General features: G+C 69.5%; 43 protein-coding genes and 3 pseudogenes (1 of these 46 running past the window's edge). 38 read left to right on the top strand and 8 right to left on the bottom strand.

Annotation, left to right across the window (positions count from 1 at the left end; translation table 11 throughout):
* Both ACFYXH_RS36590 and ACFYXH_RS36595 read right to left on the bottom strand, forming a co-directional pair.
* Window positions 1–3,765 (bottom strand): beta-ketoacyl synthase N-terminal-like domain-containing protein (locus ACFYXH_RS36590; protein WP_389572541.1); only part of this gene is annotated, 3,765 nt, incomplete at its 3' end.
* A 281-nt stretch (window positions 3,766–4,046) separates the two neighbouring features.
* The gene (locus ACFYXH_RS36595) at window positions 4,047–4,913 is read right to left on the bottom strand and encodes an ACP S-malonyltransferase (protein WP_327326576.1); all 867 of its coding nucleotides are present in this window, start codon (window positions 4,911–4,913) and stop codon (window positions 4,047–4,049) included.
* A gap of 506 nt (window positions 4,914–5,419) precedes the next feature.
* Here ACFYXH_RS36595 and ACFYXH_RS36600 point away from each other — a divergent pair.
* The 5 genes from ACFYXH_RS36600 to ACFYXH_RS36620 all read left to right on the top strand — a co-directional run bounded on the left by ACFYXH_RS36600 (window position 5,420) and on the right by ACFYXH_RS36620 (window position 12,533).
* On the top strand, window positions 5,420–7,054 hold the full coding sequence (locus ACFYXH_RS36600; protein WP_389572544.1) for a flavin monoamine oxidase family protein: 1,635 nt from the start codon (window positions 5,420–5,422) through the stop codon (window positions 7,052–7,054).
* Between the two features lie 57 nt (window positions 7,055–7,111).
* A complete protein-coding gene (locus tag ACFYXH_RS36605; protein WP_389572547.1) occupies window positions 7,112–8,872 on the top strand; it encodes a fatty acyl-AMP ligase in 1,761 nt (586 codons plus the stop codon).
* Window positions 8,872–10,464, top strand: a complete 1,593-nt coding sequence (locus tag ACFYXH_RS36610; RefSeq protein ID WP_389572549.1) for an acyl-CoA carboxylase subunit beta — start codon at window positions 8,872–8,874, stop codon at window positions 10,462–10,464. The genes ACFYXH_RS36605 and ACFYXH_RS36610 overlap by 1 nt, the downstream gene beginning before the upstream one ends.
* A complete protein-coding gene (locus ACFYXH_RS36615; protein ID WP_389572552.1) occupies window positions 10,461–10,691 on the top strand; it encodes an acyl-CoA carboxylase epsilon subunit in 231 nt (76 codons plus the stop codon). The genes ACFYXH_RS36610 and ACFYXH_RS36615 overlap by 4 nt, the downstream gene beginning before the upstream one ends.
* A gap of 81 nt (window positions 10,692–10,772) precedes the next feature.
* On the top strand, window positions 10,773–12,533 hold the full coding sequence (locus tag ACFYXH_RS36620) for an acetyl/propionyl/methylcrotonyl-CoA carboxylase subunit alpha (protein ID WP_389572556.1): 1,761 nt from the start codon (window positions 10,773–10,775) through the stop codon (window positions 12,531–12,533).
* Window positions 12,534–12,643: 110 nt separating this feature from the next.
* Here the strand turns inward: ACFYXH_RS36620 and ACFYXH_RS36625 are convergent, their stop codons facing one another.
* Both ACFYXH_RS36625 and ACFYXH_RS36630 read right to left on the bottom strand, forming a co-directional pair.
* The gene (locus ACFYXH_RS36625) at window positions 12,644–13,393 is read right to left on the bottom strand and encodes an ABC transporter permease (RefSeq protein WP_389572559.1); all 750 of its coding nucleotides are present in this window, start codon (window positions 13,391–13,393) and stop codon (window positions 12,644–12,646) included.
* 2 nt (window positions 13,394–13,395) lie between these two features.
* On the bottom strand, window positions 13,396–14,298 hold the full coding sequence (locus ACFYXH_RS36630) for an ATP-binding cassette domain-containing protein (RefSeq protein WP_389572562.1): 903 nt from the start codon (window positions 14,296–14,298) through the stop codon (window positions 13,396–13,398).
* Between the two features lie 460 nt (window positions 14,299–14,758).
* On the opposite strand from ACFYXH_RS36630, the gene ACFYXH_RS36635 reads away from it, so the two are divergent.
* The 3 genes from ACFYXH_RS36635 to ACFYXH_RS36645 all read left to right on the top strand — a co-directional run bounded on the left by ACFYXH_RS36635 (window position 14,759) and on the right by ACFYXH_RS36645 (window position 17,795).
* Window positions 14,759–15,376, top strand: a complete 618-nt coding sequence (locus ACFYXH_RS36635) for a thioesterase II family protein (protein ID WP_389572565.1) — start codon at window positions 14,759–14,761, stop codon at window positions 15,374–15,376.
* Between the two features lie 191 nt (window positions 15,377–15,567).
* On the top strand, window positions 15,568–17,016 hold the full coding sequence (locus ACFYXH_RS36640; protein WP_389572567.1) for a class I adenylate-forming enzyme family protein: 1,449 nt from the start codon (window positions 15,568–15,570) through the stop codon (window positions 17,014–17,016).
* On the top strand, window positions 17,013–17,795 hold the full coding sequence (locus tag ACFYXH_RS36645) for a carbon-nitrogen hydrolase family protein (protein WP_389572570.1): 783 nt from the start codon (window positions 17,013–17,015) through the stop codon (window positions 17,793–17,795). The genes ACFYXH_RS36640 and ACFYXH_RS36645 overlap by 4 nt, the downstream gene beginning before the upstream one ends.
* 98 nt (window positions 17,796–17,893) lie before the next feature.
* Here ACFYXH_RS36645 and ACFYXH_RS36650 read toward each other — a convergent pair whose 3' ends face one another.
* Window positions 17,894–18,388, bottom strand: a complete 495-nt coding sequence (locus tag ACFYXH_RS36650) for a DUF1453 domain-containing protein (protein ID WP_389572572.1) — start codon at window positions 18,386–18,388, stop codon at window positions 17,894–17,896.
* Window positions 18,389–18,470: 82 nt separating this feature from the next.
* Here ACFYXH_RS36650 and ACFYXH_RS36655 point away from each other — a divergent pair, with 82 nt between their 5' ends.
* From ACFYXH_RS36655 to mmuM, 14 genes and pseudogenes are all read left to right on the top strand, one after another.
* Window positions 18,471–19,112, top strand: coding sequence for a TetR/AcrR family transcriptional regulator (locus tag ACFYXH_RS36655; RefSeq protein WP_385301256.1), 642 nt, complete (start codon window positions 18,471–18,473; stop codon window positions 19,110–19,112).
* A gap of 250 nt (window positions 19,113–19,362) precedes the next feature.
* The gene (locus tag ACFYXH_RS36660; RefSeq protein ID WP_389572575.1) at window positions 19,363–20,220 is read left to right on the top strand and encodes an SDR family NAD(P)-dependent oxidoreductase; all 858 of its coding nucleotides are present in this window, start codon (window positions 19,363–19,365) and stop codon (window positions 20,218–20,220) included.
* Between the two features lie 195 nt (window positions 20,221–20,415).
* Window positions 20,416–21,012 (top strand): helix-turn-helix domain-containing protein, encoded by a 597-nt coding sequence (locus tag ACFYXH_RS36665; protein ID WP_389572579.1) that lies wholly within the window; start codon window positions 20,416–20,418, stop codon window positions 21,010–21,012.
* A gap of 283 nt (window positions 21,013–21,295) precedes the next feature.
* Window positions 21,296–21,502: pseudogene (locus ACFYXH_RS36670) on the top strand (MFS transporter); the annotation flags it as partial.
* 110 nt (window positions 21,503–21,612) lie between these two features.
* On the top strand, window positions 21,613–22,143 hold the full coding sequence (locus ACFYXH_RS36675) for a RimK family alpha-L-glutamate ligase (RefSeq protein WP_389572854.1): 531 nt from the start codon (window positions 21,613–21,615) through the stop codon (window positions 22,141–22,143).
* Between the two features lie 99 nt (window positions 22,144–22,242).
* Window positions 22,243–22,443, top strand: a complete 201-nt coding sequence (locus ACFYXH_RS36680; protein ID WP_327326590.1) for a DUF6381 family protein — start codon at window positions 22,243–22,245, stop codon at window positions 22,441–22,443.
* Between the two features lie 90 nt (window positions 22,444–22,533).
* Entirely contained in the window at window positions 22,534–22,908 is a 375-nt protein-coding gene (locus ACFYXH_RS36685) for a hypothetical protein (protein WP_389572582.1), read from the top strand.
* A 199-nt stretch (window positions 22,909–23,107) separates the two neighbouring features.
* Window positions 23,108–24,517: an NADP-dependent succinic semialdehyde dehydrogenase gene (locus ACFYXH_RS36690; protein WP_389572584.1), complete on the top strand. Its 1,410-nt coding sequence runs from the start codon at window positions 23,108–23,110 to the stop codon at window positions 24,515–24,517.
* A 158-nt stretch (window positions 24,518–24,675) separates the two neighbouring features.
* Window positions 24,676–25,080 (top strand): cell division protein SepF, encoded by a 405-nt coding sequence (locus ACFYXH_RS36695; protein WP_327326594.1) that lies wholly within the window; start codon window positions 24,676–24,678, stop codon window positions 25,078–25,080.
* 56 nt (window positions 25,081–25,136) lie between these two features.
* Complete coding sequence (locus ACFYXH_RS36700) at window positions 25,137–26,285, top strand: AAA family ATPase (RefSeq protein ID WP_389572589.1); 1,149 nt, start codon at window positions 25,137–25,139, stop codon at window positions 26,283–26,285.
* Window positions 26,282–26,614 carry a nucleotide pyrophosphohydrolase gene (locus tag ACFYXH_RS36705; RefSeq protein WP_389572593.1) on the top strand — a complete coding sequence of 111 codons (333 nt, stop codon included), beginning with the start codon at window positions 26,282–26,284 and terminating at the stop codon, window positions 26,612–26,614. The genes ACFYXH_RS36700 and ACFYXH_RS36705 overlap by 4 nt, the downstream gene beginning before the upstream one ends.
* 182 nt (window positions 26,615–26,796) lie before the next feature.
* Window positions 26,797–27,285: pseudogene (locus tag ACFYXH_RS36710) on the top strand (DUF6099 family protein); the annotation flags it as partial.
* Between the two features lie 276 nt (window positions 27,286–27,561).
* Window positions 27,562–28,485, top strand: coding sequence for an LLM class F420-dependent oxidoreductase (locus ACFYXH_RS36715; RefSeq protein ID WP_389572596.1), 924 nt, complete (start codon window positions 27,562–27,564; stop codon window positions 28,483–28,485).
* 34 nt (window positions 28,486–28,519) lie between these two features.
* Window positions 28,520–29,443: a homocysteine S-methyltransferase gene (mmuM, locus tag ACFYXH_RS36720; protein ID WP_389572599.1), complete on the top strand. Its 924-nt coding sequence runs from the start codon at window positions 28,520–28,522 to the stop codon at window positions 29,441–29,443.
* A 77-nt stretch (window positions 29,444–29,520) separates the two neighbouring features.
* Here the strand turns inward: mmuM and ACFYXH_RS36725 are convergent, their stop codons facing one another.
* A complete protein-coding gene (locus ACFYXH_RS36725; protein WP_389572602.1) occupies window positions 29,521–29,718 on the bottom strand; it encodes a hypothetical protein in 198 nt (65 codons plus the stop codon).
* Complete coding sequence (locus tag ACFYXH_RS36730; RefSeq protein ID WP_389572605.1) at window positions 29,718–29,924, bottom strand: hypothetical protein; 207 nt, start codon at window positions 29,922–29,924, stop codon at window positions 29,718–29,720. Before ACFYXH_RS36730 ends, ACFYXH_RS36725 begins: the two co-directional genes overlap by 1 nt.
* A 450-nt stretch (window positions 29,925–30,374) precedes the next feature.
* On the opposite strand from ACFYXH_RS36730, the gene kdpF reads away from it, so the two are divergent.
* The 5 genes and pseudogenes from kdpF to ACFYXH_RS36755 form a co-directional block, all read left to right on the top strand.
* On the top strand, window positions 30,375–30,464 hold the full coding sequence (kdpF, locus tag ACFYXH_RS36735) for a K(+)-transporting ATPase subunit F (protein ID WP_175264873.1): 90 nt from the start codon (window positions 30,375–30,377) through the stop codon (window positions 30,462–30,464).
* An 8-nt stretch (window positions 30,465–30,472) separates the two neighbouring features.
* Window positions 30,473–32,152, top strand: a complete 1,680-nt coding sequence (kdpA, locus tag ACFYXH_RS36740) for a potassium-transporting ATPase subunit KdpA (RefSeq protein ID WP_389572608.1) — start codon at window positions 30,473–30,475, stop codon at window positions 32,150–32,152.
* Window positions 32,149–34,299 carry a potassium-transporting ATPase subunit KdpB gene (gene kdpB / locus ACFYXH_RS36745; RefSeq protein WP_389572611.1) on the top strand — a complete coding sequence of 717 codons (2,151 nt, stop codon included), beginning with the start codon at window positions 32,149–32,151 and terminating at the stop codon, window positions 34,297–34,299. Before kdpA ends, kdpB begins: the two co-directional genes overlap by 4 nt.
* Window positions 34,300–34,304: 5 nt before the next feature.
* Window positions 34,305–34,979, top strand: a complete 675-nt coding sequence (locus ACFYXH_RS36750) for a potassium-transporting ATPase subunit C (protein WP_389572614.1) — start codon at window positions 34,305–34,307, stop codon at window positions 34,977–34,979.
* A 114-nt stretch (window positions 34,980–35,093) separates the two neighbouring features.
* Window positions 35,094–35,635 (top strand): annotated as a pseudogene (locus ACFYXH_RS36755) (response regulator); the annotation flags it as partial.
* Between the two features lie 33 nt (window positions 35,636–35,668).
* Here ACFYXH_RS36755 and ACFYXH_RS36760 read toward each other — a convergent pair.
* Window positions 35,669–37,732, bottom strand: coding sequence for a SpoIIE family protein phosphatase (locus ACFYXH_RS36760; RefSeq protein WP_389572856.1), 2,064 nt, complete (start codon window positions 37,730–37,732; stop codon window positions 35,669–35,671).
* 878 nt (window positions 37,733–38,610) lie between these two features.
* On the opposite strand from ACFYXH_RS36760, the gene ACFYXH_RS36765 reads away from it, so the two are divergent.
* The 11 genes from ACFYXH_RS36765 to ACFYXH_RS36815 form a co-directional block, all read left to right on the top strand.
* The gene (locus ACFYXH_RS36765; protein WP_389572617.1) at window positions 38,611–40,170 is read left to right on the top strand and encodes a 3' terminal RNA ribose 2'-O-methyltransferase Hen1; all 1,560 of its coding nucleotides are present in this window, start codon (window positions 38,611–38,613) and stop codon (window positions 40,168–40,170) included.
* Window positions 40,167–42,722 (top strand): polynucleotide kinase-phosphatase, encoded by a 2,556-nt coding sequence (locus ACFYXH_RS36770; protein WP_389572620.1) that lies wholly within the window; start codon window positions 40,167–40,169, stop codon window positions 42,720–42,722. The genes ACFYXH_RS36765 and ACFYXH_RS36770 overlap by 4 nt, the downstream gene beginning before the upstream one ends.
* 210 nt (window positions 42,723–42,932) lie before the next feature.
* Entirely contained in the window at window positions 42,933–43,661 is a 729-nt protein-coding gene (locus ACFYXH_RS36775; RefSeq protein ID WP_389572624.1) for a Crp/Fnr family transcriptional regulator, read from the top strand.
* 75 nt (window positions 43,662–43,736) lie between these two features.
* Window positions 43,737–44,603: a hypothetical protein gene (locus tag ACFYXH_RS36780; RefSeq protein ID WP_389572627.1), complete on the top strand. Its 867-nt coding sequence runs from the start codon at window positions 43,737–43,739 to the stop codon at window positions 44,601–44,603.
* A complete protein-coding gene (locus tag ACFYXH_RS36785) occupies window positions 44,600–46,897 on the top strand; it encodes a hypothetical protein (RefSeq protein WP_389572630.1) in 2,298 nt (765 codons plus the stop codon). Before ACFYXH_RS36780 ends, ACFYXH_RS36785 begins: the two co-directional genes overlap by 4 nt.
* On the top strand, window positions 46,894–48,225 hold the full coding sequence (locus ACFYXH_RS36790) for a hypothetical protein (RefSeq protein WP_389572633.1): 1,332 nt from the start codon (window positions 46,894–46,896) through the stop codon (window positions 48,223–48,225). The genes ACFYXH_RS36785 and ACFYXH_RS36790 overlap by 4 nt, the downstream gene beginning before the upstream one ends.
* Before the next feature lie 56 nt (window positions 48,226–48,281).
* Entirely contained in the window at window positions 48,282–48,728 is a 447-nt protein-coding gene (locus tag ACFYXH_RS36795) for a Pycsar system effector family protein (RefSeq protein ID WP_385301281.1), read from the top strand.
* A 6-nt stretch (window positions 48,729–48,734) separates the two neighbouring features.
* Complete coding sequence (locus ACFYXH_RS36800; RefSeq protein WP_389572637.1) at window positions 48,735–51,134, top strand: VWA domain-containing protein; 2,400 nt, start codon at window positions 48,735–48,737, stop codon at window positions 51,132–51,134.
* A 40-nt stretch (window positions 51,135–51,174) separates the two neighbouring features.
* On the top strand, window positions 51,175–54,597 hold the full coding sequence (locus ACFYXH_RS36805; RefSeq protein ID WP_389572640.1) for a tubulin-like doman-containing protein: 3,423 nt from the start codon (window positions 51,175–51,177) through the stop codon (window positions 54,595–54,597).
* Window positions 54,598–54,605: 8 nt separating this feature from the next.
* Complete coding sequence (locus tag ACFYXH_RS36810) at window positions 54,606–57,206, top strand: hypothetical protein (protein WP_389572643.1); 2,601 nt, start codon at window positions 54,606–54,608, stop codon at window positions 57,204–57,206.
* Window positions 57,203–57,671, top strand: partial view of a hypothetical protein gene (locus ACFYXH_RS36815; protein WP_389572646.1) — the start only. The gene runs 1,658 nt beyond the window's last position; only the first 469 of its 2,127 coding nucleotides appear in the window; the start codon lies at window positions 57,203–57,205; its stop codon lies off the right edge, out of view. Before ACFYXH_RS36810 ends, ACFYXH_RS36815 begins: the two co-directional genes overlap by 4 nt.

A 57,671-nucleotide genomic window follows, 5' to 3' on the forward strand; every position in this document is an offset into this window, starting at 1 on the left:
GGGGGACAGCTTCACGCGCAGAGCTGAGGCGCCCGACGCGTACAGCGACACACCGTTCCACGAGGAGGCGATACGTGCCCGCTCGTGCGAACCCAAAGGCAGTGCGTGCAGGGCGGCGTCCAGGAGCGCGGGGTGCAGTCCCAAGCCGTCGGTCGCAGTTCCCTCGGGAAGTGCGACCTCGGCGAACACGTCCCCGCCGAGGCGCCAAGCCGCACGCAGGCCCTGGAAGACCGGTCCGTAGGAGAGACCAGTGCTCTCCAGGCTGTCGTAGATGCCGTCGGCCTCGACCGACGCAGCACCCTGCGGCGGCCATGCGGACAGGTCGAACGCCGCGGACTCGGCCGCCGCGGACAGTGTGCCGGTCGCATGCAGTGTCCACTGGCTGCCGGGGGCCGCCTCGTCGGCGCGGGAGAAGAACCGCACCGGGCGGCGGCCCGCCTCATCAGCGGCGTCCACGGCCAGTCGCAGTACCACTGCGCCCAGCTCGGGCAGGACCAGCGGGGCCTGGAGCGTCAGTTCCTCGACCCCGCCGCAACCGACCTGGTCGCCGGCGTGGATCGCAAGCTCGATCAGCGCCGAGCCCGGCACGACGGCCGAGTCCAGCACCACGTGATCCGCAAGCCATGCGTGCGACTGGAGAGACAGGCGGCCCGTCAGCAGCATCCCGTCCGACTCCGGCAGCGCGACCGCCGCGCTCAGCAGCGGGTGTCCCGTGGCCGACTGGCCGAAGCCCGTGGCGTCACCGGAGAGCGTGGGCGTGTCCAGCCAGTAGTGCTGGTGCTGGAAGGCGTACGTCGGCAGGTCCACGCGCTGCCCGCCGCGGCCTGCGAAGACGCCGTCCCAGTCCAACTCCGCGCCGTTTACGTGCATACGGGCGATGGCGGAGGTGAAGACCTCGGCTTCGGGGCGGCCCTTGCGCAGGACCGGGGTGAAGACCACGTCTTCGGCGTCGGGCAGGGACTCCTGGCCCATCGCCGAGAGGATGCCGTCGGGGCCGAGCTCCACGAAGGACGTGACGCCCTGCTCGGCGAGATAGGTGATGCCGTCCCGGAAACGCACAGCCTGACGCACATGCCGTATCCAGTACTCCGGTGAGCACAGTTCCTCCGCGGTGGCCGGCTCGCCGGTCACGTTGGAGACAACCGGGATCCGCGGCGCGGAGTAGGTCATCACGCGGGCGTGCCAGCGGAACTCGTCCAGCATGGGTTCCATGCGGGGGGAGTGGAAGGCGTGGCTGACGCGGAGCTGGCGGACCTTGCGGCCCTGGCCGCGCCAGTGCTCCAGCACCTCCACGACAGCGGCTTCGTCACCGGAAATGACCACCGACGACGGGCCGTTGATCGCGGCGATGGCGATCTCCGTCTCACGGCCCTCAATCGTCGCCAGGATTTCGGCCTCGGTGGCCTGGATCGCGGCCATCGCGCCTCCGGCCGGGAGGGCCTGCATAAGGCGGCCCCGTGCAGCCACCAGAACAGCCGCATCTTCGAGGCTGAAGACGCCTGCCACGTGTGCGGCAGCCAGCTCACCGACCGAATGGCCGACGAGGAAGTCGGGTGTCAGACCCCAGGACTCGACGAGCCGGAACAGTGCGACCTCGATCGCGAACAGCGCGGCCTGCGTGAACGCTGTCCGATCCAGCAGACCGGAGCTGTCGTCGTCCGTGCCGAAGACGAGGTCCTTGAGCGGGCGCTCAAGATGCAGGTCGAGGTAGGAGCAGACTTCGTCGAAGGCCGCCGCGAAGACGGGGTACGTCTCGTAGAGCTCCCGGCCCATGCCGACCCGCTGGCTGCCCTGCCCGGTGAACAGGAACGCGACCCGCCCACGGTTCACGCTCCCCGCGGTGACCGCGCTCCCCGATATCTCACCGCCGGCGACAGCCTCCAGTCCGGCCAGCAACTCCTCACGGCTCGCGCCTGAAATCACGGCCCGGTGCTCGAACCGCGCCCGTGACACCGCCAGCGAGTAACCCACATCGGCCAGACCCAGCTCGGACTTCTCCTCCACGAAGGAGTACAGCCGCTCGGCCTGCGCCCGCAGCGCGTCCTCAGTCTTGCCCGAGAGCACCCACGGAACGACCCCACCGACAACAGGAGCCTCGGAAACAGCCTCGGCTTCCGCAGCCGGCGCCTGCTCCAGAACCACATGCGCGTTCGTGCCGCTCATGCCGAACGACGAGACACCGGCCCGGCGCGGGCGCCCGGTCTCCGGCCATTCGCGCGCCTCCGTCAGCAGCGACACCGTCCCCGCCGACCAGTCCACGTGCGGGGACGGCTCGTCCGCGTGCAGCGTCTGCGGCAGCACACCCTCCCGCATAGCCAGAACCATCTTGATGACACCGGCGACGCCGGCCGCAGCCTGCGTATGCCCGACGTTCGACTTCAGCGAGCCGAGCCAGAGCGGCTCCCCGCCCTCGCGCCCCTGCCCGTACGTGGCCAGCAGCGCCTGAGCTTCGATCGGGTCACCCAGCCGCGTACCCGTGCCATGGCCCTCGACGGCGTCGATGTCCGTCGTGGCGAGGCCGGTGCCCGCGAGGGCGCGGCGGATGACGCGCTGCTGGGCAAGACCGCTGGGAGCGGTCAGGCCGTTGGACGCGCCGTCGGAGTTGATGGCGGTTCCGCGCACCACCGCGAGCACCTGATGGCCGTTGCGCCGGGCCTCCGAGAGTCGTTCGAGGACGACGATGCCGACGCCCTCACCCCATCCGGTGCCGTCGGCGTCCGCGGAGTACGCCTTGCAGCGCCCGTCCTCGGAGAGGCCGCGCTGCCGGCTGAAGGCGAGGAATCCGCCAGGACTCGACATGACGGCCGCACCGCCGGCCACGGCGAGTGGGCAGTCGCCACGGCGCAGCGCCTGTACGGCGAGGTGGAGTGCGACGAGCGAGCCGGAGCAGGCGGTGTCGACGGTGATGGTGGGACCTTCGAAGGCGAAGGTGTAGGCGAGACGGCCCGAGGCGACGCTGGCGGCGTTGCCGGTCAGCAGGTAGCCCTCGAAGCCCTCGGCGGCATCCTGCAGGCGCGGGCCGTACTCCTGGTTCTCGACGCCGACGTACACACCGGTCTGACTGCCGCGGGCGGCCCTGGGGTCGATGCCCGCGCGTTCGAGGGCCTCCCAGGTGCTCTCCAGCAGGAGCCGCTGCTGCGGGTCCATGCCGAGCGCCTCGCGCGGGCTGATGCCGAAGAAGTCGGCGTCGAACTCGCCAGCGTCGTGCAGGAATCCGCCCTGGCGGGTGTAGCTCTTGCCCGCGTCGTCGGGGTCCGGAGAGTACAGATTGTCGAGGTCCCAGCCGCGGCGGGTGGGGAAGTCGGAGATCGCGTCGCCGCCCTCGGCGAGGAGCTTCCACAGCTCCTCCGGGGTGGTGACGCCACCGGGGAGGCGCACGGCCATGCCGACGATGGCGATCGGCTCGTCGTCGGCGGCGGTGGTCCCGAGCGGCTCACCCTGGTCGCCCGGGTCGGCGGCGGAGCCGTACAGGAGGCGCTGAAGTTCGCGCGCGAGCGCCCGCGGGGTGGGATGGTCGAAGGGCAGGGTGACGGGCACGCGGAGCCCGGTCGCCGCGACAAGCCGGCTGTGGAAGTCGACGGCGGCGAGCGAGTGGAAGCCGAGCTCGAGGAAGGAACTCTCGGGGTCGATCCCGTTCGGTACCTCTCGGTCCGCGCTCTTGAGCACGTCCCTGGTCAGACCGGTGACGAAGGCGAGCAGGTGGCGTTCCTGCTCCGGCCCGGTCAGTTCAGCCTGCGAACGGAATTCTCCGGACTGGCCTACCATCGCTCGCTCCACAACTCTGCCGACATGGCTGTTCAAAGAAACCGGACTTCACGCGAGAGTATGTGGACACCAAGTGGCGGTCACACCCCTACGCACCCCTTGGGGGCATTGCCGATATGGGGGTTGGTGTTGTGGCGGCTTTCGGCGCCGCCGTGACGACGGCCAATGAATGCCGACGCATCAACCGTTCACGCATGCCGACGCATCAACCGTTCACGATTGTTGAGGCAACAGCGGCTGACGAATACCGCCACGACAGCTGTATTCGTCACCACCGGGCATCAGCTTTTCGTCGGCCGCAGAGTGGACCGGAGAACGCTTTTCGGGTCGACGGCCACGACATCGAAGTTCCGGGTGGTGCATTTCACTCGACGGAACAGATTGTCGGGGCCGGTGATGTAGAGCTTCCGTACACCCAGGTTGAGCAGCGAGTCGACGACATCGGGCCAGTTGATGGCCTTGTCGAAGGTGTCGAGCATCATTGTCCGCATGGCATCCGCGGTTCGCACGACGCTGCCGTCCTGGTCGGCGACGACAGTGAGTTTCGGGTCGCGGATCTCGTACCGGGACAAGACCTCCTCCTCGGCCTTGCGGCGGAGACCGCCGAACGCCTCGGCGTGCACGGGCGGGCGCATCGTGTACATGGAGTAGCCGCCCATGGCGCTGATGGCCTTCTTGAGGCCGTCCAGGAGGTGTTCGCGAATGGACACCATGCAGAAGCCCTCGTCGAGGCGGCCCGAGATGTCGTACCAGTCGCCGTTCGCGGCGAGCCCGTCCAGATACTCCTGGAAGGCCTCGTCCGGGACGCGCACACAGGAGTGGGTGACCACATCCTGGTGTTCGACGGCGAAGAACTCCTGCTCGCAGCGGGCGAGTTCGGCCGTCATACGGACGGTGTCCGCGAAGTCGACGGCCCCGGTCCAGGCGGCCGCGGCCTTCTGGCCGAAGCTCGGCCCGACGCAGTAGTCGGGGCGCATCCCGAGGAGGTCCTCGGCGCGGTCGGCCAGAGCAAGGGAGTTGACCAGGAAGGCCACCTGCGTGTACTCCGAGTAGTCGTCCTCGGCTTCGTAGAACCGGTCGAGGAGCGAGTACCCGAGCGCCTTGTCTGCAGCCGATACGCGGCGCCTTGCGTACCTGTCGAGAACCATGAATTTGCCGACCGCGGAAAAGCTTGACGGTCCCATTCCTGGAAATACGACAGCTGTCTTCTCTTCCATCAGATTTCACCCACAGTCAGCCAGCGGACAGCATGGCCGACGCTATGGGGGCGGGCGGGCCCCGGGCCACCCCATAGGCCCCCTAATCCCACCCCGTAGGCACCCCTTGACCTTCACGGGTGCCGCACATGCGGTCACCCGGCCCGCCTCGTGTGCGGACGCCTTGCCGGGCCGCCCGGTTCCCGTATCCCGCATGCCACATAGGCAGGGGGGATAGGGGTTGCCAGTGCCTCCCGGCGAAAAATAGCGTGTGCCTGCCGGCGCAGGCAGTCCTCGGCCGACAGTTCACCATTCGGCCGGGCCACACCGACGGCATCGACAAGCGGCTCGCGCGGCGTGAGCGGGCGGAGCCCTCCCGGAATTTCATTGATTCCCCGACCAGCATCGCCGAAACGGCCCGAAGGGTTTTCCTGATGACGTCACCCAGCCCGGCTTCAATGAGCATGCTTGTTCCGGACTTCCCCTTCTCCTACGACGACTGGCTACGCCATCCCGCCGGTCTCGGCGAGCTGCCACCCGAACGAGCCGGTACGCCGGTGGCCGTTGTCGGTGGTGGCATTTCCGGGCTGACGGCCGCGTACGAACTGATGCGGCTCGGTCTGCGGCCCGTTGTGTACGAGGCCGGCGATCTGGGCGGCCGTATGCGAGCCGTTCCCTTCGCGACCCGCCCCGAGTACGTCGCCGAGCTCGGGGCGATGCGCTTCCCGAAGTCGGCGCGGGCTCTGTTCCACTACATCGACCTGCTCGGCCTGGGCACCCGCCCGTTCCCCAACCCGCTCGCGCCGGACACCCCGGGCACGCTCATCGACGTCAACGGACGCCAGCACTGGGCCCGTTCGCAGGACGACCTCCCGATGCTCTATCAGGAGGTCGCGGACGCCTGGGAGAAGACGCTCCAGGAGCTGGCCGAGCTGTCGACGGTGCGCGGCGCGATTCAGCAGCGCGACATCGTGACCCTCAAGGCCGTGTGGAACCGTCTGGTACGCGATCTCGACGACCAGTCCTTCTACGGCTTCCTGGCATCCTCGTCCTCGTTCCACTCCTTCCAGCACCGCGAGGTCTTCGGCCAGGTCGGCTTCGGTACGGGCGGATGGGACACCGATTTCCCCAATTCGGTTCTGGAGATCCTGAGGGTGGTCTTCACCGAGGCCGATGACGATCAGCTCTCCATCGTCGGCGGTGTGCAGCAGCTGCCGCAGGGGCTGTGGGAGCAGCGGCCCGAGTCCCCGGCCCACTGGCCCGAAGGCACTTCACTCTCCTCGCTGCACGGCGGGGGTCCGCGGCCGGCCGTCGTGGGGCTGCGGCGCAAGGGATCCGACTTCGTCGTCGAGGACGCGTCCGGAGACGTCAGCGTCTACCCGGCCGTGGTGTTCACACCGCATCTGTGGACGTTGCTGAACCGGATCGACTGCGAGCCGGGGCTGCTGCCGACCGAGCACTGGACGGCGGTGGAGCGCACGCACTACATGGGCTCCTCCAAGGTCTTCGTCCTCACCGACCGTCCGTTCTGGCGCGACATCGACCCGCGCACCGGCCGGGAGACGATGGGAATGACCCTCACCGACCGGATCGCGCGCGGCGTGTACCTCTTCGACAACGGTGTCGACCGGCCCGGCGTGATGTGCCTGTCGTACACATGGAACGACGACTCGCTGAAGTTCGCGACCCTGTCGGCGCAGCAGCGCCTCGAAGTGCTGCTGGACCGGCTCGGCGAGATCTATCCGGGTGTGGACATCCGGTCGCACATCATCGACGAGCCGATCACCGTCACCTGGGAGACAGAGCCCCATTTCATGGGTGCCTTCAAGGCGAACCTGCCGGGCCAGTACCGGTATCAGCGGCGGTTGTTCACCCACTTCATGCAGGACGGGATGGACGCCTCGCACCGCGGATTCTTCCTCAGCGGCGACGACGTCTCCTGGACCGCAGGCTTCGCCGAAGGCGCGGTGACCACCGCCCTGAACGCGGTGTGGGGCGTGGTCAACCATCTGGGCGGCCGTACCCCGTCGGCCAACCCCGGACCCGGCGATCTCTTCGATCAGCTCGCTCCGGTGGAGCTGCCCTACGCCTGAGCCGGCCGTGTTTGTCCATCAATCCCCATGCTCCTCGCGGAACGAGGTATCACGATCATGACCAGGACCGGACCGGATGTGCGGGCGGGCAATGTCTCGACTCTGCCGGAGGCGCTTCGCCTGCGCTGCGAGAAGCAGCCCGACGAAGTCGCCTACGTATTCCTGCGCGACGGTGAAGAGCCCGACGGGTCGCTCACCTACCGGCAGTTGGAGATCGACGCGGGCTCCCGCGCTGCCGCCCTGGAGCGGGCCGGGCTGAGCGGCGGTAATGCCGTACTGCTCTACCCCTCAGGTCTGGAGTTCGTACGGGCGCTGCTCGGCTGCATGTACGCGCGAGTGGCCGGCGCCCCGGTTCAGGTACCCACCCGGCAGCGTGGGGTGGAGCGGCTGCGCCGGATCGCGGACGACGCGGGTACCAGCACTGTGCTGACCACGGGAGCCGTCAAGCGAGACCTGGAGGAACGGTTCGGCGATCTGCCTGAGCTGGCCGGACTCACGCTCATCGACACCGAGGCGCTGCCGGAGGCGCCGTGGACGGGCGACGGTCCGGGCCCCGACGACATCGCCCTGCTCCAGTACACGTCGGGCTCCACCGGCGATCCGAAGGGCGTGATGGTCACCCACGCCAACTTCCTGAGCAATGTCGCCGAGACCGACGAGCTGTGGCCGGCCGGACCCGATGGTGTGGTCGTTTCCTGGCTGCCTCTCTTCCACGACATGGGAATGCTCTTCGGCGTGCTGATGCCGCTGTGCTCAGGTGTCCCCGCCTATCTGATGGCCCCGGAGGCCTTCATCCGCCGGCCCGGCCGCTGGCTCGAGGCGATAGCGCGGTTCCGCGGCACGCATGCCGCCGCGCCGAGCTTCGCGTACGAGCTCTGTGTACGGGCCCAGCAGGACGGCAAGGTCGCCACGGACATCGACCTGTCGACCTGGCGGGTGGCGGCCAACGGCGCCGAGCCCGTGCGCTGGCGCGCTGTGCGCTCCTTCGCCGAGGCATTCGCCCCGGTCGGCTTCCGCCCCGGCGCCATGTCCCCGGGTTACGGCCTCGCCGAGAACACCCTCAAGGCCACCGGCAGCCGCCTCGGCCAGGAGCCGACCGTGCTGTGGGTGGCCGCAGAAGCACTGCTGGCCGGCCGGGCCGAACTGCTCGCCCCGGAAGCCGACGGAGCGCAGCCCCTGGTGGGATCGGGCTTCGCGGTCTCCGGCACCCGGGTGCGGATCGTCGACCCCGTGGCGCTGACCGAGTGCTCCGAAGGCTGGGTCGGTGAGATCTGGGTGGACGGGCCGTGTGTCGCCGCCGGCTATCTCGGGCGGGAACGGGAGAGCGAGGAGACCTTCCGGGCGGTCATCGCCGGACAGGAGGACGGCCCCGGCGGGAGCACATATCTGCGCACCGGCGACCTGGGCTTCCTGCTCGACGGCGAGCTGTATGTGACCGGTCGGTTCAAGGACGTCATCATCCGCAACGGCCGCAACTTCTACCCGCAGGACATCGAGCTCTCGGCCGAGAACGCGGCACCGGGCCTGCACCCGAACGCGGCCGCGGCGTTCTCTGTGGACGACGGCGAGACGGAGCGACTGATCGTCGTCGTCGAAGCCGACGGCAGGGCACTGCGCGGCACCGGCCCGGACGAGTTGAAGGAACTGGTCCGCAAGGCCGTCTACGAACGGCAGCGACTCGAGACGGACGAGGTCGTGATCGTGCGGCGCGGCCTCCTGCCCCGTACCACCAGCGGCAAGGTGCAGCGTCGCGCCTGCCGCAAGCGATACCTGAACAACGAGCTGAAGCCTGCCGCGGCAGCGGAGCGGAGTGCCTGATGGCATCGGAAGAAACCCCCAACAGCCCTTCCCGTAACGGCACCGCCTCGCGCCTCACCGAGCTGCAGCGACGTCGCGACGAACTTGCCGCGCACGCCGGATCCGACGCGGTCAAGCGCCAGCACGAGAAGGGCAAGATGACGGCGCGGGAGCGCATCGACGCCTTTCTCGACCCCGGGTCGTTTGTCGAGCTGGACGCCTTCGCCCGCCACCGCAGCCACGACTTCGGCATGGAGCGCAACCGTCCGCTGGGGGACGGCGTGGTCACCGGTTACGGCAAGGTGGACGGCCGCAAGGTATGCGTGTTCGCACAGGACTTCACGGTCTTCGGCGGCAGTCTCGGTGAGAAGTACGGCGAGAAGATCGTCAAGGTGATGGATCTGGCCCTCAGTACGGGCTGCCCCATCATCGGCATCAACGACTCCGGCGGCGCCCGCATCCAGGAGGGTGTGGTCTCGCTCGCCTTCTACGCCGAGCTGGTCAAGCGCCATGTCGAGGGCTCGGGCGTCATTCCGCAGATCTCGCTGATGATGGGCCCCTGCGCGGGCGGTGCGGTGTACGCGCCGGCGATCACCGACTTCGTGGTGATGGTGGAGGAGACCTCCCACATGTTCGTCACCGGACCCGAGGTGCTGCGCACCGTCATGGGCCAGACGGTGGACCGCGAGGAGCTGGGCGGGGCGCTCAGCCACAACACCGTGTCCGGCAACGCCCACTACCTGGCGCAGGACGAGAAGGACGCGTTCGAATACGTCCGGCTGCTGCTCAGTCATCTGCCCTCCAACAACATGGAGGACCCGCCGGCCTACGACGTCACCGAGCCCGACAGCCTCACCGAGGCGGACCGGGCCCTGGACACTCTGATCCCCGACAGCCCCAACCAGCCGTACGACATGCGCAGGGTCGTCCGTACCGTCCTCGACTCCGGTGAACTGCTCGAGGTGCAGCCGCTGTTCGCGCAGAACATCGTCTGCGGCCTGGGGCGTGTCAACGGCCAGAGCGTGGGCATCGTCGCCAACCAGCCGATTGTCCAGGCGGGCGCTCTGGACATCGACGCCAGCGAGAAGGCGGCGCGCTTCATCCGCATGTGCGACTCCTTCCACGTGCCGGTGCTCAGCTTTGTCGACGTGCCGGGCTTCCTGCCGGGTCTGGAGCAGGAGCAGGGCGGCATCATCCGCAGGGGCGCCAAGCTCATCTACGCCTATGCCGAGGCCACAGTGCCGATGGTCACCGTGGTGACCCGCAAGGCGTACGGCGGCGGGTACGGAGTCATGGGCTCCAAGCACCTGGGCATCGACGTCAACCTGGCCTGGCCGACGGCCGAGATCGCGGTCATGGGAGGCGAGAGCGCGGTGAGCGTGCTGCACCGCCGCGCGGTGGCGGAGGCCGACGACCCGGCCGCGGAGCGGACACGGCTGCGCGAGGAGTACGAGCAGACGCTCTGCAACCCGTACGCGGCCGCCGAACGCGGCTATGTGGACGCGGTGATCATGCCGCACGAGACCCGGGCGAGCATTGCCGGCGCGCTGGAGACACTGCGCGGCAAGCGCGCCCACCGGCTGCCGCGCAAGCACGGCAACATCCCCCTGTGAGCGGACCGGAAGAGGGGGCCGCCACCCCCCACGAGGCAGACGGCCTGCGCGTGGTGCGCGGCCGTCCGACGGAAGAGGAACTCGCCGCGGCGGTGGTCGCGGTGACGGCGCTGCTGATGGAGCGGGCCGCCGGCCGGGGAACCGCACCGCCGCGCGCGGGCCGCCGCTGGGGCGCGCCCGCGCAGCGTATGACGCACTGGCCCGCGCGAGGCGGGTTCAGTGGCTGACCAGGACTCGGCCGGGCAGGCCGTCCGCAGCCGCGGTGCGTTCTCCGACATCAACGACCACATGGGACGAGGGAGTTCATTGTGCGCAAGATCCTGATCGCCAATCGTGGCGAAATCGCTGTCCGCGTTGCCCGCGCCTGCCGGGACGCCGGGATCGCGAGCGTAGCCGTCTACGCCGATCCGGACCGGGACGCTCTGCATGTCCGCGCGGCCGACGAAGCATTCGCCCTGGGCGGTGACACCCCGGCCGCCAGTTATCTGGACATGGCCAAGGTGCTGCAGGCCGCGAAGGATGCGGAGGCGGACGCCATCCACCCCGGGTACGGCTTCCTCTCGGAGAATGCCGAGTTCGCCCAGGCCGTGCTGGATGCGGGTCTGACCTGGATCGGGCCGCCGCCGCAGGCGATCCGTGATCTGGGTGACAAGGTCGCTGCCCGGCACATTGCCCAGCGTGCCGGTGCGCCGCTGGTCGCCGGTACGCCCGACCCGGTGAGCGGTGCCGACGAGGTCGTCGCGTTCGCCGAGGAGCATGGGCTGCCGATCGCGATCAAGGCCGCGTTCGGCGGTGGCGGCCGTGGTCTGAAGGTTGCCCGCACTCTGGAAGAGGTTCCGGAGCTGTACGACTCGGCGGTGCGTGAGGCTGTTGCCGCGTTCGGCCGCGGCGAGTGCTTCGTCGAGCGGTACCTGGACAAGCCGCGGCATGTGGAGACCCAGTGCCTGGCCGACAGCCACGGCAATGTCGTCGTCGTCTCCACGCGTGACTGCTCGCTGCAGCGCCGCCACCAGAAGCTGGTGGAGGAGGCCCCGGCGCCGTTCCTGACCAAGGAGCAGAACGCGGAGCTGTACGCCGCGTCCAAGGCCATCCTCAAGGAGGCCGGTTACGTCGGCGCCGGTACCGTCGAGTTCCTCGTCGGCACCGACGGCACCATCTCCTTCCTCGAGGTCAACACGCGTCTGCAGGTGGAACACCCGGTCACCGAAGAGGTCACCGGTATCGACCTGGTCCGCGAGATGTTCCGCATCGCCGACGGCGAGGAGCTCGGCTACGGCGACCCGGCCGTACGCGGCCACTCCTTCGAGTTCCGCATCAACGGCGAGGACCCGGGCCGCGGCTTCCTCCCCGCCCCGGGTACGGTCACGACGTTCGCGCCGCCGACCGGCCCCGGTGTCCGTCTGGACGCGGGTGTCGAGTCCGGCAGCGTCATCGGCCCGGCCTGGGACTCCCTGCTGGCCAAGCTCATCATCACCGGCGCCACCCGCCAACAGGCACTGCAGCGCGCCGCGCGTGCCCTGGAGGAGTTCACCGTCGAGGGCATGGCCACCGCCATCCCGTTCCACCGCGCGGTCGTCACCGACCCGGCCTTCACCGCCGACCCGTTCACGGTCCACACCCGCTGGATCGAGACCGAATTCGCGAATGACATCAAGCCCTTCGCCGTCCCCACCGATGCCGGTGCGGAGACCGAGAACGCGGCCCGCCGGACCGTGGTCGTCGAGGTCGGCGGCAAGCGCCTCGAGGTCTCGCTCCCCGAGTCGCTGGGGGCAGCAGTCGCCGGCGGTGCGCCCGGTGGTGGCAGAAAGGCTCCGCGGCGGCAGGGCGGTCCCAAGGCGTCGGCGGCCGCCTCCGGCGAGTCGTTGACCTCTCCGATGCAGGGAACCATCGTGAAGCTTGCCGTCGCGGACGGCAGCCATGTCGAGGAGGGCGATCTGATTGTGGTCCTGGAGGCCATGAAGATGGAGCAGCCGCTCACCGCCCACCGTTCCGGGATCGTCAAGGACCTGTCGGCGGAGGTCGGCGCGACGGTCTCGGCGGGAGCGGTCATCTGCGAGATCAAGGACTGACCGCCTGTCGGAGGACGCATACGACGGAGCCGGCCTCCACACCCGATCGGGGTGTGGAGGCCGGCTCATGTCTCTGTTGCGTCTGCCTGGTCCGGCTGTCGCGCGGGCGGTCAGCCCTGTTCGCGGTTCATGGTCCGCATGCCCCAGGCGCCGAAGATGACCACCAGGGAGAGGGCGGCCAGGGCGCCGGTCAGCGTGGTGCGGGAGGCGTACTCCCCGGCGGTGATCGCGCGCAGCGCATCGACCACGTGGGACAGCGGATTGACCCGGGACAGGTTGTACAGCCAGTCCGGCGCCGCACTCATCGGAAGCAGCACGCCCGAGAGCAGCATGAGCGGCACCAGCACCATGCTGAGCAGCGGAGCGAACCGGTTCTCCTGTTTGAGGATGAGCGCCAGCGCGTACGAGGCCGAGCTGATCCCGGCGGCGAGTACGGAGGCCAGCGCCAGCAGCAGCAGGACGGCCGGAATGGGGGCGCGGAATCCGAAGGCCGTGGCCGCGGCGAGCAGCATGACGCCCTGGATGCCCAGTTGGGCCAGATCGCTGAGGACCCGGCCGGAGAGCAGCGCTGCGCGGCTGACGGGTGCGACGCGCAGCCGCTCCATGACCCCGGAGCGCAGCTCAGGGGTGAGCGAGAACCCTGCGTAGGCGGCACCGAACAGGGTGAGCTGCATCAGCATGCCGGGCACGAACCACTGCCAGGCGTCCACGTTGCCGGGCAGCGTGTTCTTCAGCAGTGGGCCGAAGAGCACGAGATAGACCAGCGGGCCGGAGATCCCGACGATGAGTTGGAGCGGGCTGCGAGCCCATGGGCGGGTGGAGCGAATGAAGATGAGTCGCGTCTGCTTCAGGTAATGCACCGTCACTCTCCCTGATCGTTGGTGGAGTCGGCGTCCGTGTCCCGCAGACTGCGGCCCGTGAGGGTGAGGAACACGTCGTCCAGGGTCGGGCGGTGAGTCTGTACGGACATGACAGAGATCCCGCACCGGTCAAGTTCCCGTAGGAGAACGGGTAGGACGGAACCGCCCAGCGGCACCCGGAACCGTACGGTCCAGCCGTCGACGGCGATCTCGCGAGCGCCCGGGAAGCGTGCCGCGGTCGCGGCCGTGCCCGCCGGGTCCGAAGTTTCCAGGACGAGCAGATCGCCGGAGATCTCGCTCTTGAGTCCGTCGGGGGTGCCCTCTGTGATGATCTGCCCGTCGTCGATCACCAGGATGCGCTCACAGAGGGCGTCCACCTCGTCGAGGTAGTGCGTGGTGAGGAAGACCGTGGTGGAGTGCAGGTCGCGCAACGACCTGATGTGCTCCCACAGATTGCTGCGGCTCTGCGGATCCAGCGCGGTGGACGGCTCGTCCAGGAAGACCAGTTGGGGCCGGTGCAGTACGCCCATCACGATGTCGAGACGCCGCCGCTGACCACCGGAGAGGGTGGATACGGTCCGGGTCTCCATACCCGCGAGGTCGTACTGGCCGAGGAGTTCTTCGACCCGATGGCGGGCCCGGCCACGGGACATGCCGTACAGCTGGGCCTGCGTCAGCAACTCCTCCCCGACGCGCTGGTCGCCTCCGGCGCCGTTGCCCTGCCCCACATAGCCGATGCGGCGGCGTACTCCGGCGGGATCGGAGAGCAGATCGCAGCCGGCAACCATCGCCACGCCCGACGTGGGGCGCAGCAGCGTGGAGAGCATCCGCAGGGTGGTGGACTTTCCCGCGCCATTGGGGCCGAGGAATCCGACCAGTTCGCCCTCTGCGACGTCGATGTCCACGCCCCGGACGGCTTCTACGGTGTTTTTTCGGCTGCGGAACGTTTTGGCAAGGTCTCGTACCTTGATCATCGGCGGTGCCTCATCCGGTCTCGCATGATTGCGCTGAGCGCATGGAAAAACGCGCCGTCTCCATCGGAAGGGAATATCCTGATCGGCGCGATGTGGCAGATGCAGTGACACGCAGACTCGCGTACGTGTAGGGGAAAATATATTGCGCGTTCAATTCGGCGGACAACCCCTAGTCTCCCCTGCGGACCGACGTTGTGGGCTAGGGGCGAGGTGGTGCAGACCAGGTCGGAGCTTTGGTCCGCCAACAGTGGCCGAAATGAGCCCTAGGATGCCAGTATCTCCACCCGGACCTCAACCACAGGGTCGAGGTTGCCGGTTTCGTCGCACCGTAATGTCGCACCACTCCATGCGTGCGATATGCACTTATCGATTCGAAAGGGGAAGGTCATTGGTGTCAAATGAGTGTGCCGATCTCGATTTGATATGCATCCGGCACGCCTCGATCTCCAGCAAATTCAGGCTGGCCGGCTTTCCGCACAATGTCGAATCGACATCCTCGTTCCTCTGTCTGGCGGAACTCCTGCTGCCCACGGTCGAGATGCTGATGTTCCAGCATTCCTACGCCTACGACAGCAGCGCGCCACCACGGATCGGAGACCTCTCGGACCTGGCCGGCGACGCCTTTGAGACCCTCGCGGAGTGGACGGACCGGCCGCTGGCGCTCTTCGGGCACGGGAGGGGCGCCCAGCTGGCGTACCGGGTGGCCCGTCGGCTGGAGCGGGAGACAGGGACCATCCCGGCGACGCTGTTCGTCTCGGGAGCCGCCGGAGCCGAACGGTCCGAAATCTCCGACAGCGGACCCGAGTTGCGCTGCCCGATCGTCGCACTCGCCGGCGAGACGGACCGCAGGACTCCGGTGTCGTCGGTACGGAACTGGCGGCACCGCACCAGCGGAACCTTCGACCTCGAGGTGTTCCCGGGAGCGCGGGGTTATCTCGACATCAGCCGCCGACAGGTCGCCAACCTCGTCCACGACCAGCTCCTCGTTTCCGAGAACAAGGGAGCCTAGGGGGAGGTTAAGGGTTCCCGGGTCGGGGCATACTGCCTAACTTCCTTGGTGGGAACCGTGTTACGCATCAGTAGCAGCGCGGCTCCCTCAGCCGTCCCGGACGACGGCCCGTCCTCTCAGATGGTCGCCTTCCCGGATCGCGACCTCTGTGCGCCGGTCACGTCCGAGCCCGAGGAAGGAACCTCCCGACAGTGACCTCGAAGATATTTGCCCACGACTCGGTTCAAACCCTCTCCGCATCGGAGCAGGGAGCCCTGCGCATCGCCGACGCGCTCCGCGATCGCGGCGTCGGCCCGGGCCAGCGCGTTCTGCTCAAGGCAGGCAACTCGGCAGGCTGGGTCGGGACGCTGCTGGGGCTCATGCACCTCGGCGCCTCCATCGTGCTCGTCGACCAGCAGGAGCACGCCGAGGAGACCCGGCGCATCATCCGGCGCACCGGGGCCAAGGTCCTCCTCGTCGACGACGACGCCCCGATCGACGACGACCTGGACGCCATCCACCTCTACGAAATCCTGGTGGCCGCGGCCGGCCGCGAAGTCGCCGAGCAGCGGCTGTCGTTCGACGAGTGGGGCGAGCGGCCCGACGGCCTGATCATGTGGACCTCGGGCTCGACCGGCTCCCCCAAGGGGGTCGTCAAGTCGGGCGCCAAGTTCCTCAAGAACCTGCAGCGCAACGCCGATCAGGTCGGACATGTCGCGGACGATGTGCTCATGCCGCTGCTGCCCTTCTCCCACCAGTACGGGCTGTCCATGGTGCTGATCGCCTGGATGACCGGATCCTCGCTGGTGATCGCGCCGTACAAGCGGCTGGACCGGGCCCTGCGGATGGCGGGCGAGACCGGGGTCACGGTGATCGACGCGACGCCCTCCAGCTACCGCAGCATGCTCAATCTGATCGGCCGCAAGCCCGCGCTGCGCGCCGATGTCGAGCAGGTACGGATGTTCTGTGTCGGCGCCGCGCCCCTGGACGGGCCGCTCGTCGACCGGTACGTCGCCGAGTTCGGCAGGCCGCTGCTGGACAGCTATGGCAGCACCGAACTGGGCAACATCGCCTTCGCCACCATCGAGAACCCCATCGCCTGCGGACAGGCGATGGAGGGCATCCGGCTGCGGGTGGTCGACGAGGACGGCCTGGAGGTGGCACCGGGCGTGGCGGGCGAGATCGAGGTGGACACCCCCGACGGCATGGAGGGCCACCTCGACGAGGACGGCACTCTGCTCCCCGCGGACACCGGCTGGCAGCGCACAGGGGATCTCGGTCACCTGGACGAGCACGGCAATGTGTTTCCGCTCGGCCGCAAGTTCGCTGTGCACCGGATGGGATACACGCTCTACCCCGAGCTGATCGAACGTAAGGTCGCCGCTCTGGACTGCTCCGCCCGGATCATTCCGTTGCCCGACGAGCGGCGTGGGGCGCAGCTGGTGTTCTTCGTCGAGGACGAGGAGGGGCAGGAGGCCGCGTACTGGCGGGACCGGCTGCGTGGGATGCTTGCCACCTATGAGCACCCCGACCGGGTCGTCGTCCTGGACCGGTTCCCGCTCAACCGCAACGGCAAGCCGGACAAGCGGCAGTTGGAGCGGCTCGCGCGGGAATCGCAGGCGGCCGGGCCCGATGGTTCCCCCGGAGGAAACACCCAGTGAGGATCGCTTGTCTGCAGGCGGCGTGCGGCGCGACCGGTGTACAGCAGTTTCTTGAGCGACTGCGGACAGCGGCGCGCCGCGCGGCCGATGAGGGGGCCGAACTGCTCGTCACCCCCGAGGTCTCGATCGGCGGCTATCCCCTTCAGGCAGGCAATCTGGCGGAGGCCTCGGGTCCCGTCGACGGACCCCAGTGCGCGGAAGTCTCCGCCATTGCGCGCGAGTTCGGTATCGCCATCGTCCATGGCTGGCCCGAGACGGACGGCCCTGACGTGTACAACTCCGCGCGCCTCGTCGCGCCCCGGGGTGAGACTCTCGCGGTCTACCGCAAGGCGCATCTGTACGGGCGGGCCGAGCGCACCCTGTTCACCCCCGGTGCGGAAGCAGTGGTGCAGGCGTCCTTCGGCGGTATGACGCTGGGCATGCTGATCTGTTACGACGTGGAGTTCCCGGAGGCCGTGAGGGCGCACGCCCTGGCCGGCACCGATCTGCTGCTGGTGCCCACTGGGCTGATGCGGCCCTGGGAGGTCGTGGCACGCACCCTGGTGCCGGCGCGTGCTTTCGAGAGCCAGCTCTACATCGCGTACGCGAACTGGACCGGAGACCACGGTGGCCTCAGTTTCTGTGGCCACACCACGGTCGCGGCGCCGAACGGCATGACGTACGCCATCACCGAGGACCGTGAGGACCTGCTCGTGGTCGACATCGACCCGATGGTCCTCAAGCGCGCCCGTGCCTCCACGACGTATCTGCGCGACCGACGCCCGGAGCTCTACGCGTAACGCACGCAATCCCAGGTCGCCTTACCCGGCCATGACGATGGGCCCGGAGACAGTCACTGTCTCCGGGCCCATCGTCATGCTGTCGAGCTGTGCGGCCGTCAGATGCGCGGCCTCTCGAAGCGCGGCTTCTCGGGTGCGAAGGGGACTCCCGTGGACAGTCCCCGGGCGCCGACGACCAGCGCCTCGCCCAGGAATCCGACGCCGATGGAGAGGTTGATGGGCCGTGCCTCCGCCTGCATGCCCATGTGCACCGCGAGGAAGCCGAAGGCGGCCATCACCGCAAGGGACCCGATGATGACGAGGAACGTCTTACCGGTGTAGCGCTGATAGAGGATTCCCTCCTTGGGATAGACCTGGATGGTGGCGCCACGCACCGCGCCGAGCCCGATACCGAGCACCGAACCGACGATGACCCAGCCGAGGTCCGTACCGGTCAGCCCCTTCACTTCGGTCAGAGCCCAGATCCCGAGGCCGGTGAGCACCAGCGGTGGTGCGAACAGATCCCGGGCGTTGAGCGGTTCGCCCATCAGTCGCTTGATCACCACCGCGACCGCCCCGACGGCGATGATCGTTACGAGCAACCAAGTGTCCACCACTGCACCCCTTTGTTCCCGGCCTGTCCGTGCCCCCGCAGGGCGTGAAGTTAATTTAGCGCGCCCGTGCTATAACAGCAACATGCCAAGAGTCGTCGTAGCCGAAACCCGGCGCCAAGATGTCGCGCAGGCCGTTCTCCGCATCGTGGGCAGGGAAGGTCTGGAAAGCGCCTCACTGCGTAACGTCGCCCAGGAGGCCGGGCTGGCCATCGGTTCTGTGAGGCACTACTTCGCCAGCCAGACCGAGTTGATGATTTTTACGATGGAGGAGCTGCGGCGGCGCATCGACGGCCGGATCCGCAGCCATGCCGAGCAGCTCCTCGACCCGGGCGCGAGCATCGACCGCCGTACCCGCACCGAGGAGCTGTTCGCCGAATTCCTTCCCCTCGACGAGACCCGTCGTGAAGAGGCGGTGCTCTGGCTGGCGTTCATCACCGCTGCGCGCACCCGCCCGGAATTCCGGCCCTGCGCACGCCGCATGTATGAGGAGGCACGCGAGCTGATCGCGCGCGTGCTGCACGAGGCCCAGCGGTCCGGTGGTGTCCCAGGTGATCTCGACATCGCACTGGAGACCCAGCGGCTGGCCGCGCTCCTGGACGGTCTGACCCTCGGCGGAGTGCTCCATCCCGATCAGGTGGCGCCCGATGCCGCGCGCGCGATTCTCCACCGCCATCTGCGTACCCTCGTGGATCCTGACCAGGGTCGTGCGACAGGTCATCCATAGCCGGTGACGCCCGGGGCCGGCCCCCGGGCTCGCCCGATCCGGCCCGGTGTGCAAAGGGTCGGGCGGTTCCGGAAACCGACGCACGTCGTGACGCGACGATCTCGCCGACCTCGCCCTGCCCTGGTCGGTCATGGACTGGCACTGCCGCCCGTACCGGGTGGCCCGGGGAGGGCAGCCGCGATGACCGGTTGAGAAGCGGGCGCGCATACGATCATGGAGACCGTACGGACCACGTGGAAGGCCAACAGGCATGGCGGACAAGCGCGTTGTCATCATCACCGGCGGAGGAACGGGTATCGGTGCCGCCACCGCCCGGCTGCTGCGCGCGAGTGGGCACCACGTGGTCGTCTCGGGGCGGCGACCCGATCCGCTGCATCGCCTCGCGGAGGAGACCGGAGCTCTGGCCCACCCGGCCGACATCGGTGACCCCGACGCCGTGCGCGGTCTCGTGGACGCCGCGGTGGCCGCGTACGGCCGGCTCGACGGGCTCGTGCTCAACGCGGGAATCGGGCGGGGCGGCGGTGTGGGTGAGCTGTCGGTCGAGGACTGGGAGACCGTGATGCGTACCAACCTCACCGGTCCGTTCCTTCTGCAGCGCGCCGCGCTCCCGCACTTGCTGGAGACACGGGGCTCGGTCGTCGCCGTCGCCTCGGTGTCCGCGCTGCGCAACGGCGTGGGCAACGCCGCGTACGCGACGTCCAAGGCCGCTCTGCTCCAACTCTGCCGATCCCTGGCCGTCGACTATGGGCCGCGTGGCGTACGGGCCAACACCGTGTGCCCGAGCTGGGTGCGCACCGATATGGCCGACCGGCGGATGGCACGTTTCGCCGACGAGGCGGGCCTGGTCGGTGGCGACGCGGGGGAGGGCGGCACCGATGCGGGCGAGCGCGGCATCGATGCGGCGTACGAGATGGCGACCCGGCTCCTTCCCGCGCGCCGCCCCGGCGAGCCGCGCGAGGTCGCCGAGGCCATCGCGTGGCTCCTCTCTCCCGCCGCTTCCTTCGTCAACGGAGCGGTGCTCACGGTGGACGGCGGTGTGACGGCCGTCGACCCCGGCACCGTCGCGTTCGACTTCCACGTCGAACCGCGCACCTCGCGCCCGGAATAGCGCGCCCGGAACAGTGCGCCCCGCCGCGTCGGACTGAGCGTGCGGACCTGCCGTACCCATGTCGCCGAGATCTACCAGGAACTCGGGGCCAGCCGCTTTCGGGAGTCCTCATCGCACAGTCGGGGCTCCTCGGGCAGGGGTGAGCCGCATGGAGCCACGCCGAAGGCGCGGGCGGCGGCCTTTAGGATGCGTGGCATGACAGAGCCGGACCCCTCCACGCCTACCACCGCCTCGCGGGATCCGGAACTTGGTTTCCCGCCACCCGGCGAAGTGCTGCATCGGCTCCGCACGCACAAGGGAATGTCGCTCCGTCAAGTGGCGGCGGAGTGCGGCCTGTCCGTCTCCTTCCTGGCCGCTCTGGAGCGGGGTGAGACCGACATCGCGCTGGAGCGGCTCGGCCGCCTGGCCAAGGTGTTCGACCATGATGTCGGCTCGTTCCTGGGTTTCTCGCGGGGCCGGGCGACCCCCTCGCTCTTCCCCAGGGAGGAGCAGGAAGTACTGGACCGCGCACCGGGCGTGGTCTACCGGGTGCTGCGCTCCCCGGAGCTCGGATACCAGGTGGTCACCGGGGACTTCGAGCCGCACAGCGGACTCGCCGAAGACCTTCAGCACGAGGGCTCCGACCTCATCATGGTGACCAGGGGCACCCTCGTGGCCCGCTACAACGGGCTGGATCATGTGCTGGGCGCCGGGGACTGCGTCCAGTGGTCGGCGGGCCACCCGCACAGCTTCCGAAACGACACCGACGAGCCGGCCCAGCTGGTCGGGATCCTGTTCTCCAGCCTCTACTGACTCGCCGGCTCGGTCCGGCTCTCTCGTCTCCCGGCTTCGACGGCCCCACGGATGTACGTCCGTGGGGCTTCTCGCTGTCCGGGCGCGAGCGCGGGAGGGCGGACGCCTCGGGAAACGAATGCGGGCCCTCGGGACAGGAGGGCGGACCCCTCTCGCTCTGAGCGATATTCTGCTCTACAGTACTTTTTATTGCACAGGGGAGTGTCAGCGGTAAAGAGTCCGAACCCGCCCGTCGAGACCCCGCTTCCCGCCGCCGAAACTCCTCACGGAAACGGTGAACCCCATGGATCAGCTCACGGACACCGGACGGCGCGGTCCGGCCACCACCCCGACGACCGTGACCCGGCTGCGCCGGGCGCTCAGCCTCTTCTTCGCCCTCGACGGTTTCGTGTTCGCGGGATGGGTCGTCCGCATCCCCGCCATCAAGGAGCAGGTCGACGCCTCGGCCGGCGCCCTCGGACTGGCTCTGCTGGGCGTGTCGGTGGGCTCGTGAGCGGCGCCGACACTGCCCAAGTGGAGGAGCGTCTCCTCGAGGCCGAGGCCTGGCTTGTGGAGAACCTGGAAGAACCAGAAGCGCCGGGCGCGTGAACGGCATTCCACATCAAGCCGACCAACGGCGGTTGCGGCGCGGATGTCGATGTCGCGAACGAGAAGGACCGCAGCCGTTCCGCGCTGCTGAGTTCCGCCACGGGCAACGCAACGTCGCGGTACGTCAGTTATGGGCGCGAGATCATCGGAATGGCCAAACGCCACACTGCGGTCCAGGAGTACATTCCCAACGTACGCACCAATGAGAAGCGTGTGATCCTCGCGGGAGACACCCCCGGTGTCCGACTTCTCCGCTTCCGCCGCGAGAACGACAACCGGGCCAACGCCACTGTGGGAGCACGCTACGAGGTGCTGCAACTCACCCCCGGTGAACGTGAGTTCGTGCGCCGGCTCGGCAAGCGCATGATGGATCACGGCATCTTCTACGTGGGCGTCGACCTCGCCTTCCCGTATGTGATCGAGATCAACATGGAGAACCCTGGCGGACTGAACTGTCACCGGCGCGTCACGGGCGAGGACCAGTCGTCCGAGGCCGTCAACACGGTGCCGGCCGCCCTGCGCACTGCAGGAAAGCTGTCATAAGACCTGGGGCGATAGCGGACAGTCACCGTTCGACGTGCGGGGGTGACGAGGTCCTGGTTCGCTGGTTGAGCCCGCTCTCCCTACTGTCAAGGAGTGACAATGAGCGTTGCAGGCGAATCCCGAGGTCGAGCGCAGCAGATGCGCGACAAGGCGCAGCAGCTGTCCGAAGCTGCGGAGCGCGCGACTGACCCGCAGGAGCGTCAGAAGCTGCAGGAGAAGGCGCGTCGACTGAAGGAGCAGAGCCAGCAAGAGGGCTCGATGGGCTCGATGGGTGGGCAGGAGCAGTCCCCGCCTGCGTGAAGCACCTGGCCATCACAGGCCCATGGCCTCCAGTCCGCCGTGCGGACTGGAGGCCATCGGCAGGCAAGGTACGGAAAGGCAGGAATGACCGTGAGTAGCGATCAGCAGGAATCGACACCGGTCGTCGTTACGCTCAGCGATTGCTCGAAGGAGGACGCCGACACCGTCTTCCGCGTGCTGGCGCAGTCCTTCACCTCGGACCGCGCCGATGACGATGCACCGCAGTACACGTCCCACCCGCACACCACCGTGTGGACCTCGACGTTCGAGGTGGGCCCCACGCACGCCCCGGCCGCACCTGTGCAGTTGACAGCACCGTGCGTAGTCGGTGCGCAGGGCACCTACTGGGGGGTGGACCGGCTGGGCGAGACGCTGGCAGCCGCGTTCGTCGTGCAGGTGGAGGGAATGGCCGCCGGCGATCAGGAGAAAGACGTCCAGTTCCGACTCGAGAGCGGAATCCGCTAGTCCGGTCCAGGAGGCACCAGGCCGGCCCGGAAGCCGCCATTGCGGAGAGTCCGCCAGTGCGGCCGGGAAGCCGATCGTCCGGCCCGGCGTCCGCCAATGCGGCCGGCCCGGATGTCCGGCCGACACCCGGGCGCTCTGCGTTGCCAGACCGTCCGTACCGCGCAAGTGTCGAAAGACCGAGCTCGAGGAGGACAGCTCCATGCCCATCGCCACGGTGAATCCCGCCACCGGAGAGACGCTCAGGACGTTCGACGCGCTCGGAGCTGAGGAGATCGAACGGCGCCTGGCGCTCGCCGTGACCGCCTTCGGGCAGCACCGCACCACGGAGTTCAGCCGGCGGACGGAGTTGCTCAACCGCGCCGCGGACCTTCTGGAACAGGACCAGCAGGACATCGCCCGCACCATGACCACCGAGATGGGCAAGACGATCGTGGCCGCCCGCGCGGAGGCGGCGAAGTGCGCGAAGGCGATGCGCTGGTACGCCGCGCACGCCGAGGAACTCCTCGCCGACGAGCATCCTTCGGCCGCCGACCTGAAGGACTCCGGTGCTTCCCGCGCCAGCGTCCGCTACCGTCCGCTCGGCGTTGTCCTGGCCGTGATGCCGTGGAACTTCCCGCTCTGGCAGGTCGTACGGTTCGCGGCCCCCGCGCTCATGGCCGGCAACGTCGGTCTGCTCAAGCACGCTTCGAACGTGCCGCAGACCGCTCTGTACCTGGAGGACCTCTTCCGCCGGGCCGGCTTCCCGGAGGGGTGTTTCCAAACGCTGCTCGTGGGATCCGGCGCGGTCGAGAACATCCTGCGCGACCCCAGGGTGGCCGCCGCGACACTCACCGGCAGCGAGCCGGCCGGGCGCTCCGTCGCCGCCATCGCCGGCGACGAGGTGAAGAAGACCGTACTGGAGCTCGGCGGCAGCGACCCCTTCGTCGTGATGCCGTCGGCCGATGTCGAACGGGCGGCCCGGACTGCGGTGACAGCCCGGGTGCAGAACAACGGCCAGTCCTGCATCGCGGCCAAGCGCTTCATCGTCCACGCCGACGTGTACGAAGACTTCTGCGAGCGTTTCACCGCAGGAATGCGGGAGTTGACCGTCGGCGACCCGATGCAGGAGTCCACCGATGTCGGCCCGCTCGCCAGCGAACAGGGCCGTACGGATCTCGAAGCGCTGGTCGACGACGCCCTGAGCCTCGGCGCGACGGCACGGTGCGGAGCCAAGCGTCCCGAGAAGCTGGACCGGGGCTGGTACTACGAGCCCACCGTCCTCACCGACATTTCCGTCGGCATGCGGATCCACCACGAAGAGGCCTTCGGCCCGGTGGCCACGGTCTACCGCGCGGCCGGCCTCGACGAGGCGTTGGCCATCGCCAACGACACTCCCTTCGGACTGAGTTCCAATGTGTGGACCCGCGACGAAGGGGAAGTGGAGCGGTTCGTAAGCGACATGGCCGCCGGGGGCGTCTTCTTCAACGGAATGACGGCCTCCCACCCCGCGCTGCCCTTCGGTGGCGTCAAGCGCTCCGGCTTCGGCAGGGAGCTGTCGAGGCACGGTATCCAGGAGTTCTGCAATGCCACCACGGTGTGGCACGGCGCCGAGCCGGACGACAACAGCTGATCGGACGACGCAGCTGACCCCGCGGACCTCTCGCCCGGACATGCGGCCGAGTTCGCGTCCGGACGGATCGCCGGGGCTGTTCGCGACGATTCGAACAAGCCGATCCGCGGCCCACTCACCCGTGTCGCTGTTGGGCCGAACGGGTGAGTGGGGCGAGGATGGGGCGCATGAGTAGGTACGAGAGGTACGACGTCACCGACGAACAGTGGGAGGGGCTGGCGCAGGTCGTCCCGTTGCGCAGTCGTAACGAGTGGCCTTCGCGGGTCGACCACAACACGATCCCGCAGGACTACGCGGCCGCCGAGCAGCGTCGTTTTGTCGTGCTGCGGGTGCAGGTCTTCGCCGACGCGCGCGAGGTCGCCGAGTACCTCGTTGCCCAGATCCCGGTACTGCTGGACCTCACCGGCGCCGAAACCGAAGTGGCCAAGCGCATCCTGGACTTCAGCAGTGGTGTCGTCTTCGGTCTTGGCAGCGGGATGCACCGGGTCGACCGGAATGTCTTTCTGCTCGCCCCGGTCGGCACGGAGGTCGAGGGGATCGCGGCCGCCGTCCCCCGTTCGTAGGAAGGTCATCGAGGCGGAACGGTTCGGCGCATTTCGTGCTGCGTACCGTCCCGCTCATGGACGTAACCACGCTGCTCAACGGCGCGAACTGCACCCGCCCCACAGTCACCGAACTGCGGCTCTCCGCCTTCAAATCGCACCGGGGCGTGGTCCTGCCCCTCGGCCCGCTGACCCTCTTCGCGGGCGCGAGCGGCAGCGGTAAGTCGAGCGTCCTGCAGATGTACGAGGCGCTGGCGCGGCTCGGCGCGGGCGACGAACTCGAAACGGCCTTCCCGGAACCCGCGGCCTGTGTGCCGGAGTGGGCGGAGGCCGACGGGCAGGGCCGACGGGGATTTCGGATCGGCTGCACGGTCGACGGCCCGGCCGGTCCCGTACAGCTCGATCTCGCAGTACAGGCGGAACCCGAACTGCGCGTGGTGGGCGAGCGGCTGACCAGCGGCGGGCGCACCCTGCTGACCACCGCGCTGCGCGATCCCGGACGGTCCTCGGTGCAAGCTGCCTGGCACACGGCGGGCGCCGCGACCGTGACGCGGGCCCCGCTGCCGGACGACCGGCTCGGCACGGCGCTGCTGCCGCTGCGCGTGGCCGGCAAGACGCAAGGCCAGTTACAAGTCCTCGCTGCTGCCGAGCAGGTCGTCGTGGCACTGCGGTCGGTCTTCGCCTGTGACCCGCAGCCGCAGCGGATGCGCGAGCCGGTGGCGGCGGGGGACGGGAGGCTGCGGCGCGGCTGCGACAACCTGGCGGAGGTGCTGCACCGCACCCGGAGCCAGTGCGCCAAACGGCATGCCCGGCTGGCCGCGGCGGCGCGGGTGGGATGCGCGGGCGACGTCGCGGATCTGGCCGTCGAAGAGCTCGGCGACGGGACGGTACGGGCGCTGCTCGGCCGGAGCGGTGCGCGGGGAGCGACGCCCGTGGGGCGGCTCGGCGAGGGCGAGTTGAGGTATCTGGCGCTGGCGCTGGTACTGCTCACCGGGCCGGGGGTGCTGGCCATGGACCAGGCGGCCGAGGTACCGGCGGCGTACCAGTCGCTCACCGTTCTGGCGGACGGCTTCGACCGCTGCCTGGACCCGCGGCAGTCGCGCGAACTGCTGTCGCTGGGCGCGGAGATGTGCGCGCGCGGGCACATCCGGCTGGTGGGGGCGGTCGCCGATGCGTCGTATGCGCGCGGGGTGGACGGTGTGACGGTGGTAGACCTGGTGCCGTGACGAGAGAAGACGGACTGGATGTGGCGGGGTTGCAGCGCAGGCTGGCCGAGTTCGCGGCGGCGCGGGACTGGCAGCCGTACCACACCCCGAAGAACCTGGCGGTGGCGCTGAGCGTCGAGTCGTCCGAACTGGTGGAGATCTTCCAGTGGTTGACGCCCGAGCAGTCGGCGCGAGTGATGGAGAAGGAGGGGGCGGCGCACCGGGTGCGGGACGAGGTCGCGGATGTGCTCGCGTATCTGCTGCAGTTCTGCGAGGTGCTCGGGATCGACGCACTGGCGGCGCTCTCCGACAAGATCGACCGGAATGAGATTCGCTTCCCGGCGAAGTGATTTTCGACCGGTTCGCCGCCCCTCCACGCAGACCTTCGTCACTCTATGGAGTTGTTGAGTTATCCACAACGGTCTTGGTGTCCACAGATTTCCGAATTCCCCTGGCTTTCAGGCTCAACGACCTTCACTCTGGGTAATGAACTGAGTGGGCAGAAAGTCGTACGAACGGGGGTGGCGTACACATGGACGCGGAACGGCTGATCGGGCTCAGTCGGCACGCCTTGGCGCAGAGCCGGGCGGTGCCGGACATCGTCGCCGAGGCCTGGCAGGCACAAGCCCTCGCCCAGGCGATCGGCAGCCGGCTGGCGCTGTACGGGCCACTGGAGCTGAGAAGCGAGGCGCGCGGGCTCAGCGAGATCGGTGGTCGAGGGTGCGGGGTGCTCGACCATCCGATGGTGCGCAGCGGCGGGGTCCGTGCCGCGCAGCTGTCCGAGGTGGTGGACGCGCGGCGGACATTGATCGGGCTGGGAGTGCTGTTGGGCGATGTGGGGATCGCCCTGGTCGGGGTCGCGTGCGCCACCGACGAGGAGGGGCTGTACTGGCAGTGCATCGAGGCGATAGACGCCGCTGACGAGTCGAGCGACCGGGTGCGGGGAATGCTGCGCAGGCTCGCGGTGCGGGATTCGGAGAGACCGCCCGACACCATCCGGGGCAGAGCCGGGCCGGTGGCTGCGCGGGACACGATGTCGGACTCGCCTCCCTCGCCTCCTCCCGCGCCGCCTCGATTGCTTCCCCCGCGCTCCTCGCCTTCTTCCCCTTCTTCGCCTTCTTTGTCCGACTCGGTGGAGGAAGCGGATGAGATGGATGCGGTGGACTCGGCGGCGGGGCCGTCGTGACCTCGGGTATGGCTTCCTGCGGGCCGCCGGGTTGACGGTTTTCACCCGAGCGAGCCGGTGGGGGCATGGCAGGGACGGTGGGGTTGACGGCCGAAGGTGCAGGATGGATGCATGGATCTTCGAATCTTCACCGAGCCCCAGCAAGGGGCGAGCTACGACACCCTGCTGACCGTTGCCAAGGCCACCGAGGACCTCGGGTTCGACGCCTTCTTCCGCTCCGACCACTACCTGCGCATGGGCTCCGCCGACGGACTGCCCGGGCCGACCGACGCCTGGATCACCCTGGCCGGGCTGGCACGTGAGACCAAGCGGATCCGCCTCGGCACGCTGATGACCGCCGGGACGTTCCGGCTGCCGGGCGTGCTGGCCATCCAGGTCGCGCAGGTCGACCAGATGTCGGGCGGCCGGGTGGAACTGGGCCTGGGCGCAGGCTGGTTCGAGGAGGAGCACAAGGCGTACGGCATTCCGTTCCCGAAGGAGAAGTTCGGGCGGCTGGAGGAGCAGCTGGCCATCATCACGGGACTGTGGGCCACAGAGGTCGGCAAGACCTTCTCGTACGAGGGCGCGCACTATCAGCTGGCCGACTCGCCCGCGCTGCCCAAGCCCGCCCGGGGGAAGGTGCCGGTGCTGATCGGCGGGCACGGGGCGAGCCGCACCCCACGGCTGGCCGCGCAGTACGCCGACGAGTTCAACATTCCATTTGCCTCCATCGCGGACAGCGAGCGGCAGTTCGGCCGGGTCCGCGCCGCAGCCAAGGTGGCGGGGCGCGGGGCGGACGACCTGGTGTACTCCAACGCCTTGGTCGTCTGCGTGGGCAAGGACGACGCGGAGGTGGCACGCCGAGCGGCGGTCATCGGACGGGAGGTGGACGAGCTGAAGGCGAACGGGCTGGCCGGCTCGCCCGCCGAAGTTGTCGACAAGATCGGGCGGTATGGCGCGATCGGTTCGTCCCGGGTCTATCTCCAGGTGCTGGACCTCGATGACCTCGACCATCTTGAGCTGATCTCGTCGCAGGTCCAGTCCCAGCTGGGCTGAGCCGCCGCCGACCCGAGCACACCCGGGAGTTCTCGTGAAACCCGGCCGTACCCTCGCCGCCGCGCTCGCCGAAGCGGTCGTCGTCCTCGACGGCGGGCTGTCCAACCAGCTGGAGGCACAGGGCTGCGATCTGTCCGACGACCTCTGGTCGGCGCGGCTGCTGGCCGACGATCCACGGCAGATCGAAGCGGCCCACACGGCGTATGTACGAGCGGGCGCCCAGGTCCTCATCACCTCCAGCTACCAGGCCACCTTCGAGGGCTTCGCGCGCAGAGGCGTGGCGCGGGAGCAGGCCGCGGAGCTGCTCGCCCGCAGCGTGGATCTGGCGCGGAGTGCGGGTGACGCGGCTCAGCGGGAGGTGTGGGTCGCGGCCTCGGTGGGGCCGTACGGCGCGATGCTCGCGGACGGCAGCGAGTACCGGGGCCGGTACGGGCTGTCCGTGCCGGAGCTGGAGCGCTTCCACCGGCCGAGGATCGAGGCCCTGGCGGCGGCGGGCCCCGATGTGCTCGCCCTGGAGACGGTGCCGGACACGGACGAGGCGGAGGCGCTGCTGCGGGCGGTCGAGGGGTGCGGGGTGCCGGTCTGGCTCTCGTACAGCATCGTCGGCGAGCGGACCCGGGCAGGCCAGGAGCTCATGGCGGCCTTCGCTCTCGCCGCCGGCCGGGAGCAGGTGATCGCCGTCGGGGTGAACTGCTGCGAGCCGGGTGACGCGGACCGTGCGGTGGAGCTCGCGGCGGCGGTGACGGGCAAGCCGGTGGTCGTCTACCCGAACAGTGGAGAGCGGTGGGACGCTGCCCAGGGGGCGTGGCGCGGCGGAGTCACCTACGACCCGGCGAGGGTGCGGGACTGGCTGGCGTCCGGGGCCCGGCTGGTCGGCGGCTGCTGCCGAGTGGGACCGGGACAGATCGAGGAGCTCGCGGCACTCGCGACCTCTGCGGGTGGTGAACGGCCGGGTTGAGGATCCGGTGGAACTGCCGTGCCAATACGCTCTGCGCCTTCCTGGCGTTCGCGCTGGGCGGCCAGGCGCTCTCCGCCTCATCCGAGCACCTGCGAGGCGCCCGGCGTGACGCCTTCGACTCCGTCGTCGCGCTGTCCCGGGCCCGCGCCATCGCCTACGACGCGTACGCCGACGAAAGCTGCTACCTCCTCTCCGCCAGCCGGAGCCGTCGCGGCGCTGTCGTCCGCCGCCTGGTTCGACTTCTTCCTCACCCGGCCGTACCAGACGTTCACCATCAAACGACGCCGACGACATCGAGACGGCCGTCCTGCTGCTGATCGTGGGCCTTGTCGTGTCGCAGCTGGCGGCCCGCGCCCGGCGACTGCAGGTGATCACGGTGACCGACGCCGGGCATTTCGCCCGGATCCACGAGACCGCGCAGCTCGTCCGGGCCACCCGGCCGGACGGCGAGATTGAGTTCCGGGCCTTCGCAGGCGGCCACTACACGGCCGGTTCATGCTTCAACCGGGCCCGCCGTCCCTCCCCTCCAGGCGCGGCTGGTCGCCGTGACGCTGGCCGAGCCGACAAGACCGGAGCGCTGGACACGGCGGGATGGACATCCTCATGACGGTCGTCCAGCCGCACCGTACAGACGCTCCGCGGTGACTGGAAAGCGCTGTCGTCAGTGGGTCGGACCCCGTCGAACGGAGTACTCCCATCGGCATTTTCACAGGCCGGAAGGGTGGGCGTTAGAGCGCCATCAAAGGTGTGCCAATGGCCGTAAGAGACCCGTCAACGGCTCGTGTGTCCGCTCGGAAAGACGCTTTCCTCTAGACGCCCGAACATTTCCGAATCTCTTCCAGGAGTTCACGATGGCCGACGTGGCCTTCGTCGTCACCACGCTCGCGGTCTTCGCGCTGGTGGCTCTCATCGCCAAGGGGGTGGCAAAGCTGTGACTGCCGAGAACATCGTCGGTCTCGTCGTGGCCGTCGCCCTGCTGGGCTACCTCGTCCTCGCCCTTGTGTACCCGGAGAGGTTCTGAGCCCCGATATGAGCCCCTTCCTCGCCGCTGTGCTCCAGCTGCTCGCGCTGATCGCCGCGCTCGCGCTGTCGTACCGTCCGCTCGGCGATTACATGGCCCGCGTCTACTCCTCGACCAAGCACCTGCGGGTCGAGAAGTGGATATACAAAGCCATCGGCGCCAATCCGAATGCCGAGATGCGCTGGCCCGCCTATCTCCGCGGTGTGCTCGCCTTCTCCGCGGTCAGTGTCCTGTTCCTCTATCTGCTGCAGCGGCTGCAGGGCAGTCTGCCCGGCTCACTGGGTTTCTCCTCGATCGACCCGGACCAGGCGTTCAACACCGCCGCGTCGTTCGTGTCGAACACCAACTGGCAGTCGTACTACGGCGAGCAGGCCATGGGCCACGTCGTGCAGACCGGCGGTCTGGCGGTGCAGAACTTCGTCTCCGCCGCGGTGGGTATCGCCGTCGCCGTCGCGCTGGTGCGGGGCTTCGCCCGCTCCCGCACCGGTGAGCTGGGCAACTTCTGGGCGGACCTGGTGCGCGGCACCGTCCGGATCCTGATCCCGATCTCGGTGATCGGCGCGATCGTGCTGGTCGCGTGCGGCGCGATCCAGAACTTCGCCGGGATCCACGAGGTCGGCCAATTCTTGAATCAGCACAGCGTGGGCGGCTCGCAGCAGTGGAACGGCGGCGCGGTCGCCTCACAGGAGGTCATCAAGGAGGTCGGCACCAATGGAGGGGGTTACTTCAACGCCAACTCGGCCCACCCCTTCGAGAACCCGAACGCCTTCACCAACCTCTTCCAGATCTTCCTGATCCTGCTGATCCCGTTCGCGCTGACCCGCACTTTCGGGAAGATGGTCGGCAGCATCAAGCAGGGCTACGCAATCCTCGCCACCATGGCCGTCATCTGGGTCGGTTTCATCCTCCTGATGTGGTGGACCGAGTACGCGGGCAAGGGCACCGCGTTCCAGATCGCGGGCGGTGCCATGGAGGGCAAGGAGACCCGCTTCGGCATCGGCGCCTCGTCGATCTTCGCGGTGTCCACGACCCTGACCTCGACGGGAGCGGTGGACAGCTTCCACTCCTCCTTCACCGGATTCGGTGGCGGTATCACGATGCTGGGGATGCAGCTGGGCGAGATCGCGCCCGGTGGTACCGGCTCGGGCCTCTACGGCATGCTGATCATGGCGATCATCGCGGTGTTCATCGCGGGCCTGATGGTGGGCCGTACGCCCGAGTACCTCGGCAAGAAGATCGGCACCCGCGAGATCAAGCTGGCGGCCTGCTACATCCTCATCACGCCGGCGCTGGTGCTCTGCTTCACCGCCGCGGCGATGGCCCTTCCCACCCCGGTGCACTCGATGACCAACTCCGGTGCGCACGGGTTCTCCGAGACCCTCTACGCGTACACCTCGGCCGGCAACAACAACGGCTCGGCCTTCGCGGGCCTGAACGCGGACACGCAGTGGTTCAACACCACGATCGGTCTGGCGATGCTGCTCGGCCGGTTCCTGCCGATGGTGTTCGTCCTGGCGCTGGCCGGTTCGCTCGCCGAGCAGAAGCCCGTCCCGGAGACGGTCGGCACCCTGCGGACCAACAAGCCGCTCTTCACCGGCCTCCTGGTCGGCACGATCCTGATCATCACCGGTCTGACCTACTTCCCGGCCCTGGCGCTGGGGCCGCTCGCCGAAGGGCTGGCGTCATGACCCCCGAAACGAAGAAGCTCGAGGAGCCCGGCTCCATGTCCACCGCCACTCCGACCCGCGCACCGCACTCGGATGTGCCCACCGGGCACAAGCACGACACCACCCGCGTCGGCGGGGGGTTGTTCGACCCCAAGCAGTTGATCAAGTCCTTCCCGGACGCCGTCCGCAAGCTCGACCCGCGCGTCATGATCAAATCTCCGGTCATGTTCGTCGTCCTGGTCGGTTCCGTGCTGACGACGATCTTCGCGATCAAGGACCCGACCGACTGGTTCGGCTGGGCGATCGCGGTCTGGCTCTGGCTGACCACGATCTTCGCCAATCTGGCGGAGGCGGTCGCCGAGGGCCGCGGCAAGGCGCAGGCCGACACCCTGCGCAAGGCCAAGACCGACACGGTCGCGCGGAGGCTCATCGGGAAGACCGAGGAACGGGTGCCCGGCACCGAGCTGCGCATCGGTGACCTGGTGGTCTGCGAGGCCGGCGACATCATCCCCGGCGACGGTGACGTCGTCGAGGGCGTGGCGTCGGTCGACGAGTCGGCCATCACCGGTGAATCGGCCCCGGTCATCCGCGAGTCGGGCGGCGACCGATCAGCGGTCACCGGTGGTACGAAGGTGCTCTCCGACCGGATCGTCATCAAGATCACGACGAAGCCGGGCGAGACGTTCATCGACCGGATGATCGCCCTGGTCGAGGGTGCTGCCCGGCAGAAGACGCCCAACGAGATCGCGCTCAACATCCTGCTCGCGTCCCTCACCATCGTCTTCCTGCTCGCCGTCGTCACGCTGCAGCCGTTCGCCAAGTACGCGGGCGCCGAGCAGACCATGATCGTGCTGACCGCCCTGCTGGTCTGCCTCATCCCGACCACCATCGGCGCACTGCTCTCCGCAATCGGCATCGCGGGCATGGACCGCCTGGTGCAGCGCAACGTACTCGCGATGTCGGGGCGTGCGGTCGAGGCCGCCGGTGATGTTTCCACGCTGCTGCTCGACAAGACCGGCACCATCACCCTCGGCAACCGGCAGGCCGCCGAGTTCGTAGCGGTGAGCGGTGTCACCGCGGCGCAGGTCGCCGACGCCGCCCAGCTGTCCTCGCTGGCCGACGAGACCCCGGAGGGCCGCTCGATCGTGGTCCTCGCCAAGGAGAAGTACGGCCTGCGCGAGCGGCAACAGGGCGAGCTGATCGATGCCGAGTGGGAGCCCTTCACGGCCCAGACCCGGATGTCCGGCGTCGACCTCGTCGAGGACGGTGCCGGGCGCAAGGTCCGCAAGGGCGCGACGGCTTCCGTGATCTCCTGGGTCCAGGAGAAGAACGGCCGGGTCGCCGCCGACGCCGACGCGATCGCCAACAAGATCTCGCAGGCCGGTGGCACCCCGCTGCTGGTCGCGGTCGAGGATGCCGACGGTGCCCGCGTGCTGGGTGTCATCCATCTCAAGGACGTCGTCAAGGAGGGCATGCGGGAGCGGTTCGACGAGCTGCGCCGTATGGGCATCAAGACCGTGATGATCACGGGTGACAACCCGCTGACCGCGAAGGCGATCGCGGATGAGGCCGGGGTGGACGACTTCCTCGCGGAGGCGACTCCCGAGGACAAGATGGCGCTGATCAAGCGGGAGCAGGCCGGTGGCAAGCTCGTCGCGATGACGGGTGACGGCACCAACGACGCCCCTGCTCTCGCACAGGCGGACGTCGGTGTGGCCATGAACACCGGTACCTCGGCCGCCAAGGAGGCCGGGAACATGGTGGACCTGGACTCCAACCCGACCAAGCTGATCGAGATCGTCGAGATCGGCAAGCAGCTGCTCATCACCCGGGGTGCGTTGACGACGTTCTCGATCGCCAACGACGTCGCGAAGTACTTCGCGATCATCCCGGCGATGTTCGCGGTGGTCTACCCGGGCCTGGACAAGCTCAACATCATGAACCTGTCCTCCCCGGAGTCGGCGATCCTGTCCGCCGTCATCTTCAACGCGCTGATCATCATCGCGCTGGTGCCGCTCGCCCTGAAGGGCGTGCAGTACAAGCCGACCAGCGCGGACAAGATGCTCCGCCGCAACCTGGGGATCTACGGCCTCGGCGGCCTGATCGCCCCGTTCATCGGCATCAAGCTCATCGACCTGCTCATCTCCCTCATCCCTGGCATCGGGTGACGACCATGAACAACTCTGTCAGCAGCACGGCACGGCTGGTCGGGGCGGCGCTCCGTGCCCTCCTCGTCCTGACCCTGGTCTGTGGCGTCGTCTACCCGCTCGCCATCACCGGGGTGGCCCAGGCCCTCTTCAACGACAAGGCCAACGGCTCCGAGATCAAGGCGGACGGCAAGGTCGTCGGCTCCGACCTCATCGGCCAGACCTACAACCTGCCGAAGAAGGACCCCAACGACCCGGAGGAGGCGGCGGTTGCGGACCTGAAGTGGTTCCAGCCGCGCCCCTCCAACGGCCTGGGCTCCAACAGCGTCAACACCCAGTACAAGCTCATCCTCTCCGGCGCGACCAACCGCTCCGGCGACAACCCAGAGCTGATCAAGTGGGTCACCGACGCCAAGGCCGCCGTCGTCAAGGACAACTCCACCGCGACCTACAAGGTCAAGCCGTCGGATGTGCCGGCCGACGCCGTCACCTCCTCCGGCTCCGGCCTGGACCCGGCCATCTCCCCCGAGTACGCCAAGCTCCAGATCCACCGCGTCGCCGAGAAGAACCACCTCTCCGTGGCCCAGGTGGACAAGCTCGTCAAGGACAACACCGACGGCCGGATCCTCGGCTTCATGGGCGAGCCGACGGTGAACGTCCTCCAGCTCAACATCGCACTCAAGGCACTCACCGAGAAGTGATCGTCTTATGCCGGCGGCGGGAGTCCGGCGACCGAGGTATCTCTTCGGTCCTCGGACTCCCGCCCCAGTTCATGACGACACGCTCCTCGGGTACGACAGAAAGGCGGCACGCCAATGACCCGGGTGCTGGTGGTGGAGGACGAGCCGCAGCTCGTCCGGGCTCTCGAGATCAATCTCAAGGCACGCAAATACGAGGTGACTCCGCGCCCGACGGAGGAACCGCCCTTCGGCTGGCCGCGGCGCGCCGACCGGACGTCGTCCTGCTGGACCTCGGCCTGCCCGACATGGACGGCGTGGACGTGATCAAGGGGCTTCGCGGCTGGACCCGGGTGCCGATCGTGGTGGTATCCGCCCGCCAGACTTCGGACGAGAAGGTCGAGGCCCTCGACGCGGGCGCTGACGACTACGTAACCAAGCCCTTCAGCATGGACGAGCTACTGGCCCGGCTACGGGCAGCATCCCGCCGAAGAATGGCGGCGGCGTCCGTCGACGATTCTGTGATGGTCACGACGAAGGACTTCACCGTCGACTTGGTGGCGAAGAAGGTCAAGCGCGGCGGGCGCGACGTCCGCCTCACCTCGACCGAGTGGCACCTGCTGGAAGTGCTGATCCGCAATCGCGGGCGACTCGTCGGCCAGAAGCAACTACTGCAAGAACGTTGATCGCCGGCAGGGGGCGGTGGTGCCTGGTCATTCGAGGGTCTGTTGGAGGCTGATGAGGAGCAGGGCGATGTCGTCGACGGGGGCGGGGGCGTGCCGGATCAGGGTGTCGGCCATGGCATCGAGGTTGCCGGCGTCTGCGTGTTCGAGGAGTCCGGCGAGCGCGGCGATGGCGTCGTCGGGGTCGACTCCGGGTTCTTCGATGAGTCCGTCGGTGTAGAGGAGGAGCACGCAGCCGGGCGGCAGGGGGAGCTCCAGCGCCGGGTAGTCGGCTTCCGGGTCGATGCCGAGCAGAAGGCCGGGAGGAACGCGCAGGACTTCGGTGTGGCCGTCGGCGTGGCGCACCAGAGGCCGGGGGTGGCCTGCGCTGGCCAGACAGACGGCGTGCCGGGCCAGGTCGAGGTGGACGTAGAGGCAGCTGGTGAACAGGCCCGGGTCGAGATCGATGAGCAGACGGTTGGTCCGGCTGAGGACGTCGCCGGGGGGCGCGCCGATGGTGGCGTGGGCGTGGACAGCGGTGCGGACTTGTCCCATGAGGGCGGCGGCGTCGATGTTGTGGCCCTGGACGTCGCCGATGGCCGCGGCGGCAGTGGTGTCATTGAGGCGGATGAGGTCGTAGAAGTCGCCTCCGACTTCCAGGCCGTGTCCGGCGGGCAGGTAGCGGGCGGCCACGTTCAGGCCTGGGATGTGGGGGAGGGTGTGGGGCAGCAGGGCGGCCTGGAGACGGTGGGCGACGTTGTGCTGTGTGTCGTAAAGGCGGGCGCGGTCCATGGCCTGACCGATCAGTCCGGCCAGTGAGGTGAGGACCGCGCGTTCGGTGGGCGGGAAACGTTGGGGCCGGTCGTAGGCGAGGACGAGGGAGCCGATCGTGCGGCCGGAAGCGATCAGCGGCAGAAAGGCCCAGGACGCCATGCCGTCCTCATCCACGGCCGGAGGGTAGGCGCGCTTGAGGTCGTCGAAACTGGCGACGAAGCTCGGGACGCCGGTGGCCAGCACGCGGGCAGCGGGGATGTCCGACGTCAAAGGGAGGGCGTCGAAGCGGTCCATGAGTGCGTCGTCGTAGCCGCGGTGGCCGAGGATCTTCAGACGGCCCTCCTCCGCGGCCATCAACGCCATGGCCTGCGCCCCGAGTGCGGGCAGGAGCTGGTCGGCCGTCTGGTCCACGACGTCCTTCACACCGACGGCCTCGGTGAGCGTCGCGGCCAGGTGCATCAAGTGGTAGAGCACAGTGGCGCGGCTCGGCCCGGCAGCCGACGCGGGCTGGGTGGCAGGACTGTCCTCGGCGGGGCTGCTGGGGGTGATGCGGACGCTGATGCCGGAAGTGTCCGGATACAGCTCGAACGACAGCCACGTATCCGGCGGGCGCAGCGCGGTGAACGCGGTGGGCAGCTGGCCGACCAGCGCAGCCCGGTACCGGTCCTCGACTTCGGGGACGTCCATCCACGGCAGCGCCTCCCAGGGCCGGGCGCCCAGCAGATCGCCGGCGTCGGCTCCGACGAGGTCGGCGGCCTCTGCGGTGATGAAGGTGATCCGGCCGCTCAGGTCCAGCGCACAGGTCCCGCCAGGCAGGCGGTCGATGAACGCAGCCATCTCCTCGGTCGGTCCCAGTGCGTGGCCGGGCGCTGGGACCAGGATCCGCGGCCGGTCCTGCGGCACCAGGTCGCCGTGATCGGCAACCTCCCGCAGGATGCGGCCCAGACGGTGACAGCCTGCGTCAATGGCGTCACGCTCGCCGGGGCTCAGCTGCGGCGGATGCGACCCCGGCCACAGCATCACCAGCCCGCCCCACACCGTGCTGCCGGAAGTAAGTGGGGCAGCAGTCAACGCAAAGTCGTAAGGCAGCACGAGCGACAATCGCGGGTAACGGCGCGCCATCTCCTCCATGCCGCCGACCCAGACGAGGCGCCGCTCCCGCACGGCGTCCGCCACCGGAATCGGATTGGCCAGCCCCACCCGCGTCCACGGAGCCGCGATCTCACGCGGAGTCCCCGTCACCGCCGCCAGCCACAGAGCGTTCCCGCCCGGCGGCAGCACATACAGCATGCCCCTGGACGCGCCGCTTTCCCGCACCACGTCCACCAACGCGGCGTCCATCAGCTGCCTGCCGGGACCCGCATCGGCACGGAGGCCGGCCCGGTTCTGGCTCATTCAGCCTCCTCGGGCATCGGCCGGCGCAGAGCCCCGCATCCGAGCGAAACGCGCCCTGGCCGCCTCACCACGGATGCCCAGGCCCGCCCCGATCTCCGCCCGGCTCGCACCGGCCTGCCGTCGGCCGGCACCGCCGAGCGCACCAGCTGCCCCGCCCACTGCGGAACCTCGGCAACCACAGCACAATGACACCGGCCAGCCGGCCCCGGCGGGCGGCGGCCACGTCCCGCCGACTCCGGCAGGGCTGCGCCGCACCAGCCACACCCACCATCACCCATATACGGACAATACGTCCGCCCAATCGCGACGACATGCGGAGACCGGCGCTCACGGGGAACGCTTGCAGGCCTCGAAGATCAACGAGTACTTCAAGCAGGGGTGGCAGGACTGTAACGCTCGAGATCGGCCTGTAGCGCCAAACCCCTCCCCGAACCTCCGCCGGGCTCCGCCCTCGGCGGAGGGCAAACCAGGGGTGGTGTCCGGGGCCGGCCTCCGATCGGTGCCAAGCGAAGCCTCCAGGATTGCCGTCCTGGGGGCTTTCGTATGTCTGGCTCCGAGGTGGAGGCAGGCGTCCCCATCGCGGCTCGACCGAGGCCGAACCAGAGGGCCGCCGGAGGGGAACGGCTGCTCGACACCGACTGGCTCGGGCCGGCTCGGAGCCCGGATCAGACGGATTGCCTCTGACTTGCTCCGAGCGGACCGGGTCGAATCCGGGTCCGAAACTCAGTGGTCGCCTCTGACTGCCTCCGATAGCCTCTGAAACTCGTCCTAGCAGGTCACAGCAGTTTCAGCCCGTATAAGCGAAGGTCAAAGAGGTACGTCGGATGTTCCTGACGATCAGTACGACCGGTACCCCCGAACGTCCCGCCACCGACCTCGGCTTTCTGCTGCACAAGCATCCCGACAAGGCGCAGACATTCTCCACCTCGCACGGTACGGCGCATGTCTTCTACCCCGAGGCGTCCGCCGAACGCTGCACGTCCGCGCTGCTGCTGGAAGTGGATCCGGTGGCGCTGGTGCGGCGCGGCAAGGGCAAGGGCCGTGGTGGCGCGCCGGATTCGGCGCTTGCGCAGTACGTCAACGACCGGCCGTACGCCGCGTCTTCGCTGTTGGCCGTCGCGTTGAGCACCGTGTTCAAGAGCGCCCTGCGGGGTGTGTGCGCCGCGCTGCCCGGGCGAGCCGAGGAGCCGATGCAGCTGCGCGTCGAGGTGCCCGCGCTGCCCGCGCGCGGTGGCGCCGAGCTGGTCCGAAAGCTCTTCGGGCCGCTGGGCTGGGCCTCGGTCGAGGCGGAGCCGGTGGCGCTGGACGCGCAGTTCCCCGAATGGGGCGACTCCCGCTACGTACAGCTGGTGCTCGAAGGGGAGCTGCGGCTGGCCGACGCGCTGCGGCAGTTGTACGTTCTGCTGCCGGTGCTCGACGACGCCAAGCACTACTGGGTCGCTCCCGACGAGGTGGACAAGCTGCTGCGGGCGGGCGAGGGCTGGCTGGCCGAGCACCCCGAGCAGAAGCTGATCACCAGCCGCTATCTGTCGCGCCGCTGGGGGCTGACCCGGCAGGCGATGGAACGTCTTGAGCTGGTGCGGCTGGCCGAGGCCGACGACCTCGAGGTCGAGGACGTGGACAACGCCGTGGACGAGACGACGGACACCGAGGAGAAGCCGGTGCCGCTCGCCGAGCAGCGGCGGGACGCGATTCTTGAGGCGCTGCGCACGGCCGGGGCGAGCCGGGTGCTCGACCTGGGCTGCGGGCAGGGCCAGTTGGTGCAGGCGCTGCTCAAGGATGTGCGCTTCACCGAGATCGTCGGGGTGGACGTGTCCGTGCGGGCGCTCACCGTCGCAGGGCGCCGACTGAAGCTGGACCGGATCGGTGAGCGGCAGGCCGCGCGCGTCAAGCTGCTGCAGGGTTCGCTCACGTACACCGACAAGCGGCTCGGCGGGTACGACGCCGCCGTGCTGAGTGAGGTCATCGAGCACCTCGATCTGCCGCGGCTGCCCGCGCTGGAGTACGCGGTGTTCGGGTCCGCCCGGCCGCAGACCGTGGTCGTGACAACGCCGAACGTCGAGTACAACGTCCGCTGGGAGACGCTGCCCGCCGGGCATGTGCGCCACGGCGACCACCGCTTCGAGTGGACGCGCGCGGAATTCCGCTCCTGGGCGCATGCGGTCGGCGAACGGGACGGCTACGGCGTCGAGTTCGTCGCCGTGGGGCCCGACGACCCCGAGGTGGGGCCGCCCACCCAGATGGCTGTCTTCACCAGGAGCGACGAGACTGAGAAGACCAAAAAGAACACCGGCAAGACCCGAAACACCGGCAAGACCCGAAACACCGGCAAGACCCTGAACACCGACAAGACCGAGGCCGAGAAGGAGGCGAAGGCCGCATGACCAGCACCACTCCGACCACCGCGCCGGCGAAGCGCACGCTCCCGGTGACCGACCTGTCCCTCGTCGTCCTCATCGGAGCCACCGGCTCCGGCAAGTCCACGTTCGCCCGTAAGCACTTCAAGCCCACCGAGGTCATCTCCTCCGACTTCTGCCGCGGGCTCGTCGCCGACGACGAGAACGACCAGAGCGCGAGCGGTGCCGCGTTCGAGGTACTGCACTACATCGCGGGCAAGCGGCTCGCGGCCGGGCGGCTGACCGTCGTCGACGCCACCAGCGTGCAGCCCGAGAGCCGCCGGCAGCTTGTGCAGCTGGCGCGCCAGTACGATGTGCTGCCCATCGCGATCGTCCTCGACATGCCGGAAGAGGTCTGCGCCGAACGCAACGCCGCACGCCCCGACCGGGCCGGGATGCCCCGCCATGTCATCCAGCGCCACCGGCGCGAACTGCGCCGCTCGCTGCGCGGACTGGAGCGCGAGGGCTTCCGCAAGGTGCACATCCTGCGCAGCGTGGAGGAGGTCGAGAGCGCCGAGGTCGTCCTCGAGCGCCGCTACAACGACCTCAGGCACCTCACCGGCCCCTTCGACATCATCGGCGACATCCATGGCTGCCGGTCCGAGCTGGAGACCCTGCTCGCCAAGCTCGGCTACCAGGACGGTGTTCATCCCGAAGGGCGTACGGCGGTCTTCGTCGGCGACCTCGTCGACCGGGGACCCGACAGCCCCGGTGTGCTGCGCCGCGTGATGAGCATGGTCGCCGACGGCAATGCCCTGTGCGTGCCCGGCAACCACGAGAACAAGCTCGGACGGTGGCTCAAGGGCAGGAACGTCCAGCACACGCACGGACTCGCCGAGACCATCGAGCAGTTGGAGAAGGAGGACGACGCTTTCCGCGAGCAGGTGCGGGAGTTCATCGACGGACTCGTCAGCCACTACGTACTCGACGAGGGCAAGCTCGTGGTCTGCCACGCCGGTCTGCCGGAGAAGTACCACGGGCGCACCTCGGGACGGGTCCGCTCACACGCGCTGTACGGCGACACGACCGGCGAGACCGACGAGTTCGGCCTGCCCGTGCGCTACCCGTGGGCGGAGGACTACCGAGGACGGGCAGCCGTCGTCTACGGCCACACACCCGTGCCCAGCACCTCGTGGATCAACAACACCATCTGCCTGGACACCGGAGCGGTCTTCGGCGGCAGGATGACCGCGCTGCGCTGGCCGGAGCGTGAGCTCGTCGACGTACCGGCCGAGAAGGTCTGGTACGAGCCGGCCAAGCCGCTCACCACCGAGGCGCCGGGCGGCCGCGAGGGCCGTCCCCTGGACCTCGCCGATGTGCAGGGCCGACGGGTCGTGGAGACCCGGCACATGGCGCGTATCGGTGTGCGCGAGGAGAACGCCGCGGCGGCGCTCGAGGTCATGAGCCGTTTCGCCGTCGACCCGCGACTGCTCGCCTACCTTCCGCCGACCATGTCGCCGACCGCGACATCGAAGGAGCCCGGATACCTGGAGCACCCGGCCGAGGCCTTCGCCCAGTACCGGGCGGACGGCATCGCCAAGGTCGTGTGCGAGGAGAAGCACATGGGCTCGCGGGCGGTGGCGCTCGTCTGCCGTGACGCCGTGGCCGCGCGCGAGCGGTTCGGGGTCGACGGCCCCACCGGCGCGCTGCACACCCGTACCGGACGGCCCTTCTTCGACGACCAGTCCGTCACCGAGGCGGTCCTCGACCGGTTGCGTACGGCTGTCACCGCGGCCGGCCTGTGGGACGAGTTCGGTACGGAGTGGCTGCTGCTCGACGCCGAGCTGATGCCCTGGTCGCTCAAGGCGGCCGGACTGCTGCGCTCGCAGTACGCGGCGGTCGGCGCCGCGTCCGGCGCCGTCTTCCCGGGTGCCACGGCGGCTCTCGAGGCTGCCGTCGGGCGCGGCGTCGATGTGGACGGACTCCTGGCCGAGCAGCGTGAACGCGCCACCGACGCCGCCGCGTTCACCGACGCGTACCGGCGCTACTGCTGGACGACCGAGGGGCTGAAGGGGGTGCGTCTCGCTCCGTTCCAGATCCTCGCGGTACAGGGGCGTTCGCTCGCCGCCGTACCGCACGACGAGCAACTGGCGTGGCTGGACCGGCTGGTGGAGCATGACCCGACCGGCCTGCTCCAGGTCACCCGGCGCCTCGTCGTCGAGACCGGCGACGAGGCCTCGGTCGGCGCCGGTGTCGACTGGTGGCTGGAGATGACCGGCAGAGGCGGTGAGGGCATGGTCGTCAAGCCGCTCCAGGCACTCGCGCGCGACGAGAAGGGCCGACTGGTGCAGCCGGGCATCAAGGTCCGCGGCCGCGAATACCTGCGGATCATCTACGGCCCCGAGTACACCCGCCCGGAGAACCTGGAGCGGCTGCGCAACCGGTTCCTCAACCACAAGCGCTCGCTGGCGCTGCGGGAGTACGCGCTGGGGCTCGAGGCCCTGGACCGGCTGGCCGACGGCGAGCCGCTGTGGCGGATACATGAAGCGGTCTTCGCGGTGCTCGCACTGGAGTCGGAGCCGGTCGACCCGCGGCTGTAAAAGGGGCGCACAGGTGCGGTTGAGGGGGCGCACGGTTCGTTCTCGTTGACGTCTGTCTCGACGAGCACCTAGCGTTTTCACCCCACCGCGTAACGCGACTTCAAGCCATCGATTCTGGTGCTGAGGGCGCCACGTGACGTGGGAGGAAGAGCACACCGGCAGATCGCGTGGTCCCCCGGAAAGGGCCAGATGGATCGTTGTGGGGGAACGATGAGTCTGTTCGGCCAGGACCGCTCGTTCCTCGACGCCCTCACCCTTCAGGACCGCCGTGCGCTGCTCGGCGCGGGTGCACCGCGGGCGTACGAACCCGGTGACGTGATGATCCGCGAACGCGACACAACGACGTATGTGCTGGCGCTGCTCTCCGGATGGGCCGTGGTCTCGGTCGAGACGGAGCGCAGCGCCCGGCTCATACTTGCCCTGCGCGGTGCGGGCGAGGTGGTGGGCGATCTCGCCGCCGTCGATCAGGGGCCGCGCAGCGCCACCGTCACCGCACTCGGCCCGGTGGAGGCGGTGGCCGTGTCCGGAGTCCGGTTCAGGGGTTTCCTGGCCGCCAGACCGCACGCCACCTCGCTGATCATGCGCCAGCTGAGCACGCGGCTGCGCAGCGCGGACATCGAGCGCCGTTCCCTCGCCTCCGGCACCGTGCTGCAGCGGCTCGCCGCCCGGCTGGTGGAGCTCGCCGAGCGGGCCGGCCGCCGCGGCGACGACGGCACCGTGCTGCAACTCCCGCTGCCGCAGCACGACTTGGCGGCAGCCATAGGAGCGACCCGAGAGGCGGTCGCCAAGGCGCTCCGCCTGCTGCGGGAGCAGGACGTGGTCCGTACGGCCAACCGCCGGGTGATCGTCACCGATATGCAGGTGCTGCTCCTCCTCGCCCAGGGCCGCGGGCAGCCACCCGGGACACAGCCACCCGAGAAATCTCCGCCGGCTGTGTAAACCGCTACATCGCCGGCCGCCGCGCGGACCCAGAGTTGACCTGTCACCAAGCGCCACAGCACGCAGGGAGTCCTAGTGAGCAGTGCGGGAGCCGTCCACAGACTGGTGATCTTCGGAGACGCCTGTGGATCGGGGAAGTTGGGTCTGGAAGCCAAGAAGCGGATGCGCTCCGCCATGTACGAGGCGTTCTCCGAGGCGCACGCGTCCGTCGGTATCGAGCCGGGACGGGTCCACCAGGAGGACAGGGGAGACGGCATTCTCGTGGCCCTGCGGCCCGAGGTGCCCCCGACCCTCATGGTCGGCCGGTGGGTCGACACCCTGTACGAGAGCTTGCGGGAACTCAACCACGGCAGCGCACGGCCACTGCGCTTACGCGTCGGCATGAACGCCGGCCTCGTCCTCGACGACGGCAAGGGCCTCGTGGGACGTGCGGTGGATCTTGCCTGCCGGCTCTGCGACAGCCCCACGGCGAAGCAGATCATGACCACCGCCGACAAGGCCGACCTGCTGATCGTGGTCTCCGACTGGCTGTACGTGAACGTGGTCGCCGAGGGCGGGCGCTACGTCGAACCGGGTCACTACCGCCAGGCGCCGGTCCAGTACAAGGAGACCGACGAGACCGCCTGGTTCCACATACCCCGCTGGCCCGAGCCGCCGCTCGGCGACCGGGCGGCGGAGCAGACCGGCGGTGGGCCGGTGAAGGGGGACGGCCCACCGCCACCTACGCCCGGCGGCCGGACACCCGGCGACCCGGTTCCGGGCGCCCCGTCGCCGGTGGATCAGGACTACGCCGATCAGGACTTCGCCGATCAGGGCTACGCGAATCAGTACAACGCCCAGGGAGACATGCAGATCTTCAAGGGCAATGAGATCCGCGGCGGATTCACCGGCATCAACAAGGGCCGGGACCGCTCCGCCCGCGGCGAGGGAGGCGACGCATGAGCGACCAGGACGACTCCCCGCCGCAGGACGAGAAGAACGAGGAACCGCAGTCGCCGCCGGCCTCCGGTTCGGAGAACAGCTCTGCCGACACAGCGGAGCAGCAGCCCGAGGCCAACCCCTTCGAGCAGGCCGGACGCAACCCGCTGGGCGGCTCGGGCGGCACCGGTGGCGCCGGCACCGCACACGCCGCGCGCCGCACCTTCGCGCCGGGCCGTGCCGAACGCACCTATGAGATCCGCGGCGACGGCCAGGTGTTCGAAGGCAACTACTTCATCGGCCAGTTCGGCCCCGACAGCAGCCCGCCCGTGGTCCAGGGCTCGGTCCCGCTGGAGGCGCTGAAGCACCTCGCCGATGTCTACTGCGAGGCCTCCGGCTACCACCGGATGAAGCAACTCCTGCGTACGGACGGGCTTCTGGTGCTGTGCGGCGAATCCGGGAGCGGCCGCAAGGCCACCGCCCTCGCCCTGCTCTCCGAACTGGCGGACAACCAAGTGACCCGGCTTGATCCGAGCCATGCGGTGCACGAGATCACCGAGCAGGTGATCGAAGCCGGGGCCGGTCATCTCCTGGAGCTGCCGCCGGACGACGGACGCCGGGAGCCCGAGCGCCGCCGGGGCGAGACCGGCAAGGAGCCCCGCAGGCCCAGCCGCCTCTCCGAGCTCCACCTCGACAGGTTCAGCGAACTGCTGCGCAAGTCCCATGCGTACGGAGTGGTGCTGGTCGAGAGCGGAGACCTGGCCGACCGGCTGCTCCGCGGCCGCTACGGCATGTACTGCCCGCCCGCACCCGCCGAAGAGGTGCTCCACCGTCACCTGCGGGTGCTTCTGAAGGGCGAGCCCGAAGGCGCCCTCGACAGTGCGCGGGCGCTTGCCGGGCGATCCGATGTCACCGAGGCCCTCGGCCTCGACGAACTGCGGCCCCGCGAGGCCGCACGGCTCGCCGACCATCTGGCCCGCCGTCAGAAGGGGGAGCTGACGGATGAGCAACTGCTCGACGACTGCGCCACTTTCGTCCGGGCACAGGCGCGGGCGTGGTTCGCCGGCGCCGACCGGCCCGGCATGCTTCCCGAGGCACTGCCGACGCTGAGCGCCGCCGCCTTCCGGATCGCCGTGGCCGTGTTCAACGGCTCCGCCTACAGCCTTACCGCCGAAGCCGCCGAACTGCTCGCGTGGGAGCTGGCGGTGACCCTGGACCCGGAACAGCCCGTGGGGCGACGGCTCTTCGGCACGCACGCCGAGATCCGCCCGATGGTCGCCCGGTCCGTACTGGAGGACGGCGAGATCGACCTCGGAGACGCCCGGGTCCCGATGCGCGCCATCCGGTTCCAGGGCGAGAGCCTGGCCACGGCCGTGCTCCGCGAGGTGTGGCACGGCTACCACAATGTCCGCGGCCCCATGGCGCGCTGGCTGCGGATCCTGTGCGACGACCCGCGCCCCGAGGTATGGGTGCGCGCCTCCATCGCGGCAGGTGTTCTCTGCTCCTGGGACTGGATCTACGGATTCGGTGAACTGGTGCGCCCCATGGCCGCACTGGACAACCCCGTACCGCAGATGGCCGCGGCGACGGCGCTCGCCGAGGCGGCGCGCGACCCGAAGGTGCAGCCGGCGGTCAAGTCGCTGGTGAAGGAGTGGGCGAAGAGCGACGACGACGCGCTGCTCGCCACCGCTGTGCTGGCCCACGGCTATGTCCTGCCGGCCGGCTCGGTCAGCGCCTCGCTCGACGCGCTGGTCAGTGTGGTGCGCAGGCAGGAGGACGACGACGTCGACGTGCTCGGCACGGCCTCGTTCAGCGTTATGCGGCTGCTCGCCTCCGGTGAGCCCGAGACGGTGACCGGCCGGCTCGCCGACTGGCTGAAGGACGGGCGCCGGAAGCTTGCCAATCTTGTGCTGATCTCCATGATCGGGACGCTCACGATGCGCACCACCTACCTCTGGGGTCTGCGGGAGGTCCCGGAACTCGAGCCGTACGACGCACAGCCGCTGCTCGTCGCGCTGCTGGCGACCCGGCCGCAACTCGCGCCGGAGCTGGCGGCCCTGCTGCGGCACACCCTCGCCACCGCCCGCGCCGGCGAGACGGCGCTCGACGAGCTGGGCAGCCTGCTGCGCCGGGCCTCCCGCAACGAGGAAGCACTCCGGCTGGTCTGTGACTTTCTGCCGCTGCTCGCCGAACAGCGCCGGGACCGCGACCGGCTGCGAAGCCTGCTGGAGGACCTCGTCAGAGACCGCGACAGACCACTGAACAAGGCTGCGGCCAGCCGGATGTGGGACGCCGTGGGAGAAGGAGCCGATCGATGACCACTCCCGGGGCCGACGAGGGTCCGAAGGCGGGACAGCAGCGCCAAGGACAGCAGCGGCAAGGACAGCAGCGCCAAGGACAGCAGCACCAAGGACAGCAGCGCCAACAACGGCAGATGCAGCAGCCTGGGCAGAACTGGGCGCAGGAACGGGAACTTCGCCAACAGCAGCGCCCGGAGCAGGAAAGGGAACAGCACCGGGAGCGTCCGAAAGGGCCGCTCGTACGGGAGTGCTCGCCGCCGTACAAACGCCGGAGCGGCCAGATCGCCGCGGTGGTGATGTACGGAAACGGCGGGCACAGCGTGGTGTGGCCGGAGCGCCGCGAGAACCACCAGAGACAGTGGCTCAGCCGGGCGTACACGGTGTTCGAGGTGCTGCTCGGCCGGAACGTCACCGAATTCGACCTCCGGCTGCCCGCCGCCGGCGACGGAGTCTTCTTCGACGCGTCGGCGAAGGTGCACTGGGAGGTCACCGACCCGTATCTGGTGGTCACCCAACGGGTCTGGGACGTAGCCGAGTTGCTGCACGACGAACTCCTCGACGGGCTGCGCGCGGTATCGCGGCGCTTCGCACTCACCGAGGCACAGCGCGCCGACGAGGCGGTGCGCGACGAGCTGAGCGCGGGCCGGCTGGCCCTGGGCCGCGATCTCGGCCTGCGTACCCGTGTCCATGTCTTCATCGACTTGAGCAAGGTGGTCCAGAGAAAGGTCCAGCAGCGGCACGAGGTCGATCTGGACATGGCCAAGGACGAGCGCATGGCGGAGGCCCAGCGGCGCAAGGACGTCCATGAACGGCGGCTGGTCGCCGATCGGGCGCGTGAACTGGAGATCCTGCTGCGGAGCGGCGAAGAGGCCGAAATCGCCCACCACATGGCACAGAACCCGGACAAGCAGTGGGAGATCCGTCGCGCGATCCGGCAGGAGCGGCGTGAGGGCCAGGCCGACTTCCTCACGGTGTTCAACCGGCTCATCGACACCGGGGTCCTGGAGCGCCATGACATCGGAGAGCCGATGTACGAGGTGCTGCAGTACCTGCGGGAAAGCACCGGTGGCGTGCTCGGTGGCGTCGTCGACCGGGTGCTGCCCCAGCGCGGACCGCAGCGACCCGCGCTCGGGGAAGCGCCCGCGCGACCGGAGCCGGACCGGCCCTCCTGGGACGCGGAGGGAGCGAGCGCGGGCGGCAGCCCGGCCCGGAGCGACGACCCGCCGCATGTGTACGAACCGACCCGGGTCGAATCCGCGGCGGAACGGGACCCGGACGAGCGCCGGCCGTCCCGGCCCCGTACGTCCAGGCCCAGTGAGGCATTCGACGACTGGGACGACGAATGAGCTCCGGCGCCTTACGGCCAGGACCGGACCGGTCCGGACCGGAGGATGTCCGCTTCATGGCGGAGCGTCTGCTCATGTCGGTCCGCGAGGACATCGGCAGGGCCGACACGAAAGCGGCGATCCTGCTCTCCGGCGCCGTCGCCTTCCTCGCCGTCATCCTCTCCAAGGGATCCACTCCGCTGCCCGAATCGCGCTCCACACCGGCGCTTCTTGTTGTGGGCGGCCTGTTCTGGGGTGCCGGAGTGCTGATGCTCGTCGCCGTGATCCTGCCGCGCACCAGGATCGGCGCCGACCGCACCCTGCTGCGCGACCTGGCGGCCCGGGCCTCTTCGGAACAACTGCTGGCCCGCCTCGCCTCAGCGGGCGAGGACGTCACCGGCTGGCTGCTGGACCAGGCGAGCGTGCACGGAGCGGTGCTCGCCGCGAAATACCGGTGGCTGCGCATGGGCGTGTGTTCCCTCGCGCTCGGCGCGCTACTGACCCTCTTCAGCGAACTGTGGTGAGAGACGATGCACCTGAGAAGCAAGGCGGGCGCCCTGGTGATGGCCGGCGCGCTGCTGGCCCTGTCCGGGCCGCTCATGGCGCCCGCGACGGCGACGGCGAGCGCCCGCGCCCCGGCGCCCGCCACCGAGGGCCCGGACCCGATCGACTTCGCCGTGGTCGTCGACCAGTCGAAGAGTCTCTCCGACAAGGATCTGACACGCGAGGTGGAAGCCGCCGCGCTGCTGAGCCAGGGCGAGATCTCGGAGCGCTCCCGCGCCGCCGTCATCGGGTTCGGCAGCTCCGAGAAGGCGGGACAGACAGCGGTGCGGGAGGTCTGCGGACTGACCGTGGCCGACGCCGCGGGACGGCAGCGCCTGAGCGACTGCGTACAGGAGCTGTCCCGCCGGGATCCGCGGCGGACCGGTCCGGGAACCGACTTCCCGGCCGCCCTGAGCCAGGCCGTCGACCGGCTGTCCGAGAGCAACAAAGCCACCCCGAAGGTGGTCTTCCTGCTCACCGACGGCAAACTGGATGTGCGTGACAGCCCGGAGTACGGCACCGACGCCGCCAGCCGCCAGGCCAACGGCGCCAAACGGCTGACCGAGGCGCTCGCCCGCGCCCGCCGCGAATCCGTCCAGGTCTGGCCGCTCGGTTTCGGGAGCGAGATAGACCGGGCGGCCCTGACCGAGATGGCCGAGGGCGGCTACCGCAACGGCTGCGCCGATCTGCCCGGCGCCACCCCGCGGATGCGGGTGGTGGACAGCTCGGCGCAGATCGACAAGGCGCTGCAGGAGACCTTCGCCGCGGCACGCTGCGCCCAGATCGCACACGGCACGGTCGGAAAACCGCCGGCCGATCTGACGGTGACGATCCCGCCTATCGCCACCGACGGATCGATCACGGTCGGCAAACACGACCCCAAGGTGTCGGTCACCTACTACGACCCCGGCGGCCGCAAGGTGCCCACACAAGGGGCGTTCGACGGCTCGACCTTCGAAGTCAGCGGCCAGGACGGCCCGGTCGAGGCGCTGCGCGTGAAGAATCCGCTGCCCGGCCGTTGGCGGGTCCGGGTGGAGGCGCCGGAGGGCCACCGGGATCGTGAGGTCGCCGTCCGCGCCATCTGGCAGGGGCGGCTGCGCTCCGCCGTGACCCTGGACCCCGCCGCGCCGCGTGCCGGAGAGCAGGCCGTGGTCGAGATCCGGATGCAGACCAGGCGCGGCGTCGTGCTCACGGACCCGCGCCAGCTGGCCGGTGTAAAGGTCTCCGCGCGGCTGTCAGGAAGCGGATTCGCCCCGGTCACCGTGCGGCTGGCGGACGACGGCCGGGCACCGGACCAGCGGGCCGACGACGTGCGCTTCACGGGCACGCTCACCGTGCCGGCCGGCGCATCGGGAAACCTCGAACTCACCACGCAGATGGCCGCACCCGGGGTCACCGCCGACCACCGCCCGCTGCACGCCTGGGTCACCAAGGGCACCCCGCCCGTCACAGCGGGGCTGACGGTCGACCGGGCCACCGTGCACCCCGGCGCCACCGTCGGCGGCACCCTGGACATCACCAACAACGACAGTGGACCGCACACACTGCGGCTGGCCCTCGACGACCAGGCGCCCGGCTCCGCACTACGGATCAGCCCGGCCACCGTCACGGCGGCCCCGGGCGAGCGCACCCGCGCCAGGTTCACTCTCTCGCTCGGTCCCGGCACTCCGCTCGGCGAGGTGGGAGGAAGCATCACCGTCGTCGACACGGGCGACGACGGGCACGTGCTGGACACCTCGTTCCTCGATCTCCGGGTCGAGGCGCCGCCCACCTGGTGGGACCGCTGGTGGGGCGCGGTGATCGGCGGCGCCGCACTGGTGCTGCTGCTCGCCGCCTTCGCCGTCGTACGGCTCGGAGCCCGCAGGCGGCGCCGCGATCTCGTCGGCGTACAGCTGGAGTTGAGCACGGAGGGCAGATCGCTCGACGAGCTCACCATACGTTCGGGGCAGAGCACCGGCGGTGAATTCCACTTCACCGTGGACCGGGCCAGGGGCGCCGCTCCCTCGCTCCAGCGCAGCATCCCCGGAGCGCCCACCTCCCACCGGCTGCGCCGCACCGGGGCGGGCGAGCTCCTGCTCCGCCCGCACCAGGGGCGCGAACACGCCGTACGCGCGGGGGAGTCGACCGGCATCGCCGACGGCCTGGAACTCGTCGTACGCGACCGGCGCGGCCCGGCCGGCCGGCCGTCGCGCGGCGAGCGCGGTCGCACCTGGCCCGGCCGCGCCCGGGGCGGGCGGACCGGCGACGACGCGGGCACACCCTCGCGCGGCCGCTGGTCCCGGCCCAACCGCGGCAACGATGCGGCCGACCGCCCCCGCCCGGGCGGTGACCCGGCCGACACCGGAGAACAGACGGCCGGTACGCGCCGGTTCGACCCCAATTTCTGAGTCACGACGAGCCGTCGTACGACGGCTCAAGGGAGACGAGATGAAGATCTACCAGCCCATGCTCTTCGTCGGCCTGGGCGGAACCGGCGGTCGGATCGGCGCCGAGCTGGAACGCGGACTGCGCCGGGAGCTGTGCGGCCCCGACGGCACCAAACTGGTCGCCGCCGGCCGGCGTGCACCGTTCCAGCTGCCGGACTACCTGCAGTTCGTCTACGCGGACTTCAGTGAGTCGGAGCTCGACCGGCTGCCGCAGTTCAGCGCCAAGGGTACCGAGGCCGCCGCGTACGCCCGTACCTCACGCGTCATCCACGATCTGCTGCCCACCGGCTACGACAGCTCTCCGGAGGTGACCCGCATGCTGCGGGTCGCCCTGCACGAGGAGACCCACGGCTGGCTGCCGCCGCAGGAACGGCAGCCGCGTGTGGCCCCGCTGCACAACGGTGCCGGGCAGCTTCCGACGGTGGGCCGGGCCGCGCTCTTCGCCACGCTGCGCAGCGGCCTGGAGCCGGTACTGCGGCAACTGCGCGCGGCCATCAGCACCATCAGCAACTCCGCGGGTGATCTCCGCGACCTGGGCGGACGGCAGATCCGCGGCTGCGATGTGTTCGTGGCGTTCTCCGTGGCCGGAGGCACCGGAGCCGGCATCTACTACGACTTCATCCATCTCATCGGGCACGAGTTCCGCAAGTCCAAGGTGCCCGGGGTGAAGATCTACCCGCTGGTGGTCATGCCCTCGGCCTTCACACCCGAGGCGGGCGGCGGACGCGAGGCCGAGCTGAACTCCGCCCGCGCCCTGGTGGACCTCGCCCGGCTGGTGGACGACCAGAACGTGCCCGACGCCCGGAACGACTTCGGCGATGTGAAACAGCGCGGCTCGATCAGCGTGCACTATCCCGTGGACGGGGTCGTCGCGCTGCGCCCGTCGACCGTGCAGACCGCGTTCCTCTTCAGCAGGCCCGCGGTCATCAGGCCGGAGGACCTGCGCCGCTCCATCACCGCGATGGTGATGTCGCTCATCGGCACGGAGCTGGGCGAGGAGAGCGGCCAGGGGCGCACCGAGGACGACTACCAGTCGTTCGCGGCCAGCTTCGTCAACAAGAGCGTGGAGCGCTCCACCCCGGCCCGCTCCGGCATCGGCTACCGCGGAATGTCCACCAGCCTGGCCGCCTCACTGACGGTACCCGTGGACGACCTCGCCGAGATCGTCGCCGGCCGGCTGCTCGCCCAGGCGGTCCACGGGATGGCCGAGGATGCCAGACGCCCCCGTGACGACGGCGCCGAACGGGTCCAGGAGCTCTTCGAGCGATCGGGCATCGGCCGGCTGTGGACCCGGGAGGCCCCGGAGATCCCGGTTCCCGATCCGCTGCCCAAGGGGAGCAACAAGATCGGCCAGGCGCTGCGCGACCGGATCGGTGACATGGAGGACCGGCTCGGCCGGCTCGGTCGTGAGCTGGACCGGGAGATCCCACGGCTGGTCGAGGACTTCAAGCCGCAAACCGGCGCACGCGAACTCCTGGGCCTGATCGGACCGTTCCAGCTCGAACGGACACTGGCCGGGCTGCACGGCCATCCGCAGCGGGCCGCCGAGGCCGGGTTCGCCGGAATGCTGGAGAACCGGAAGAACGATCCGGAACGGCCGGACGGCGTCCAGGCCTCCGCCCCGCAGATCCCGCGGATCAAGGGGGGAGTGGGCGGGCTCGTGCCGGCCCGCTGGGGGGACCCGGACGTCCAGGAGGCCGTGATCGAGCAGGACGACTGGTACCGCTGGCGGGCCAACCGGCTGTGGCACCGCGGCTGGAAGGAACAGGAATCCCGGTGGCGGCCACCTATGGCCCGCGCCATCAAGGAGATCGGCGAGCTCGCCAGGGCGCTGCGCGCGCACGAGGAGGACGAGCGCAAGCTGTTCATGGAACGCCGCAAGGAGCTCTACCGCGACGACCGCACCGGAGTCTCCTATCTGCTGCCGCCGCAGAACAACCTCAGAGCCTTCTACGACGATGTCTTCGACCGCCTCGTCCAGCACGAGGGGCTGCCGGAGAACACGGATCCCGCCGGGCTGCTGGCAAGACTGATCCAGCCGGAGGACTGGCAGCGTGCGCTGGAGGCCGTACGCCGCTCTCCGCGCGCCGCCGTCAAGGAGATCAAGCAGGTCGTCGAGCAGCGGGTGAAGGGGCTCTTCGGAGAGGCGAGTGTGCTCAACGACCGTCCCCTGCTGCCCTCGATGGGAGTACTGCTGCGGGCCGCGGCCGGCGACGAGGACGCCGAGGCCACCGTGGACAGCCGCTGGCTGGAGCAGTTCCGCTCGCAGCTGGCGGGACTGCTGCCGGTCGGCTTCACCCCGGACGGCAGCGGTCCGCTGAAGGTCCTCATCGTGCACCCGGCGAGCGAGGCGGACGGACGTGCCGAACAGTTCCTGAAGCAGGAGCTGAATCTGCCGCGCGACCCTCAGGCGACCCAGGAGTACCGGGCCGTGGACACCGAGTCCATCACGGTGGTGCTGTTCCGCAGCGGGATGAGCCTCACCGATGTCTCCGAGGTACGCCATGTGCTCAGGCTCTGGTCGGAGGCGCGGGACGCGGCGGGAGTGGACGACTTCCTGCACTGGCGGCAGCGGCTGGGCCACCGCGACGACTGGCTGGCCAGCACGGAGGACGACCGGCAGCGGATTCTGCACCGGATCCTCTGCGCGATGTGGAACGGGCGGGTCGACTTCGAGGGTCCGGCCACATCGCCCGAGTTGATACGGATCCGGCTCCAGGAGGGCGACTCGGCCACCATGACCCTGCGCCTGGAGGCCTTCGACGGCTCCGTCTCCAGCTGGGCCGGGCTGCTGGCGGCGTACGAGCGGTGGGCGCTGCTGGACGAGGGGCAGATCATCGAGGACTTCTGCGACCGGCTGATGCGCACCCAGCCGACCGGGCTCGCCACCACTCCCGTACCTGCGTCGAAGCTCTTCAAGACGCTCGTTCACGACGTGGCTCCGCAGCAGATCGCGCTCCTGGACGAGCTCTCCGGGCGGTACGGGGATGAGGACGAGGAGTGGCTCGTACCTCTGCGGCACTTCTGGGAGAAGACTCTCAAGGGAGCCCTGGAGATGCGCTTCCCGGGTGCGTCCCGGCCCACCAGGCCCTCGCTGTGGGCGCTGGACCAGCGGTATGCGCGGGAGGCAGGAGCGGAGCCGGACGCGCGGTCCAACGGCGGGCGCACCGCGGGGTCACCGGCACCGGAGTGGCCGGAGCGTGAGAAGCGGGACCACGAGAGGCCGCAGCTCGAGAGGCCGGACCCCGAGAAGCCGGAGTGGGAGCGGCCGGAGCGCGAGAGCTCAGCACGCGAGACGCCAGCACGCGAGACGTCAGCACGCGAGAGCTCAGCACGCGAGACGTCGGAGCACATGTGGTCGGAGCGTGACGCGTCGGCGTCTTCGGCGAAGTACCCCTGGGACCGGGAGGGCGGTGAGGAGTGAAGCCGACCGTGACACCCGAACACCGCATTCCCACCCACGCGGTCTGCCTCGACCTGAGGTCCTCGGTCCCGGCGACCGCGGGACAGGACGCGTTGCACAGCGCCGTGGCCGACGCCCTGGACGAGCCGCAGGCCGGCGACGAGCGGCGCTTCCTCGTCATCGACGACGCGCCCGGTCTCATCACCCATCAGCTGCTCTACGAAGAGCTCTACTCGTACGGACCGGCCCAGGTGATCTGTCTGGCCGTCGGTCCGGGCGAGGAGCGGACCCTGCGGCGGCCGCTCACTCTGCGGCCGCCTGCCGCCGGTGTGCTGTGGCTCATCGACGTGTCCGGCGGGACCGGCACCCGAGGCAACGGCCGGAGTCCCGGAACGCACGGAGCCGACGAAGCCCTGCGCCCCCTTGTCGAACTCCTCGTCGTCCCTGCGGTCTTCGACGCCGTTCTGCGGGCGCTCGGGGATGTCGTCCACGGTGTCGCGGTCCCGGCCGTGCGGATCCTGGAACACGATCTGACGGATGACGCCAGGAGAAGGTCCTGGCGGCAGGCGTTGGAGAGTCTGGTCGGCCAGGAAGTCCCCGCCCCCGTCCTGGGCGACACTCTCCCCGCCGAACTGGCGCTCCTGCTCGGCGACTCCGTACCGCGGAACCTGGAGGGTCGTGCCTGGCTGCTGCCCGGCGGCCGGGCCGAGGCACGGCACCGGGAGTGCGGGGCGGCCCTGCGCCACGCGGTGGACGGCTATGAGCATGTACGGAGCTGGGCCGGGCTGTTCACGACGGCCGGGGAAGCCGACCTGCCGGGCCGCCTCGAACGCCTCTCGGCGGCACTGGCCGGTTACCAGGAGACGATTGCCGGGGCGCTCTCGGACGGCGGCGGAGTGCGGCTGGCCCCGGAGCAGCGCAGCCGGCTGGTGGAGCGCGGAATCGACCTGCCGGAGATCCCCGAGGTCTCCCGCAGCAGTGTCGGACCCGGTCTGCGCGGCTTCACGGAGAGCCTGATCGCCAAGCGGCTTCCGCTGCGTTCGGTCGCCGCGCGGCTCGCGGCACTGTCGGACCGGTCCGCTCCGGCCGGCAGCGCGGCCAGGCTCGCGCGGCTCGACGAGATCTGCGACCGGGACTATCTGACGCATCTGGCCTCGCCCGTACCCTTCACGGCGGGCGGCTCCGGGCGCATCGCGGCCGTAGTGGCCTTCCTGCTGGCGTTCGCCGCCGGCCTGTGGCCGGGACTCGGCTGGGTGCTGGGGCCGGCCACCGGGCCGGCCGGGGCGGCACTCGCCGTACTCATGGTGCGCCGCCGGCCCAGTCGTTCACCCGACGGCAGGCTCGACGGAGGGGGGAGCACGGGGGCGGCGCCCCGCCTGTTCGGCGGGCTGGCGGGCGGCGTGGCCGGGGCGGGAACCGGGCAGTTCCTCGGGCTTCCCTCGTGGGCCGGTGCGGCCTCCCTGGTGCTCTCGCTGGCCCTGTTGGTGCTGCTGGCGCTGCGCCACTGGAGCGCGGCCGTCGACTCCTGGTGGAGCCGGATGGACGCGGAGTTCGCCGCCCAGCTGGTGCGGGACGTCGATCAGCTGCTGATCGAAACGGCCGTCCACGACTGGCTGTTCGCGGATGCCCGCTACCACTGCTCGGACGGTGCCAGAGCTGTCTCTCTGTTGCTGCGGGGTCTCGCCGATACGGCGGAGCGGCACACTCCGGGCGGCTCGCAGCCGTCCGGAACGCGCCGCGAGGAAGCGCCGGGGGCCGGCCCGGTGCCGGTTCCGGAGCCTTCGGCAGAGGCGGAGCCGGTGGCCGAGCCCTGGAGCTGGGACAGCTGGGGGGACAGCGGCGCCGGTGACGGATGGCTCGACGCCGCGTCGGCGCCCGACCTGATGGGCGCACCGGAGCCGTCCGGCCGCCCTGTGGACCCTGTGGAACCCGCCGAATCCTTCGAGTCCTTCGAGTCCTTCGAGCACGCTCTCACGGCGGAGACGGCAGAGGCGCCGGCCGGCGAGGAGCAACCGGCCAACGACACCTGGCAGTTCGAGGCGGCCGCCGATCCGGCCTGGCTGGAACGGGAGCGCGGCGACGGCGGCCCCGCACTGGTCGACACGCTCGTCTCGGATCTCATGGACGGAGTGGCCCGCATCGTCGAGCCCTGCTGGGGAGCCGTCGAGCAGGACCCGTCGAGCGCGGGCCGGATGCAGCTGGACCGGCCGATGGACGAGCTGCTCGACGAGGTGCACGCACGGCTGCAGCGCGACGGAGCGGCCTCGCCGCCGCCGTTTGCCCCGCACCCCGAACGGCGCCCGGGCGCGGCCCAGTTGCTCGGCGTCTCCGCGGACCGGGTGGCCTGGCTCCTCGGGCCGGGCAGCGCGGGTGAGCATGCCGTGCCGCTGTGCGGCGCCGAGCACCGGCGGATGCTGTCCAAGGATCCGGTGGCGGTACGGCAGGTGCGGTTCGTGCCGGAGGCGATGCGCCGTGGCGCGGAGCAGGACGAGAACCAGGACAGCTGGCGCGGCGCGGCCGAGGACGTGGTGTGGACGGCGACCGGCCGGCACGCCGGGGTGCTGCGGCTCGTACCGCTGCGTGCCGAGACCGTCCGTACCGTCAGGGGAGAGGAGGGCGGTGCGCCGTGACCGAACCGGGAGGTGGCGCGTACTCCGCATCGGCGGAGTGGTCCGAGGTGCTGGAGTTCCTCACCCACAAGGAGGATCCCGTCGGGTTCGCGGCCCGGTTCGGGCCGGACCGGCGGCTGCCCGGGCGGCCGTCGCTGGTCGCCCGCAAGGTGACACTCGGCGCGGGCTGGCCGGTGCACCAGTACCGGCTGCCGGCGTCGGGCCAGGCGGATCCGCAGGCGTACGGCACGCTGGAGCGGGAAGTGGCCGCGGCCGTCGCCCTGGAGCGGAGGTACGGCTCCGAGCGGTACGGCGAAGTATTCACGCGGATGATCGGCTTCGATCTGGAGGCTCCCGAGCCCTTCATCCTCTACCGGATCCATGGCGGTGAGCCGATCAGTGCCCGGCGCGGCGCCCTGACCGTGGACGAGCAGCACCAGGTGCTCGCCCAACTCACCCTGGCGGTAAGGTTGCTGGAGGACGTGG

The sequence above is a fragment of the Streptomyces sp. NPDC002730 genome (genome assembly GCF_042888805.1).
In the GTDB taxonomy this organism is placed as follows: domain Bacteria; phylum Actinomycetota; class Actinomycetes; order Streptomycetales; family Streptomycetaceae; genus Streptomyces.

Excerpts from the sequence above, each read along its gene's own strand:
- ACFYXH_RS36595 (WP_327326576.1), bottom strand. The coding sequence starts at position 4,913 with ATGGTTCTCGACAGGTACGCAAGGCGCCGCGTATCGGCTGCAGACAAG.
- ACFYXH_RS36600 (WP_389572544.1), top strand. The coding sequence starts at position 5,420 with ATGAGCATGCTTGTTCCGGACTTCCCCTTCTCCTACGACGACTGGCTA.
- ACFYXH_RS36605 (WP_389572547.1), top strand. The coding sequence starts at position 7,112 with ATGACCAGGACCGGACCGGATGTGCGGGCGGGCAATGTCTCGACTCTG.
- ACFYXH_RS36610 (WP_389572549.1), top strand. The coding sequence starts at position 8,872 with ATGGCATCGGAAGAAACCCCCAACAGCCCTTCCCGTAACGGCACCGCC.
- ACFYXH_RS36655 (WP_385301256.1), top strand. The coding sequence starts at position 18,471 with ATGCCAAGAGTCGTCGTAGCCGAAACCCGGCGCCAAGATGTCGCGCAG.
- ACFYXH_RS36660 (WP_389572575.1), top strand. The coding sequence starts at position 19,363 with ATGGCGGACAAGCGCGTTGTCATCATCACCGGCGGAGGAACGGGTATC.
- ACFYXH_RS36665 (WP_389572579.1), top strand. The coding sequence starts at position 20,416 with ATGACAGAGCCGGACCCCTCCACGCCTACCACCGCCTCGCGGGATCCG.
- ACFYXH_RS36680 (WP_327326590.1), top strand. The coding sequence starts at position 22,243 with ATGAGCGTTGCAGGCGAATCCCGAGGTCGAGCGCAGCAGATGCGCGAC.
- ACFYXH_RS36690 (WP_389572584.1), top strand. The coding sequence starts at position 23,108 with ATGCCCATCGCCACGGTGAATCCCGCCACCGGAGAGACGCTCAGGACG.
- ACFYXH_RS36695 (WP_327326594.1), top strand. The coding sequence starts at position 24,676 with ATGGGGCGCATGAGTAGGTACGAGAGGTACGACGTCACCGACGAACAG.
- ACFYXH_RS36700 (WP_389572589.1), top strand. The coding sequence starts at position 25,137 with ATGGACGTAACCACGCTGCTCAACGGCGCGAACTGCACCCGCCCCACA.
- ACFYXH_RS36715 (WP_389572596.1), top strand. The coding sequence starts at position 27,562 with ATGGATCTTCGAATCTTCACCGAGCCCCAGCAAGGGGCGAGCTACGAC.
- ACFYXH_RS36725 (WP_389572602.1), bottom strand. The coding sequence starts at position 29,718 with ATGGTGAACGTCTGGTACGGCCGGGTGAGGAAGAAGTCGAACCAGGCG.
- kdpA (WP_389572608.1), top strand. The coding sequence starts at position 30,473 with ATGAGCCCCTTCCTCGCCGCTGTGCTCCAGCTGCTCGCGCTGATCGCC.
- kdpB (WP_389572611.1), top strand. The coding sequence starts at position 32,149 with ATGACCCCCGAAACGAAGAAGCTCGAGGAGCCCGGCTCCATGTCCACC.
- ACFYXH_RS36750 (WP_389572614.1), top strand. The coding sequence starts at position 34,305 with ATGAACAACTCTGTCAGCAGCACGGCACGGCTGGTCGGGGCGGCGCTC.
- ACFYXH_RS36760 (WP_389572856.1), bottom strand. The coding sequence starts at position 37,732 with ATGGACGCCGCGTTGGTGGACGTGGTGCGGGAAAGCGGCGCGTCCAGG.
- ACFYXH_RS36765 (WP_389572617.1), top strand. The coding sequence starts at position 38,611 with ATGTTCCTGACGATCAGTACGACCGGTACCCCCGAACGTCCCGCCACC.
- ACFYXH_RS36770 (WP_389572620.1), top strand. The coding sequence starts at position 40,167 with ATGACCAGCACCACTCCGACCACCGCGCCGGCGAAGCGCACGCTCCCG.
- ACFYXH_RS36775 (WP_389572624.1), top strand. The coding sequence starts at position 42,933 with ATGAGTCTGTTCGGCCAGGACCGCTCGTTCCTCGACGCCCTCACCCTT.
- ACFYXH_RS36785 (WP_389572630.1), top strand. The coding sequence starts at position 44,600 with ATGAGCGACCAGGACGACTCCCCGCCGCAGGACGAGAAGAACGAGGAA.
- ACFYXH_RS36790 (WP_389572633.1), top strand. The coding sequence starts at position 46,894 with ATGACCACTCCCGGGGCCGACGAGGGTCCGAAGGCGGGACAGCAGCGC.
- ACFYXH_RS36795 (WP_385301281.1), top strand. The coding sequence starts at position 48,282 with ATGGCGGAGCGTCTGCTCATGTCGGTCCGCGAGGACATCGGCAGGGCC.
- ACFYXH_RS36800 (WP_389572637.1), top strand. The coding sequence starts at position 48,735 with ATGCACCTGAGAAGCAAGGCGGGCGCCCTGGTGATGGCCGGCGCGCTG.
- ACFYXH_RS36805 (WP_389572640.1), top strand. The coding sequence starts at position 51,175 with ATGAAGATCTACCAGCCCATGCTCTTCGTCGGCCTGGGCGGAACCGGC.